41 protein-coding genes are annotated in these 57,671 nt (G+C 38.4%); 35 read left to right on the forward strand and 6 right to left on the reverse strand.

Annotated elements, in window-relative coordinates:
• A partial coding sequence (locus AW17_RS24830) for a DUF4159 domain-containing protein (RefSeq protein ID WP_036669087.1) occupies positions 1-302 on the forward strand: 302 nt, incomplete at its 5' end.
• A gap of 250 nt (positions 303-552) precedes the next feature.
• Here the strand turns inward: AW17_RS24830 and AW17_RS04970 are convergent.
• On the reverse strand, positions 553-1,020 hold the full coding sequence (locus AW17_RS04970) for an Lrp/AsnC family transcriptional regulator (RefSeq protein WP_029275018.1): 468 nt from the start codon (positions 1,018-1,020) through the stop codon (positions 553-555).
• Positions 1,021-1,344: 324 nt separating this feature from the next.
• Here AW17_RS04970 and serC point away from each other — a divergent pair, with 324 nt between their 5' ends.
• The 4 genes from serC (at position 1,345) to AW17_RS04985 (ending at position 4,714) form a co-directional block, all read left to right on the forward strand.
• The gene (serC, locus tag AW17_RS04975; protein ID WP_029275019.1) at positions 1,345-2,442 is read left to right on the forward strand and encodes a 3-phosphoserine/phosphohydroxythreonine transaminase; all 1,098 of its coding nucleotides are present in this window, start codon (positions 1,345-1,347) and stop codon (positions 2,440-2,442) included.
• 11 nt (positions 2,443-2,453) lie between these two features.
• A complete protein-coding gene (locus AW17_RS04980) occupies positions 2,454-3,569 on the forward strand; it encodes a DUF1015 family protein (RefSeq protein WP_029275020.1) in 1,116 nt (371 codons plus the stop codon).
• A gap of 25 nt (positions 3,570-3,594) precedes the next feature.
• A complete protein-coding gene (locus AW17_RS24070) occupies positions 3,595-3,741 on the forward strand; it encodes a hypothetical protein (RefSeq protein ID WP_157280212.1) in 147 nt (48 codons plus the stop codon).
• Positions 3,742-3,922: 181 nt separating this feature from the next.
• Positions 3,923-4,714, forward strand: coding sequence for a lacto-N-biose phosphorylase central domain-containing protein (locus AW17_RS04985; RefSeq protein WP_029275021.1), 792 nt, complete (start codon positions 3,923-3,925; stop codon positions 4,712-4,714).
• Between the two features lie 5 nt (positions 4,715-4,719).
• Here AW17_RS04985 and AW17_RS04990 read toward each other — a convergent pair whose 3' ends face one another.
• Positions 4,720-5,289, reverse strand: coding sequence for a DUF1543 domain-containing protein (locus AW17_RS04990; RefSeq protein WP_029275022.1), 570 nt, complete (start codon positions 5,287-5,289; stop codon positions 4,720-4,722).
• Between the two features lie 414 nt (positions 5,290-5,703).
• Here AW17_RS04990 and AW17_RS04995 point away from each other — a divergent pair, with 414 nt between their 5' ends.
• The 17 genes from AW17_RS04995 (at position 5,704) to AW17_RS05075 (ending at position 34,484) form a co-directional block, all read left to right on the forward strand.
• Positions 5,704-7,422, forward strand: coding sequence for an FAD/NAD(P)-binding protein (locus AW17_RS04995; protein ID WP_029275023.1), 1,719 nt, complete (start codon positions 5,704-5,706; stop codon positions 7,420-7,422).
• Positions 7,423-8,380: 958 nt separating this feature from the next.
• Entirely contained in the window at positions 8,381-11,374 is a 2,994-nt protein-coding gene (locus tag AW17_RS05000) for a SusC/RagA family TonB-linked outer membrane protein (protein ID WP_051691641.1), read from the forward strand.
• Positions 11,375-11,392: 18 nt separating this feature from the next.
• Positions 11,393-12,991, forward strand: a complete 1,599-nt coding sequence (locus tag AW17_RS05005; protein WP_029275025.1) for a RagB/SusD family nutrient uptake outer membrane protein — start codon at positions 11,393-11,395, stop codon at positions 12,989-12,991.
• Between the two features lie 15 nt (positions 12,992-13,006).
• Complete coding sequence (locus AW17_RS05010) at positions 13,007-13,681, forward strand: hypothetical protein (protein ID WP_029275026.1); 675 nt, start codon at positions 13,007-13,009, stop codon at positions 13,679-13,681.
• Between the two features lie 4 nt (positions 13,682-13,685).
• Positions 13,686-14,732: a DUF5007 domain-containing protein gene (locus tag AW17_RS05015; RefSeq protein ID WP_029275027.1), complete on the forward strand. Its 1,047-nt coding sequence runs from the start codon at positions 13,686-13,688 to the stop codon at positions 14,730-14,732.
• Between the two features lie 35 nt (positions 14,733-14,767).
• On the forward strand, positions 14,768-17,926 hold the full coding sequence (locus AW17_RS05020; protein WP_029275028.1) for a SusC/RagA family TonB-linked outer membrane protein: 3,159 nt from the start codon (positions 14,768-14,770) through the stop codon (positions 17,924-17,926).
• Between the two features lie 16 nt (positions 17,927-17,942).
• Positions 17,943-19,484 carry a RagB/SusD family nutrient uptake outer membrane protein gene (locus AW17_RS05025; RefSeq protein WP_029275029.1) on the forward strand — a complete coding sequence of 514 codons (1,542 nt, stop codon included), beginning with the start codon at positions 17,943-17,945 and terminating at the stop codon, positions 19,482-19,484.
• Positions 19,475-20,239 (forward strand): fasciclin domain-containing protein, encoded by a 765-nt coding sequence (locus AW17_RS05030; RefSeq protein ID WP_157280213.1) that lies wholly within the window; start codon positions 19,475-19,477, stop codon positions 20,237-20,239. Before AW17_RS05025 ends, AW17_RS05030 begins: the two co-directional genes overlap by 10 nt.
• A gap of 30 nt (positions 20,240-20,269) precedes the next feature.
• Positions 20,270-21,943: a DUF5008 domain-containing protein gene (locus AW17_RS05035; protein WP_029275031.1), complete on the forward strand. Its 1,674-nt coding sequence runs from the start codon at positions 20,270-20,272 to the stop codon at positions 21,941-21,943.
• A 19-nt stretch (positions 21,944-21,962) separates the two neighbouring features.
• On the forward strand, positions 21,963-23,687 hold the full coding sequence (locus AW17_RS05040; protein ID WP_029275032.1) for a LamG-like jellyroll fold domain-containing protein: 1,725 nt from the start codon (positions 21,963-21,965) through the stop codon (positions 23,685-23,687).
• A 17-nt stretch (positions 23,688-23,704) separates the two neighbouring features.
• Entirely contained in the window at positions 23,705-25,654 is a 1,950-nt protein-coding gene (locus tag AW17_RS05045) for a M60 family metallopeptidase (protein WP_051691645.1), read from the forward strand.
• A 17-nt stretch (positions 25,655-25,671) separates the two neighbouring features.
• Entirely contained in the window at positions 25,672-27,336 is a 1,665-nt protein-coding gene (locus AW17_RS05050; protein ID WP_029275034.1) for an alkaline phosphatase family protein, read from the forward strand.
• Positions 27,337-27,551: 215 nt separating this feature from the next.
• Complete coding sequence (lacZ, locus tag AW17_RS05055) at positions 27,552-30,716, forward strand: beta-galactosidase, LacZ type (protein WP_029275035.1); 3,165 nt, start codon at positions 27,552-27,554, stop codon at positions 30,714-30,716.
• Positions 30,717-30,879: 163 nt separating this feature from the next.
• On the forward strand, positions 30,880-32,082 hold the full coding sequence (locus AW17_RS05060; RefSeq protein WP_029275036.1) for a glycoside hydrolase family 27 protein: 1,203 nt from the start codon (positions 30,880-30,882) through the stop codon (positions 32,080-32,082).
• Between the two features lie 29 nt (positions 32,083-32,111).
• Positions 32,112-33,620 carry a M60 family metallopeptidase gene (locus AW17_RS05065; RefSeq protein WP_029275037.1) on the forward strand — a complete coding sequence of 503 codons (1,509 nt, stop codon included), beginning with the start codon at positions 32,112-32,114 and terminating at the stop codon, positions 33,618-33,620.
• A gap of 37 nt (positions 33,621-33,657) precedes the next feature.
• Positions 33,658-33,975: a hypothetical protein gene (locus tag AW17_RS05070; protein WP_029275038.1), complete on the forward strand. Its 318-nt coding sequence runs from the start codon at positions 33,658-33,660 to the stop codon at positions 33,973-33,975.
• A gap of 116 nt (positions 33,976-34,091) precedes the next feature.
• Positions 34,092-34,484, forward strand: a complete 393-nt coding sequence (locus tag AW17_RS05075; RefSeq protein WP_051691646.1) for a hypothetical protein — start codon at positions 34,092-34,094, stop codon at positions 34,482-34,484.
• Between the two features lie 179 nt (positions 34,485-34,663).
• On the opposite strand, the gene AW17_RS05080 is transcribed toward AW17_RS05075, so the two are convergent.
• Positions 34,664-35,290, reverse strand: a complete 627-nt coding sequence (locus AW17_RS05080; protein ID WP_029275040.1) for a M23 family metallopeptidase — start codon at positions 35,288-35,290, stop codon at positions 34,664-34,666.
• A gap of 446 nt (positions 35,291-35,736) precedes the next feature.
• Complete coding sequence (locus AW17_RS05085) at positions 35,737-36,957, reverse strand: metallophosphoesterase (protein WP_029275041.1); 1,221 nt, start codon at positions 36,955-36,957, stop codon at positions 35,737-35,739.
• A gap of 269 nt (positions 36,958-37,226) precedes the next feature.
• Between AW17_RS05085 and AW17_RS05090 the strand changes: the two genes are divergently transcribed.
• Positions 37,227-37,673: an RrF2 family transcriptional regulator gene (locus tag AW17_RS05090; protein WP_029275042.1), complete on the forward strand. Its 447-nt coding sequence runs from the start codon at positions 37,227-37,229 to the stop codon at positions 37,671-37,673.
• A 1,105-nt stretch (positions 37,674-38,778) separates the two neighbouring features.
• On the opposite strand, the gene AW17_RS05095 is transcribed toward AW17_RS05090, so the two are convergent.
• On the reverse strand, positions 38,779-39,015 hold the full coding sequence (locus AW17_RS05095; RefSeq protein WP_029275043.1) for a hypothetical protein: 237 nt from the start codon (positions 39,013-39,015) through the stop codon (positions 38,779-38,781).
• A gap of 276 nt (positions 39,016-39,291) precedes the next feature.
• On the opposite strand from AW17_RS05095, the gene AW17_RS05100 reads away from it, so the two are divergent.
• From AW17_RS05100 to AW17_RS05160, 12 genes are all read left to right on the forward strand, one after another.
• Complete coding sequence (locus AW17_RS05100; protein WP_029275044.1) at positions 39,292-41,382, forward strand: HEPN domain-containing protein; 2,091 nt, start codon at positions 39,292-39,294, stop codon at positions 41,380-41,382.
• Between the two features lie 104 nt (positions 41,383-41,486).
• Complete coding sequence (cobA, locus tag AW17_RS05105; RefSeq protein ID WP_029275045.1) at positions 41,487-42,257, forward strand: uroporphyrinogen-III C-methyltransferase; 771 nt, start codon at positions 41,487-41,489, stop codon at positions 42,255-42,257.
• Positions 42,241-43,752, forward strand: a complete 1,512-nt coding sequence (locus tag AW17_RS05110; RefSeq protein WP_029275046.1) for a TSUP family transporter — start codon at positions 42,241-42,243, stop codon at positions 43,750-43,752. The genes cobA (AW17_RS05105) and AW17_RS05110 overlap by 17 nt, the downstream gene beginning before the upstream one ends.
• 2 nt (positions 43,753-43,754) lie before the next feature.
• Positions 43,755-44,453 carry a phosphoadenylyl-sulfate reductase gene (locus AW17_RS05115; protein ID WP_029275047.1) on the forward strand — a complete coding sequence of 233 codons (699 nt, stop codon included), beginning with the start codon at positions 43,755-43,757 and terminating at the stop codon, positions 44,451-44,453.
• 183 nt (positions 44,454-44,636) lie between these two features.
• Positions 44,637-45,542 (forward strand): sulfate adenylyltransferase subunit CysD, encoded by a 906-nt coding sequence (gene cysD, locus AW17_RS05120; protein ID WP_029275048.1) that lies wholly within the window; start codon positions 44,637-44,639, stop codon positions 45,540-45,542.
• Positions 45,543-45,639: 97 nt separating this feature from the next.
• Complete coding sequence (locus AW17_RS05125) at positions 45,640-46,890, forward strand: sulfate adenylyltransferase subunit 1 (protein WP_029275049.1); 1,251 nt, start codon at positions 45,640-45,642, stop codon at positions 46,888-46,890.
• 406 nt (positions 46,891-47,296) lie between these two features.
• On the forward strand, positions 47,297-47,542 hold the full coding sequence (locus AW17_RS05130) for a bestrophin family protein (protein WP_029275050.1): 246 nt from the start codon (positions 47,297-47,299) through the stop codon (positions 47,540-47,542).
• 75 nt (positions 47,543-47,617) lie between these two features.
• Positions 47,618-48,088 (forward strand): hypothetical protein, encoded by a 471-nt coding sequence (locus tag AW17_RS05135; protein WP_029275051.1) that lies wholly within the window; start codon positions 47,618-47,620, stop codon positions 48,086-48,088.
• Positions 48,089-48,496: 408 nt separating this feature from the next.
• Entirely contained in the window at positions 48,497-49,291 is a 795-nt protein-coding gene (gene cobA, locus AW17_RS05140) for a uroporphyrinogen-III C-methyltransferase (protein WP_029275052.1), read from the forward strand.
• Between the two features lie 627 nt (positions 49,292-49,918).
• Positions 49,919-51,331, forward strand: a complete 1,413-nt coding sequence (locus AW17_RS05150; protein WP_029275054.1) for a glycogen synthase — start codon at positions 49,919-49,921, stop codon at positions 51,329-51,331.
• Between the two features lie 8 nt (positions 51,332-51,339).
• On the forward strand, positions 51,340-52,608 hold the full coding sequence (locus AW17_RS05155; RefSeq protein ID WP_029275055.1) for a glucose-1-phosphate adenylyltransferase: 1,269 nt from the start codon (positions 51,340-51,342) through the stop codon (positions 52,606-52,608).
• A 535-nt stretch (positions 52,609-53,143) separates the two neighbouring features.
• Complete coding sequence (locus AW17_RS05160; protein ID WP_029275056.1) at positions 53,144-54,928, forward strand: glycoside hydrolase family 15 protein; 1,785 nt, start codon at positions 53,144-53,146, stop codon at positions 54,926-54,928.
• Between the two features lie 505 nt (positions 54,929-55,433).
• Here AW17_RS05160 and AW17_RS05165 read toward each other — a convergent pair.
• The gene (locus AW17_RS05165) at positions 55,434-57,623 is read right to left on the reverse strand and encodes a bifunctional alpha,alpha-trehalose-phosphate synthase (UDP-forming)/trehalose-phosphatase (protein ID WP_029275057.1); all 2,190 of its coding nucleotides are present in this window, start codon (positions 57,621-57,623) and stop codon (positions 55,434-55,436) included.
• Positions 57,624-57,671: the final 48 nt, after the last annotated feature.

Consider the following 57,671-nt stretch of genomic DNA (forward strand, 5'->3'; position numbering starts at 1 on the left):
AGCAAATAATTATCGAACTCAGGTTATTTAATTGCAGAACCATTGGCTTTGCTTGCTGCAATTTTGCTAAGTGCCAGGGTATCCATTTTGTCGAGATCATTAAAGCCTTGCTCAACATAGCCCGATCCTGTTCCCTGCTTGTTTCTAACAGTTATCGAAAAAGAAGGATAGGAGTGCTTTATAGCAATAAAGATTATGGTTGCGAGTGGGATTACGATTTCAGGAACAAACGTTTTCTAGCCGAAGACAATACCAAATTCGGAGTAAATATTATCCTTTACGCCATGGGGATCAACAGTTAACAGTTGACAATTTTCAATTGGCTATTTTTCGTGCTGTCAGATGTTACCATCTGACAGGTTTAATTAATGAATGATCTAAACCTGAAAGGTGGCAGACAGGAGCATCTGCCTTCACGCCTACATAAGGTGATATTTTTCTCTCGTGTTGTCAGATGTTACCATCTGACAGATTTAGAAAATTCATTGATTAAGTTTTAATCGCAGCAGATGGTAACATCTGCCGCCACACTTAAATTGCTGATTAACCAGTCTACAACGCATAAGCCGTTTCGGCTTTCGATTGATTCAATACCAAAAAGCTCTGAATATTTCCAACATAAGCCAGTGCACCTATATTATCTCTCAGGAAATTGTTATAAGAAACCATATCCGGCATGGCCACTTTAAGCATAAAATCAAAATGTCCTGTCAGATGGTAACATTCCATCACTTCTGGGTATTTTTCCATTTCGGTCTTAAATGCCCTTACAATATCTTCTGAATGTGTGGTAAGCTGAATGTGCGGAAAGGCTATAAAATGCGACCTCAGTTTATCGATGTCTACAATAGCAACTGTTGATTTGATGTAGCCATTTGACCGCAGTTTTTTAATGCGGTCTACAATGTGGGTCATGCTTTTTCTAAGCTTTCCCGAAACTTCTTTATAGGTTAATAATCCATCACGTTGTAAAAGATTTAGGATTTCGATATCAGTCTGATCAACTTTTTGAGGTTGCATGTAAATACTTAGTGTATAATTGTTTCTTTTTTGTTCGCTTTTGTGCAGCCTAAAAATAGTTAAAATCAGGTATATTTAGGTTAATTTATTCTCGTTATTTAAAAACATACTTAGTGTATATATTACAATAATAGTAAAAATTATGGTGTGCAAATAAAAATTATATTCTGTCAGCTTATTTTTCTGATATGCCAAACCAAACTTTTAGGATGTTTAGGGTTTGATAAAAAATAATTTTTACCAAAAAAATAAGTTGTTGCGGTATAATTTGCTTAACTACTGATCTTTACGTTGTAATTAATTTAACCGAATATTATTTTTCTCATGCATAAAAAACACAATTTCGGTGCCGGCCCATGCATATTGCCGTCATCTGTAATGGAGCAAGCTGCTCAGGCCGTAATCAATTGGGCAGGGATGGGTTTATCTATTTTAGAAGTTTCTCATCGATCACCAGAATTTGAAGATGTGGTACTTAAAATCCAGCTTTTGGTGCGCGAGTTATTGTCTGTTCCCGATCACTATTCGGTACTTTTTTTACAGGGTGGGGCCAGTACACAATTTGCTATGGTTCCGATGAATTTTTTGAGTGAAGGAAAAAAAGCTGCTTATCTTGATACTGGGTATTTTGCACAAAAAGCCATTAAAGAGGCCAAATTGTTTGGCGAAGTAGAGATCGTGGCTTCTTCGAAAGATAAAGATTATGCTTATATCCCGGTTGAGTTTAATAACGATAAGCAAGCTGCATACCTGCATTGTACTTCAAATAATACGATTGAGGGGACAGAAATATTTGATTTCCCTACTGCCGGTGCGCCTTTGATATGCGATATGTCATCAGATATTTTTTCCAGAAAAATTAACATCACCGATTTTGATCTTATTTATGCAGGAGCGCAAAAGAATATGGGGCCAGCTGGGATGACCTTGGTCATTGCTAAAAATGAATTCCTTAATCAGGCAAAAAAAGAAATCCCATCAATGTTTGATTATCGGGTATTCCGCGATAATATGAGCATGTACAATACACCACCGGTTTTTTCTATTTATGTGGCCATGCTTAATTTATTGTGGCTGAAAGACCAGGGTGGTGTAAGTGGGATAGAGCAAAGAAATATAGAAAAGGCAAAATTATTATATGCCGAAATAGACCGCAATCCACTTTTTAACGGTACGGCCAATGTTGAGCATCGTTCTCGAATGAATGTTACTTTCTTGGCCATAAATAAAGAGGTAGAAAGCGAGTTTTTAAAGTTTACTGCAGATCAGGGAATTGTAGGTATAAAAGGCTATAGAACAGTTGGTGGATTTAGGGCTTCACTTTACAATGCGCTTCCATTATCGAGCGTTGAAGTATTGGTAAATGCAATGGCCAGTTTTGAAAAAATATACAGTGATAAAACCGTTCTTGAACTCGAATAATCCGTTAAACGATGATAAAAATCTCTCCATTAAAGGCATTACAGCCGGGTAAAGACATGTTTGATCTGATGATTTCTGATCAGGTAAACGGTAAGGTGCATAAAAATGAGCAGCTGTCGTTTGAAGACCTGCTTAATCTATTCGGATGTCCTTTGGATGATCGGCCTGCTATTTATGTTTACGAGTTCCGTAGCGAATTTGGTGTAATGAGGGGAATTTGGGCAGCTACCGATCTCTCTCAAACACCAGTAAATGCAATAAAAAGACACGAAGAAACGGTATCGTCGAAAGTAGAATCACTTAAAATAGATCGAACAAATAAAGCAACGCAAAAATCGCCGATCTTATTGGTCCATAAAAAAGATAAAACTTTAGATGCGCTTATTGATTTTGTGGTGCGTACGCGTGAACCTTTAGCAAGCGAATGGTCGCAGATGGGACATTTTCTTTATCAGGTTTTGGAAGAAGATGTTATTGAAAAATTTGTAGAAGCGTTTATGAAACTTCATGCGGTTTACCTTGCCGATGGTCATCATCGTTTGGAAGTAGCCTGTTCGTTGCAGAAAAACACAGTTCAGCAGATCAGTTCGCTATTTGTTTCTGCCGATGTAATTTCGATAGGTGCCTTTCACAGAATGGTTTCGGGTGTAGATATTTCTTATTCGCTGCTGATGGAAAAACTGAAAGCGTATTATTATATCTCCAAAATTTCCAATAACAAAGCTTATAAACCTGATCAGAAGAATAGGTTAGGCCTTTGTTTTAAAGGCGAATGGTACCAATTGGATTTAAATAAAGCTTCTATTGCATTGTCAGAAGTGCCAGATACGGTGATTTTACAAGATAAAATCCTGTCGGCCGTGCTGGGTATCAATAAACCAAAGGAAGACGAAAGACTAGTCTGCTTTCCGGATTGCAAATGGTCTCAATTTCTTGAAGCGCTGAATCACGATGCGTCAATTGGTTTTTCTCTTTTTCCGATGACAGCGGATGCATTTATTACCACTGCAGAAAAGGGTGAGTTTTTGCCGCCCAAATCTACCTGGATAGCACCTAAGATCCCTCAGGGATTTATGGCGAGTAGCCCGGTGGCCATAACGGCGAAGGGAGAACAGGTAATAAATTAATAGTTAAACCTATAAAACAAACGATATGTTCGATCTCGATGTAGAAGGTATAGCGCAGATAGGCGCTACCTTTCTGATAATTGCTTTCTTTTTAGTGGCTTTGTACAAAAAGCGCCTTAAAGTAAACAAGAAAAAGAATGATGGAGAGCAAGATTACCTGCATTGGCTCTAAACCTGTTATATTGATTTTAAGGGCGGCACGGTATTTTTTTTGTTGTAGTAAATCAATTTAGCTTTACGTTGAGTAAGTTTTGTAGTTAATTATGCCTATAACGTTGATTATAGCAATTTCATTATAGTTAAATTTTATACTTTTGGGTTATTGATATTCACAATTTAACCCGATATATTTTATGAAAATACTTTTTAGAGTTTGCACACTTTCTATTTTAATCTGCTCATCTGTTCTGGCGAGTGCACAAACCGTTACTTTAGATTATTTTTTTAATCGCGAAACCCGAAAAAATAAAGCGGGGGAGGTAGAGCGCTTTCATTATTTATGGGGCAAAAGCGATTATGGGAATTTCTTTATTTTAGGAAAGATCTTTAAGAAACAAGGCTTTAAGTTAGATTCTTTAGAAACGGCTCCTACTGCAGCCAAGTTAAAAGGAACTGATGTATATCTAATTGTAGATCCTGATCGACCAAAAGAAAATCCAAAACCTAATTATATCGAGGCTAAAGACATTGCCGAAATTTCGGCATGGGTAAAGCAAGGAGGCGTATTGGTGATGTTTGCGAATGATAGTGCAAACGTAGAGTTGCCACACTTTAATAAACTTGCCCATGTATTTGGTATGCACTTTAGCAATGAGATGCAAAACCATGTTATTGATGATAAACATTTTGAAGATGGTGCCATTTCAACCAAAAACAATCCAGTATTTAAAACGGCGCAGAAAATATTTATGAAAGATATTTGCTCCATTGAAACCAAGAATGGTGCAAAATCGGTTTTGAAAAATGCGGCTAATGCAACGGTTATTGCTTCGGCTAAATATGGTAAAGGAACAGTAATTGCCATTGCCGATCCATGGTTATATGACGAATATGTTAACGGACGTTTACCAAAAGAAATGGGTTTCGAAAATGATAAAGCGGCTGCTGATGTAGTGGCATGGTTAAAAAAACTGTCGAAAAAATAACTCAATTAAAGTTTATCTAGTTTAAAATAACCCAAATGAATTTCATCTTCAGGTAAATCGCCTGAAGATGTTTTTATTTCGATATGGTATTTTTTTTTTGATTCTTCGCTTAAAATATCTTCAATTTTATAAATATCATCTACATCAATGCCATACTTTTTATCGATGTGGGCATTGGCGCCTTTTATCGAATTGGTTTTAAAGAATACCGTTTTCTTCGCCTCCTGTATAGCCTTGGCCCTTTCATCATGAACAGATAAAACAATATAATGTTGTTCGTATAGTTGGTTCGATTGGTAGCCACCAAGGTTAATGAAAAATAGTTTATTAGCAGAAAGGGTAGTATGGTTCTCTCTTAATTTGATGTTGATTTCATAATTATCGACCTTATTCACTTCCCTCCAGCCATCTATATGTACACTGGTTCCAGCTTCGGGCCAAAAAGCTTTAATTTCGGGAACAAGTGCTTTAAGCGAATGGGCAATGCCGAAGAAATAATCGTGCTGTTCTACATTTCTTTTCGGTGCTTTCGATCCCAATAAAATCATGTATAGTTTAGGTTGCTGTTCGTCCATATTTAATTGCTTGCCTTTTCTTTTAACAGCATTAATCAGAATTGGTTTGTGATTTTACATCTTCTTTTAACCACAGAGAACATAAAGAGGAAGGGCAGGGAACACGATGCTAGATGCCGAAGTTCTTTCTGCTGTCATTCTGAACGCAGTGAAGAATCTTTAATTTATAGATATATGTGTTATAGAGACCGCATTAAGATTGCTTCATCCAATGAAAAATTGGCTTCGCAAGGACGATTCCTCATCGCTTATATTGATTCTTATACGATAAATTAACCCTCGGGAAGACAACTAGGACAATTATTCCGTGTTTCTGTGGTAAAAAGGCAAAACAATTTCGCTTTTTTAAGATTATATCACCTACAGGTTATCACCTGCTATTTTCGCCACCTAAATAAAACGCGTCAAGAATAAATGAATACAGCTACTGCAAACAAAAGAATTGCCATTATAGGTGGAGGACCCAGTGGTCTGTTCATGTACAAAAGATTAATTGAGTCTAAAGCCACCAGCTTCGAAATAGAGATCTTCGAGCGCAAAGACTATTTAGGGGCGGGTATGCCTTATAGTGCCGAAGGGGCTAATGTAGAACACATTACTAATGTATCCGATAATGAAATTCCGATCATTTTTAATTCTATAGAAGATTGGGTTAAAATAGCACCTAAAGCGGTTTTAAAAAAGTTTAACATCAGCGAAGAGAAATTTAACGAGTACAAGGTATTGCCCAGGCTATTTTTTGGTGAATACTTATCTGCTCAGTTTAATCTCCTGAAAAAAGTTGCAGCTAAAAAAGGAATCAAAACCAATGCCCACTTAAATTGCATTGTAGAAGATATTATTGATGTTCCTGGTGACAATGCAGTGGCCGTATGTGTTCAAAATCATGATAAACTTTATTTCGATCAGGTTATTATCTGTACCGGGCACAATTGGCCAAAAAAATATGAGGGCAGGATTCCCAATTATTTCGATTCTCCATACCCACCTAAAAAAATAGCGTTAAAACTTAACCACGCTGTAGGCATTATGGGTTCATCATTAACGGCGATTGATGCCTTAAGAACGCTGGCACGGCAAAATGGAAAGTTTACAGACAATGAAGATGGAACCTATGCCTATCATTTAGAAAGCGAGGGTTTTAAAATTGTAATGCATTCGCGCAGTGGTTTATTACCTGCTATTCGCTTTCATTTGGAAGATTCGCATTTAGGAAAGGAAGAAACGCTCAGCAAAGCCGAAATCCAGGCGAGTATAACTAAAAACGGAGGATTTTTACCCTTGGATTTTGTATTTGAAAAGAATTTCAAGGAAATGTTTATTGAAAAAGATCCTGTTTTTTATGAGCAGATTAAAGAAATGAACCTCGAGGAGTTTGTGGAGGCCATGATGGCATTTAGAGAAAAAATAGAACCCTTCGATCTTTTTAAGAAAGAATACGAAGAGGCAGAAAAATCTATAGAAAAGCGGAAATCTATTTATTGGAAAGAAGCTTTAGCCGTTTTAAGCTTTGCGATGAATTATCCTGCCAAATACCTTTCCGCTGAAGATATGGAGCGACTCCAAAAGGTATTGATGCCCTTAATTTCTATTGTAATTGCATTTGTACCTCAAAGCTCGTGCAGAGAATTATTAGCACTTCATGATGCTGGTGTGTTAAGCATTGTTGCCGTTGGAGATCATGCTGAAGTAGAACCGTTAAAAACGGGCGGGGCCGATTATCATTATAAGCTGGACGATAAGAAAGTTACCGTTCACTTCGATACCTTTATCGATTGTGTTGGTCAGCCGCATCTTTCTTTCGATGATTTTCCATTTAAAAGCTTAATCAAGAATGGAACAGTTAGTCCGGCCATGTTGCAGTTCCAGTCTGCTAAGATCGGAAAAGCAGAAATGAAGCATAATGATTTAGTGATAAAGAAAGGTAATACTTACTTTTTAACTGTGCCTGGCATTACCATCAACGATCATTTTCAGGTGGTTAATGAAGCGGGGCAGGCGAATGAAAGAATCTATATTATGGCCGTTCCGTACATTGGTGGTTATAACCCCGATTATTCCGGAATCGATTTCTGTGAAGCCGCATCGGAGGCGGTATTGAAGCGTGTTTTAGTAGAGAATAAGTTTGCTTAATAAAATTTTCTGCATAGTTTCATGTATTCCTGATCACAGGAACGCTGTACTAAAATAAGTCTCATTTATGAAGTCAGTTTGTACTGTTTCTACAAAAAATACAGTTAGTAAAACGGTTTATGATTTACTGTTTTAAAAATAGTAAACAACAGTTTTTTGAAAAATAATTTATTAGGTTGATGTTTGATTTCTTTCGTAATTCAGAACAGAAATTACTTAAAAATAATATGCTTGATTTAATTGTTTTTAAAGAAAAAAAATTGCCTAACGTAGTGTTGCGGCTTGTTTTGTGAGAAAAAACAAACGTTTGCGCTCATTTTAACTGGTGTCTTTTTTCTAATACAATTTTAGCGATATTGGAGAATTTTGAATACTTGTACTTTAATCAAAATGTGGTTGGTATAAGTTAATTTTTGAACAGCATGTAAATGTTGTTTTTTGGTTTTGCTGGTAAGTTTATTATCGGGAAGAATATTTTCTAGTGTAAGGGTAGAAATCTACTTCTTAGTAGCTTGTGCTTAAGCAATTAATAAACATATAGTTTTATTTTACTCCTTTTTTTAAGCAAACGTTTGCGTTAAGAAAAAATAAAAAACAACTTTCTTAATATATACCTTGCATTAACAAATCATAACTAGCCGATATTTTATTTTACTATTACGAGCAAAAAAGAATCTTGTCAACTAGTAAGAAAACAAAGAATAAATAAAATAACCAAATAACCTCTAACCAAGGTATATAACAAACAAGCAAACAAAAACTAATTATTCTTATGCAAGTTAGGTTGCATTAAGAATTAATATTAATCAATCTTAAACCATATCCCATGATCAAAAATTTTACTTTTTGTCTTCAGGCATTACTTTGCCCAAAATTTCAAATCGAGATAATTTCTTAACTGTATTTTACCAATCGAGTTTCTTCTTTAAACACTTAAACTTTTAATTAAACTAATAAAATGGTTAAAATTTATACAAGCGTTTGTATTGCCTTGTTTTTATCTGTTTTTGGATCGCAATCTTTATATGCCCACGGGGCATACCTTAAAATGGCTAACGGCAGTTATTTTGTTTTTCAACAAGATACGACTAAAGCTAAAAAAGATTCGTCCGCCTATTCCATTAAAACCGATACAATTGGTCAAATGATTAGAGCAATGCAGAAATTTACAACGGTACGCGATACGATTAACATCCGTTCCTCAACACCTGTTCCTAATTTGTCATTACAGCAAATTGTTAAAGGTAATTTGGCTGGCGTTTATGTACAGGAGCCAAATGGCGAACCTGGTACTGAGCAAAGCATTATTATACAAGGAGCTTCCGGGCAATTGTTTACAAAAAAAGATATTTATGCACTCCAGCCGGCAGTTTATTTAAATGGCGTGCCATTGGTAGCTGATAACCCTTTTGCTTTTGATGTGCAAAAGTACGATTACAATAGGATTGGCCCTGCAACCAATTTGTTATCGCAGATAGATATCAATAATATACAGTCTATCACAGTAATTAAAGATCCTTTCGAATTGGCCAAACTTGGTCCAAATGCTGCGAATGGTGCCATATATATTACCACCAAAAATGCTAAGGCCGGACTTAGGGATATTAGTTTAAATACTTATTTTGGTTATGTAACTGCTCCACAGGTAAATACTGTTAATGGTGTTTACGAAAACAATTTTAGAAACCAGTTTTATCAAAAATATAATCCAGCTGGCAATCCTGCTTCTTATTTAAGGGATTCTACCAATGTGGCTTATTTTGGCCCTTCAAACTGGACTGATTTATATTACCAGAATACACCAACATTTTCTGCTGATTTAGGCATTACCGGAGGTACAGAAAGAGCAAATTTTAGGTTCTTTGGCTCTGGAACAAGAAATGCAGGAAATGCAGATGATACGGATATTAACCGTTACAATCTGTTCTTCGGAATAAATATGGCTCCTTTTAAATGGCTTACCGTATCAAGCACCGTTAACACCGCTCGTTTAGATCGGACAAGAAACAAAAGTTTGCGCGATCGTTTTGCCGAAACACGTTATATACCCGATTTAAGTAGTCCGCTTTCTCCAAATGCTGATTCTTACGCAACATATTTAACTCAAAACGATAGAAATGTAGATAACAACCGTTCTACAGTATTAAATGGAAGTTTAACCTTAAGTGCCAAAGTTAACAAACTGGTTATATCAACCAGTGGCCTATTTAATTACAATGAAGGAATCAGGGATTATTTTATTCCTTCGACTTTATTGGCAGGTATAAGTTATATCTCTAATTATTTTGGATATAGTCAAAGGGTTTCTATCAACAATAACATTAGCTATAAATATGATATTAATAAAGATCATGTGATTGATTTTGAACTTGGCCAAAGTTTACAAGGCGACACCTACAAATATAACTATGCAAGAGCTTACAATGGCCCTAACGATTATGTAAAGCTATCTTTTGTAGATGGAAACCCAACCAAAAATGGGACTGATAACCCAGATTACTTAAACGTATTGGCTAAAAACGCTTTTTATGTATTCAGGTATATCGATAAAGAGCGTAATAATTTAATGTCGGTTTACGGTTCTGCTAAATATGCTTATAAAAACTTGTTTACGCTAAACGCGCTGATAAGAAGAGATGGGGCGTCAAATGGTCAACCAGATAGCCGTTGGGTAACTACACCGGCATTTAGTACCAACTGGAATTTAAAAGAACAGTTTTTAAAAGGTAATAAAGCTATCGATGCACTACATTTAAGTGCTGCCTGGGGTAGGACTTTGAGGATTTTTCAGGATGACCGTTTTGCTGCAGGACCTCAGTACCGTTCAGAAAACGGATGGGAAGAAGAGCCAACAATACCAGGATATGGTGGCCTGTTGGGCATTAACCGTCCATATAACAGTGGTTTTATTGGTTACAACATTAGTTTGCCATTTGCGGATAGAACTAGCGTAACTTTAGATGCTTCGTTTTTGAACAGCCGCATCAATACCGCATTAACCGTATACAACCGCGAGGATAAGAATAACGTAATCGGTTTACCAGTAGCCGTTGAAACAGGTTATAATACCCAATATAAATCGGGCATGAACATTAACAACAAAGGTATTGAGCTTTTGGTTAATGGATCTGTTTTACAAAAAAAGAACGGTTTCAATTGGAATACAGGTTTAAACCTGAGTTATAATAAAAATAAATTATCGGCTTTGCCAGAAGGTTTAACAGAATTAATTTATCAGAACGACAATAAACTAGAGGTAGGTAAATCGGTTGGCAGTTATTGGTTATATACCAATCAAGGTATTTATAATAGCGATGCAGAAGTGCCTGCAGGCAGAACCTTTAATGGTATTCCTTTAAAAGCTGGCGACCCAAAATGGGTTGATTATAACAACGATAATAGAATAGACAGTAAAGACAAAATATTAACCGGCGATAGATTACCAAAATTTATTGGTGGCTGGAACAATACTTTAGCTTATAAAAACTTCGATCTAAACTTCAATTTTATTTTCGCTGCCGGGCAAAAAGCAATTAATCAATACGAGGCAACCCGTTATGGTTTTGTAAACCGCGAAGCAGGAAATGACATTAACTCGGTTAAAGAAGTATCTTCTTGGCAATCTATTGATAGCGAGAAAAATTATCCAATATACAATCCATGGAGCTCGGTAGACGCTTACCGTACCGACCAAGACTTGTTTTTAGAGAATGCATCTTATGTTAAATTAAGATCGATAACGCTGGGTTACGATTTTAGTAAAGCAGGCTTCTTTAAAAAAGCTGGCGGAAAATTTAGAAGAGCTTATTTATATGCTACCGCCTTAAACGTGTTTACATTAACAGATTTTTCGGGGGCTGACCCAGAACTGATCAATTACAACGGAATTTACGACGGCGCAAACATCACTATTCCACGAACATTTGTTTTTGGCTTCAAACTGGATTTATAAAATATTACCATTATTGATATGAATTATTCTAATTATAAAATTAGTATCTACAGGACGGTTACCCTTGCTTTAATACTAAGCTTGGTTGGTATCGGCAATTTCTCCTGTAAGAAAATTGATGATGTAAAATCAACAAGATTAGCTACTGAAGAAACCAACTGGAAAACACTTGAGGATGCAAGAGCAAACTTACTTTCAGTTTACGGTCTGATGCGTTCGGCTACTGTTTCTGACAATACACATTGGTTAATGGGCGATTTAAGACAAGGTGATTTCACCATTACCAACAGGGCCGATTTAAAGTCTATCGTGAGCGGACAACTAAATGCACAATACCCTGTAATTAACCGTATTACTAATTGGCGCAGGTTTTATGCTGTAATTAATGCAGCAAGTTTATTTATCGAACGCTCTAAACAGATAGTACCTTTAGATACGCGTTATACCTCAATAAACAATAATGTAGACGTAGCGCAGGCCAGGATACTAAGGGCATTTGCCTATTTTTATATGGTGAGGATTTGGGGCGATGTGCCCTTGTTAACTTCATCACACGATGGCGATTTTATTAAGCTGCCAAGAACAGGTAAAGATAAGGTTTTACAGTTTGCTACTGCCGAGTTATTGGCTGCGGCTCAAGTGGTGCCTTTTAAATATGGAGGTGATGATCCAATCCTTCCGGGTCTTTATTATGGTGTGGGCTGGGCAACCTGGAATGGAAACATTTTTACCAGATTATCGGCATATATTATTCTTGCACACATTGCTGCCTGGCAGGGAAATTATCTGGATGCAGCAGCTTATTCGAAGTTTGTATTAGATAATTATACCAGATCTAACGGAAGTGGTTCAAACGGAATTGTTTATTTAGAAATGGATGCCCTAACCGAAAACCTGAATTATTACAGTCCATTTGGCTTTAAGCGCGCAACTGTACTGGTAGGTTTTCCGTTCGAGGCGGGTAGCGGATTATCAACGGCCAATGGCCATATCGAGCAATTAACGCTAGCCTCGCCGTTTATTCCTAAAGCACAACCAGAAATGTTCGTTACAAAAGACAGCATTCTTAAAATATTTACCGATCCAAGGGATTTAAGATTCAGTATTAACCCTGCTACTGGTTTATATCGTACGAATTACTTTTACAATTTCACTTCTGAGCAACCTATTTTTAACAAGATCAAAGTTATTTACCCTTCCCAAACCTCTGGTGATTTAACCTTATTTAGTTCGACCATGTTATTTAGCCGTATAGAGGAAATTACCCTCCTTAGGGCCGAAGCCTGTGCGGTACTTGGGCAGCGCAGTGAGGCCATTTCAGCCTTAAATAAAGCTGCAAATTTAAGGGGGCCGATTATCTATGATCCGGCTTCGGGCAAGGATTTAATTGATGCCATTTTTGAGGAACGGAGAAGAGAATTGATGGGAGAGGGTTGGAGATGGTATGATATTGTACGTTATAACAGGATTAAAAATTCAACCGGAACTTTCATTAAGAAAAATGGCACGCCGCTCACATTCAGGCAGTTCGAGAATGGTGGTGGTATTTACTGGCCAGTATCGCAAGATGTAATCAATGCCAATCCAACGGTTACCCAAAATCCATACTGGCAATAATCAATTAAGAAGATCATGAAAAAGAAATTATATAAACATAGCTTGTTATTACTAATGGGGGTAATGGGTATTTATTTAAGTGCCTGCAAAAAAAACGATTCTCCTTATTACGATTATACCAATACGGTACAGACTTATAAAGGAACGGCGATGGATTATTTGAAATCGAAACCCAATACTTTTGATTCGCTTTTATTGGTACTGGATCGTTTTCCTGCCTTGAAAGATTCATTAACCAATCAAAAGGTAACCTTGTTTGCGCCGGTAAACGAAAATTTTGCAGCATCGGTTAAGTATTTAAACCAGATTAGAAAAGCGGGCGGAAGAACACCTATTTATTTAAAAACTGCAGATCCGGTAGAGCTGGAGTTTATGCTCTCAAAGTATATTGTGAGGGGCAACTTAAGTACCTCTGTCTATGCCAGTACTGTTGATGGCATTTCGGTAACTGCGATAGATTCTAGCTATCCTATGCACGTTAAAGCGATAAAAGCAGATGCATCAGGTTTTGTTGGTGGGGGAGCCACAACACTCGAATACAGCGATATGTTCGGCTCAACTATTCGGCTTAACTGGGTAACTACCACCACCAATGCGGTTAATATTAAAACCAATAATGCTACCATTAACATCTTAACCCCACTGCACAGTTTTGGATTTGATGAATTTACGTACAGATTAGATCAATAGCCTTATGAAGATAAAAACAAATAAATACTTGCTTAGCACACTTGTAATGCTATCGGGAATGATGCTCATGTTAGTATCGTGTAAGAAAAATTTACCTGATAATAGATTGTCTATCGCAAACGATAGTCAGTATACACAGTTTTTTTATCAACCCATTTTGGGTAGAAATACCTTGTTTACCAACAATTTTACCTATGGTAACTCAAGCAGACCATTAGATTTTAAAATTGTAAACATGCGGACCTTTGGTGGTGATCCTGCACCCGAACTAACCAAGCTGTTCCCTGTAAAGGTATGGAAAACCGCTTATGATGGTACAGAGAAATCGCTTGCAGAAATTGAAGCGAAACGCGTAATCGAAAACCACCCGTTATTTGAAGTACGTCCACATTCTGGCGAGTTTTTGATGTGGGCAGAGGCCAACTCTAATATGATTAAAGCACAGCCAGATTCTGGTTATGTTTTCAATGTAGAAATGTCTAATACCGGAGGTAGAAAATATTTTCAGAATTTCCGTCTTAGCCCATTGCGCGAACGCCCTTATGAGCCATCGCCACTCGATCCGGTAACAGGACAGGGAACATCCACCTCTGTGAGCCCATCAGGATTGTTTATTTCAGGTGTTAAAACCAATCAATTTTTATCATCAGGGGATGTGCGTGTAGTATTTAATAAACTGCCAAAAGGCTTGCCGGGGTATTCCGGTCATAGCATCAGTTTTAAGTTTGTAGATACTTTGGCTCAGGTTATCGATCCAAATAAGTTTGCACTAACCGATTGGGGCAACCTGGTACATGGGTTTAATATGGTAAAAGATGCCACCAAAGTGAAATTTGATGTGGCTTATCCTATTCCATTAACTGCATACCCTACAAAATACACTACAACAGATGGCGGTGCGGCTAGGGTAGTGTTTAGGTTTGATAGACAGGCATTTGGTGCTGTTTTACTCCACTGCTATCTGGCGTTAAATTTCAAAATTTATGAAGAGGGTGATTGGGAAATCATCTTTCAGTTTAAGAATGACAAACCAAAATTTGATAACGACTGATGAAACTAACTAAATCAAAACAAAATATATTTCCAATGAAGTATTTTTACAGTATAGTAATTTTATTGATTTTTGGTTTGCACAATCTTGCCCTTGCACAGCAGCAAATTGCGGTTACAGGTACGGTTTATGATGGCGAATCGAAAAAGAAAGAAACCATGCCTGGCGTAAGTATTCTAAGCAGTGGCAAGGTTTTAGGCCAAACTGATGGAGACGGACGTTTTAGGGTAACTGTTGCATCAAATGCAGAAATTACCTTTAAATATTTAAGTTACATCACACAAACCATAAAGGTAAATAATAGAACCACCATTAATATTACCTTACAGGGCGATAATGCTACCCTTGACGAAGTAAAGATTACTGCTGGGTACCAAACTAAAACCAGAACCTTATCTACAGGTTCTACGGTGAGTATTTCGGGTAAGGATATTCAGGGTCAGCCTGCAAGTGATGTAATGTCGCTATTACAGGGTAAAGTAGCTGGTCTTAATATACAGAACAATACAGGAGCACCGGGTTTCAGGGGCTCTATTACCTTACGTGGTATTTCGAATATTAACGTGTCGGGTTCAGGAAGTTCTAGTTTCTTAACGCCAACTTCACCTTTGTTTGTAATTGATGGGGTACCTGTTGATGACAATACCAATTATTCGTATGGTTTCCAACAAGCTGGTCCAGGTGTATCGCCAATTTCACAAATTCCACCGGAAGATATAGAAGACATTACTACTTTAAAAGATGCTGCTGCTACTGCATTGTACGGATCGAGAGGAGCTTATGGTGTAATTTTGGTTACTACTAAACGCGGTAGTTCTAAAGTGCCTGTAGTACGTTATAACGGCGCTTCATTTTTCTCGTTGGTGCCACAGTTACGTACGGTAATAGGTGGTAGAGGTGAACGCGAACTGCGTATTCTGCAGATTTTGCAGAACGATAGTACTTATAACCATGCGGTTGATATGATCAACTCTTCGCCACTTTTAGCTGATAGTTTGAATGCTTATTATAATAATTCAACCGATTGGCAATCCTATTTTTATAGAAATACATTTAACCAAAGTCATAATGTGAGTATTTCGGGTGGAGATGTAGCTTTTAACTATAAAGTAGGTTTGGGGGCTTATGATGAAACTGGGATACAGCAAAATACTGGTTACTCTAGGTATAACCTCAATATGAACATGCAGTACAATCCAACGCCTAAATTTAAATTGGTTGGCCAGTTGCAGAATTCCATTCAAAAACAACAGACTGGAAGTGGCAATGGACTGTTAAATAGTGGTCTTGCTGCAACAGGTTCTGCCTCTACTTTACTACCCTCGCCATCATTGTATTCGGCGCAAAGTGGTTTATTGGCACAGCTAGGGACTGATAACGATAATAAATCATTACAGACCTTCGCCACTATTAATGCAGAATATGAGGTTTTTAGGAATTTTAGGATTGCTACCTTTTTAAACTATACCAATGGTTCTAATACCAAGGATAATTTTTCGCCTGCTGCATTAAACGGGAATCAATCGCAATATTATACTTATAACGACCGTGCTACTAAACTATACAACCGTAACCAGTTTTCATACGTATATGGCATAAAGGATGCTGCCGGAGAAGATTCGCACACGTTCAATTTATTTGCTTTTACAGAGATCAACTCAAGCTTTTTTAAAGCTGACGCGATTTTGAATGAAAGGGGAGTGAACGATCAGTTAAGGGGACCGCTAACCAATATGTCCAATTACGTAACCTCGTTGGGCGGAACTATAGATTATACGGACAATAGAAGTGTAGCCTTCGCTGGTGCATTTTCTTATAACTACCGTCAAAAATATGTGTTAGACCTTAATTACCGTTTAGATGCTAACTCTGCAAATGGCGAAAACGCCCGTTACATTGGCAACCCATCCATAGCTTTAAAATGGAACTTTAACAAAGAAAAGTTTATGGATAATATTAAATGGGTTGATTATGCAGATATCCGTTTAAGTTATGGTTCTAACATACAGCCGGTTGGAGGTGTTTTTGATGCGTATGGTAAATATTTTGGTGGACCTCGTTATAATAATGCGAGTTCGGTTATATTGGATTTGGGAAGACTTCCAAATTTGGATTTGCAGCCTACCAGAGCAACCACTTATAATGCTGGTGTTGATTTTGCCTTGTTCCAAAACCGTTTCACAATCAATTTTGATACCTATTATAAACAAAATGATAATATTTTCAGATACAAGAATATTTCAAGCACCAATTCATTTGGAAGTATTGCCTCTAATGAGATCAGTAACGTAAACTATGGGTGGGAATTTCAGACAACCGCTCGTCCATTAAGCCCAAATAGCCCCTTTAAATGGACAATATCTGCGAATTTTGCAATTAACAGGGAAATATTGGCACAATTGCCTGATGGCTTAAGAGATTTGATATATTATGATGCAGCTTTAGGGCAAGATACTTATTACCGTTTAGGTACCAACTCGCTATCTAATTATCTATTCAATACAAAAGGTGTTTATTCTACCAGTGGTCAGGTTCCTGTTGATCCAAATACGGGTTTACCTTATCGCGTAGGAGGTACTGGCCGCCTAAATTATTTCAAGGCGGGCGATCCTATTTTTACCGACCTGGATGGAAATTATGTGCTTGATGGTAATGATAGGGTGATTGCAGGTAACTCGCAGCCTCAGGTAACCGGAGGTATAACATCTTACCTACAATGGAAAAACTGGAGTTTAGAGGTAAATACTTCATTTACTTTGATCCGTGATATTCTTAATAACCCATTAGCTAACCAACTACGTAACTATTATCTGCCATATGCTTCAGGTAGTTTAGTGCCGCTAGATCAGCTTAATTATTGGCGCTCAGCTGGTGATGTGGCTACCTATGGTAATCCTTTAGACTTTTTGCGTTCAAAAATTATCGATCCATTTAGACTTAACCAAACCGCATTTCAGGAAGATGGTTCTTACTTTAAATTAAATTCAGTTAAAGTGTATTACATCTTTAATAAAAACTTTACAAGCAAGTTCGGAATGAACAGGGTAAGTATAAACGCTACTGCGGCTAACCTTGGTTTTATAACGCGCTATTCTGGGCCAAACCCTGAAAATGTAACCAGTTTAGGTAGAGATGATTCGGGAGGTTATCCTTCTCCAAGACAGTTTACACTAGGTTTAAACATTGAGTTTTAAGACAAAATCAGACAAGATGAAAAATACAAAATATATAATCCTGTTTGCTGCACTGGTTTTTACTACCGTTGGCTGCAAAAAGTTCCTTAACGTTACTCCGATTGAAGCCCAATCTGGTAACAATTTTTGGAAATCACGTGAAGATGTAGAAGGATTTACAAACGGCATTTATGCACGTTTAAAATCAAAGGTAGCAGGTACGCCACAGTTTTTTAATGGCGATGACCGGGCATTTTTCCCAGCATTAGAAATAAGGGGTAATAATGTGCAGGTAAATAGTTTGGGCGATGACGGTTCCAATAACTTTACTGCCCTTATTGGTAACAATATGAAATTTATTCTTAACACTACCGGAAGGTACAACGGCATGATGAAAAAGATTATGAGTTGGAAAGAGTGGTATGACATTATAGCGGCAGCAAACATACTTTACTTCGAAGTTGATAGAGTACCTTCGGCCAGCTTGCCTGATGTGGATAAAAAACGATATAAAGCTGAAGCTGTGTTCTTGCGTAACTTAAGTTATATGTTTATCTGCAAGTTATTTGGCGATGCAGTTTATTACACTGAAGCTTACCATAGCAGCGCATTACCTAGGATATCGCAGGTAACGGTAATGAATAACTGTATTGCGGATATGACAGCAGCAAAAAATGATCTTCCAATCATCTATAACGATGCTTCATCTAACGGTTTCAGGCCAACAAGAGCATCGGCGGTTGCATTGTTAATGCATTTGAATATGTGGGCAGCAGCTTGGGACGCTACAGGTAAAACAAAGTATTATGAAGGGGTAAAAACATTGGCAGCTGAATTGGATACCTACACCAGTTACAAGATTTTGCCTATTACGCCTGAAAATACATTAAAAATTTTTAAGGGAAGAAGCACAGAAAATCTATTCGGCATTTTACAGGATTTTAACTATGGCGAAGGCTTTTCTTTACCAGCGGGTTTTTCTTATTATTTTGCTCGTTATCCTTACCAGGGCACTGTGACCAAAACATCAAGTTCCATGGCTTACATTAAAAGTTATATCACCAAGCTTTATCCAGCGGGAACTACAGATGCCAGGCTGTCTAGTTGGTTCGAAAATTACGATTCAGGATCTGGTAACTTCCAATTTAAAAAATTCGCAAATGTTTATTCAACGGGCTCTGGTTCTGCGATAACCGTAACAAGCGATGATAGTGCAATTATCTTCAGATTGCCTGATTGTTATCTGTTAACCGCAGAAGCACTTGCAGAACTTGGCGATGAAGGAGGAGCAAGGGATTTTGCCAATAGGGTAACCATAGCAGCCAATGCACCATTGATTATCAAATCAGGTGATGAACTTAAAGACGAAATTTATAAAGAAAGATGCAGGGAGCTTATGGGCGAAGGACAGTTCTTTTTTGATCTGGTAAGGACAAAAAGAGTAGTGAATTCTGATTTTACACCATCACCAATGTCAGTAGGTAACCTAAACGCTGGTGCCTGGACGTGGCCACTTAGCATTAGCGCTGCCGAGCGTAGCGCAAACCCAAATTTAATCGGTAATAATTTTTGGAATTAATAGATATGATGATGAACAACAAACATAAAACACTGCTATTCTCACTAATCTGTGTCTTATCAGTATTAGCTGGCTGTAAAAAGTACTATATGGAAACGGGGATTAGTGATGCAAAATACAACGGCAATATTATGCAGTATATGGAGGCGAAGAAACCGTTTTTTGATTCGACTTTAACTGTGATTAAACTGGCTGGTTTAGCCGATGTAATCAGCAACGAAAACATTACATTTTTTGCGCCGCCAAGCGGGTCTATTTTTAAATCTATTAAACGGTTAAATGTAGAATTGCGCGTAACCGGTAAGGATACTGTTTCTCAATTATCACAGATAAAGCCAGAAGTATGGAAGAACATACTTTCTCAATATATTTTTAAAGGTGCAAACCGCCTTAAGGATTATCCACAACGCGATACTTTATCTTATTTGGCTTATCCTGGCCAAGGCTACACCTCTTATGGTGGAAGGATTATGAATGTTGGTGTAATTTTTAATGATGCGGTGGTTTACAACGATAACGGAGCCGAAATTTCGAGAGTATCGTATGCAGGCTACCGTCAATTGTATCTGGCCTATATTCCCGATCTGTCCAATCCGCAGGTATCACTGGTGAATATTCCTATTGCTACTTCAGATATACAGCCCACTAATGGTGTTTTACACGTATTAAATAAGTTCAAACATAATTTTGGCTTTAATACGAATGTTTTTATCGAGCAGGCAATATCAGCAGGTATTAGTCCAAAAACACCATAGGTTTATTGTTTTACCCATAAGTTGAATAAAATGTTAAATAACATAAAATATAAATTTAAGCTGTTTTTGTTCGGAGCGATAGGCTTAACAGCAGTATTGGTTTCCTGCCAAAAGGAAAAAGGACTTACCGAAGATCCTTATGCTGGTGGTAAAAAACCTTTAGATCTAACCTTCGTTTCTAAAACGATCGATCCAGATGTGGTGAATGCTGGTGATGTTTTAAGTGTAAAGGTGAAAGGCCTTAATAAATACATCAACGATTTTAAGGTGTATGTAAATGAAATTGAGGCCGAAGTGGTTACTGCTTCTACAAATGATAGTACCTTAACTTTTAAAGTTCCGTTAACTGCCAGTACCGGCAGTATGTGGATTACCTCACAAGGGCAGAGTTTTTTTGGCCCTATAGTTAAAGTAGGCGGTAAAGTGAGTGTTGATGCTGGCTTCAAAGTAATTAATGGGGCAACCAATACCACTGGCCTTAGTACCATTTACGATATTGAAGCTTTACCTAGTGGAAACCTTTTTGTTGCCGGCGCATTTAACGATTTTGAATTAAAAGGAACCGAAAAACTACCAATTGGTGGCATAGCACAGATTTTAGCCGATGGTAGCTACTCTACAAGTGGTATTGCTTTTGGTAAGGGGGCCGGAGGGGGCGCAAAAATGATCACTTCAATTACCCGAATCCCGGCAGGAAACCAGGCTGGCAAATTTATAATTGGTGGAAGTTTTACGAGTTATAACTCTACACGTACCAACCGCCAAACACTAAGCAATATTGCCAGGTTAAACGCAACCGGATCCTTAGATACTACGATTCTTAGGGATGTGATTAACCCAAAACCACAAGAAACCTATAAAAACGGAGATACCGTAAGTACTTTTAATGCAGGTGTTGATGGAAGCGTTAGAAAGACTTTTGTTTTTGGAGAACAGGTTTACATTGTGGGTAATTTTAATTACTACAGGCGCATGTATTTACCTAATTCCAGTTATGACGAAAAAGTTTATGATTATACAAGGATGCGCCAGGTGGTAAGGGTAAATATGGATGGCGCCATGGATTCGACTTTTCATTACAACAAGTCTACCCGTCAAAGCGCAGCAGGGGCAAGCGGTGTAATTTTAGACGCCATGATGCAAAGCGATGGAAAATTAATCCTGGTGGGTACATTTAACACATTTAACGGTGTACAGGCCAATAGAATTGTAAGATTAAATTTAGATGGCAGCGTAGATAATAGTTTTAGTGTAGGTTCAGGTGCAAATGGAGATATTATTTCAATCAGATACAATGCTACTACTGACAAAATTGTAGTTGGCGGTTCATTTACAACCTTTAACGGTAAGAATGCTTCTGGGGTTAATTTATTAAATGCTGATGGCACCAATGTATCTACTTTTAACGGACAGGCCATTACCGGGGGGATAACCTCTTTTGTTGGGCAGCTTAATAACGGAAAAATAATTGTAAGTGGCTCTTTCAATAAATATGGCGATTATTTGCGTCAGGGTTTTATGGTGTTAGAACCCAATGGACAATTGGCAGTTGGCTATAATAATACAGGTGGTTTTCAGGGTTCTATTTTGGATATGATAGAAACCAAAACTGCTACAGGCTCACAGGTGATTTTAGTAGGCGATATTCTACGTTTCAACGGTGTTTTGCCGCACAATCTGTTGCGCCTAAATTTTATTAACTAATTGGTTAAATCAATAAGATATGAATAAATTATTTACCCCAGCAAGTACTTTTAAACGCTTAGGATGGTTTTCTGTACTACTATTGATCCTAAGTGGATCTGGCTGTAACAAGGATTTTAGTAATACATTACCCACAACATATAAAAACGATACTTTAGGCAGGGGCGCTGGTAAGAAAGTTTTGTATATTGTTTTAGATGGCGTAACTGGAACAGCTTTAAAAACATTGGCTCCTACAACCATTATGCAAATAAATACCAGAGCTACCTATAGCTTTGATGGGCTGGCAGATGACAACCTGAATACAATGACCAATGCTCAGGCTTGGACTACCATGTTTACAGGAGTAGAATATACCAAGCATAATGTAACCAGCGAGGATTTTACAGGCTTAAACGTAGAAGCCACACCAACAATATTTACCAGAATAAAAAGCAATGTAAATGGGGCTAGAACAGTTTCTATCGCATCGACAAGCTTGTTTAATGATAAATTAGCAGGTGATGCTACTGAAAAAATAAACGCGGCCAATGATGAAGCAGTTAAAACCGCTGTTGTAAATGACCTTAAAACTAAGAACTCGAACTTAATTGTAGCTCAATTTCATAGTGCAGAAACGGCAGGTGCTGCCAACGGTTATACCGCAAGTACACCTAGCTATGCAAGTGCAATTTTGGCCATTGATGGATACATCAACGAAATTTTGACCGCTATGAGAACCAGAGAAGGTTTTTCTGGCGAAAACTGGCTTGTAGTAATCGCCTCAAACAAAGGTGGTGGTGTTTCGGGCGGCCTCCCTGGGTCAAATATCTATGGAGATATCTCCAGAAATACCTATGTAGCCTTTTATAACCCAAAATTCTCTCCATTGAGAATCAATAAACCAGACGACAATAGTTATCCGTTTGTAGGTACTGCACCACGTTTTCTAATGACTGGTACTACAGAGGTGTTTGCAAAGCTGTCTAACACCTCTGTTGGAAACTTCGGTGGAACCGGAAATTATACCCTAATGTTTAAGATTAGGAACGATGCGGCTACAGATACATCCTGGCCACCATTTATGGGTAAAAAATCTGATTTTACAGCAGTAGCTTCAGGCGGATATCTTTTTAGTTTTGCCGGCACCTCATTTCAATTCGATTTTGGCAACTCAAGCCGCCCAAATGTATCTGTTATACGTGATGCAAAATGGCATACGCTCGCAATTACGATAACCACGGTAAGCGGTGTGCGTACCTTAAATGTTTTTTCAGATGGAATTAAAAGGTATGGATTAACTGTAACTAATCAGACTGTTGATAATACGGTTGGCTTTAGAATTGGCACAGCAATCGCAGCTGGAAAGGTAACTGACTTCCTTTTAAGAGATTTAGCAATCTATAACATCGCACTAACAGATGATGAGGTTATTGCCAATATGAAGAAGGAAAATTCAACCAGCATTATCTATCCTGCAAACTTAGTAGGCTGGTGGCCTTGTAACGATGGTAGTGGTTTTGTTTTAAAAGATAAATCGGGTAAAAACAACGATTTCACACTATCAAGCAATGGTACCTGGACTACATTTAATGAATTATCTCCAAATGTAGGAGGTAATATTACACAAGAAGCTTATAGTGCAGTACCTAATGGCGTAGATATACCTGTACTTATTTACAACTGGCTAAATATTGCTGTACCAAGTAACTGGGGCTTAACAGGTAAATTGTATACCCCTACCGTAACATTACCAACTAATTAACTTTAAATATTTATAAAATGAAATTTAATCAGTTAACAAAAATATTTGCCTTAGCGTTATTGGTAACCGTTACGGCATGTAAAAAATATGGGTACGAGATACCAGATGGCTATCCTGACAATTCGCAGAATGTGGCTGAGGGAACTATCGATACCAATATGAAGATGATCGATAAATCTATGTACAGTAAGGCAAGAGTTTTTCCAGGCTTGGTAGATCAATCAGAGCCAAGGGTAAAAGATGTTCAGTTTACGTTGGACTTAAACTTTACCGATCAAACTGCACAAAATTTAAGAATCTCTGTTGCGCCTTCACCGCAGTATAGCACGGGCTTTTATGCAGCTCCCGGAGAGTTGATTAAAATTGTAGTGCCGGCAGGGGTAGATGGATTGACCGTACAAATCGGTGCACATACCGATAACCTTTCAGGTAAATTCCCTTTACTACGTGATCCTATAATTTATAACAGAAAACAATTGGTTTCTGGTGTTAACTATATCCGGAACCTATATGGTGGACATATTTATATCCTGGCAACTTTTGCCTATGCTAATCCGGTTACCTTCACCATAACAGGTGCTGTGGTATCACCAGATTTTATTTTGGGTCAAACTACCGATGCCGATTGGGTAGCTAAAGTAAAAGCTTCGCAGGTACCTTGGTTAGAGCTCAGGGCAAAACGGGTTATTTTTACTATTCCAAGAGATAAAGTAATTGCTTCCTTTAATTCTAACGAGCCATTTACCAATCCTACTGCTGTATTTACCAAGTGGAACGATGTATTTGACTTGGATTATAATGCGTGGATGGGGTTATCAGATAATGCAGCCGATATTAGAGACCGTAGCCCTCAAAGTCAATGGCGTGGGATATTGGATATTCAGCTTTCATTGGGGTCTGGCCACAGCGGATTTCCTTTTGTTGGTACAAACGATGCCTATTGGTTTGCCAGTTTTACCAGTTTAAATTCACTTAACACAAGCGCTGGTCAGTGGGGTACTTATCACGAGTTCGGCCACAATTGCCAACAGGGAAGCATTTGGAGCTGGAGCACGCTGGGCGAAACCACCAATAACCTGTTCAGTTTTAAAGTAGCCAACAGGATCGGTGCAAACTATAACATTTTACACCCAGCTGTTTCAAGTGGTTTCCCTGAATCAATAGCTTATGCAAGTGGTACAGGGGTAAAAAACTTTGATACTGATGCTTTTATGACTGATCCTGATAGAGGTCCTTTTAAACGAATGACACCATTTGTACAGATTTTTGAGAAATTTGGATACGGCGCAATGACATATTTGTACAGCCAGGCCCGTCATGCAGAAAGATTAAACTCAAATGATATAACCAAGCATAACTTTGTTTACGAAAAGCTTTCTGATTATACTAAAATTGATTTGGCACCATTTTTTGATGCATGGGGTATTTCAATCAGTGATGCTGTTGCAATGAAAGTAGCATCAAAATATCCAATTTTGACTGCTCAGACCTGGACATATAACCCACTTAATAAAACAGGTGGAACAGCTGCAATTTCATTTGCGCCTGGCGTAACGGTAAGTTCTAATCAATCAAACGAGGGTAGTCCAGCTGCCATGCTTGATAATAATACGGCAACATATTGGCACTCGCAGTACAACCCGGCACCAACTGCAGCGCAAAGTTATCCATATACAATTGTTTACAGCGAGAACAAAAGAATGTCTGTTAAAGGAATGTACTTCTTTCCCAGAAACACTACAGCTCAACGTGTAAAAAATATAGAAATATTGGTGAGCAGTGATAATGTTAATTTTACCAGTGTTGGTACCACACAGATACCGAATGCATTTTCGCGTTACGAATTTACATTCCCTAATGGCCCTGCAATTGGTAAATTTTTCAAGGTTTTACTAAAAGATGGTTGGAATACACCGGTTGCATCATTCCCGAACGCAGCTATGGCCGAATTGGGTGTAATTAAATAAACGCTAATTTAAAGAAGATGAAAATTTCAAATAAATTTAAATATTATAGTGCTTTGGCATTGTTTATTCCGCTTTGTTTCACCGCGTGCAAAAAATATGCTAATCCACCAGCTGTATACGAAGAATTAAAAAACTTAAATGCTGCCCAACGCAAGGTTTTAGTAATCAGTATCGATGGTTTAACTGGAACGGAACTACAAGCTGTGGCACCAACCAATATAACTGCCTTGCAAAAGAATTCGAAGTATTCTTACAACACTTTAAAAACAGCTTCTGATGCAGCTGGATGGGTATCGATGCTAACAGGTACAGGATTTTCCAAACATCAGATTAGCAACAATAATTTTGACCGCGTGCAAGCGGCTGATGAACATGCTCCTATTGTATCTTATCGTAACGTATTCGACTATGTTACCCAATATAAAACCGTGAAAACAGCTTTGGTTACCCCATGGGTTAATTTGCGCGGTTATATGCGTAATGCCGATTTTTCGCCTGTAGTAACCACCGATTTAGCGGTTAAAGACAGTACAGTTAGTATTTTAAATAGCCAAACGGGCTTAGGTACTATATTTGTTAACTTTAGAGAAGTAGAAGCAGCAGGAGATAACGGTGGATATCTGGCCAGCAATGTGAATTACAAAAATGCAATAATAAAAGCTGATGAATACGTTGGTAATATTTTAACGGCTTTAAAAGCGAGAAAAAATTATGCAAACGAAGATTGGCTGGTGATTATAACCAGTAACCATGGTGGCAGTAGCGCCAATCCAACTAACGGTTTTACCTTGGTTTATAATCCTGTTTTTAAGCCTTTTGAACTAAAGAAAACAGGGTTCAATACAATATTATTTAAGGGCAAGAACATTTTGGCCTACGTACCGAATGATAATGGCTTGTACGATCCTGGAACAGACAAGAGTTTCACAGTTCAGATGCAGATCAAGGTACTTACCCCTTCGCCAGCTTATGTTGGATTTTTATCAAAGGGCACAGGATACGGAGTGGGTACAAGTAGCGTTGATGGTTGGACCATGGGCACATGGGCTAAACTTTGGAAACCCTATTATAACGGGGGATTTACTGCTGATCAAGCTACACTTGCTGATGCAACTTGGCACACTTTAACAATAACTTTAAATACAACAAATGCAACCACACGAACATTAACTACCTATACTGATGGTGTTTCGAGTACAGGGACAGTGAATTTGGGTACTAAACCATTAACTAGTGCTCAACCATTGCAGATTGGTTGGCGAAATGTAGATAATAATGCACCGATAGATTTTTATGCGGCAAATTTAACTTATTTTAATACCGCCTTAGATGCTACAACTATTAAAAATAACATAGCATTAAAAGATATAACTAAGCATCCGAATTATGCAAATTTAATAGGATTTTGGCCTCTGGATGAGGGTTCGGAAGGTACAATATTCAATAAGGCGCTAACAGGGTATAATATGCAGTTAGCGGGACAATATGTATGGACCTCTTTAGCTAGTGACTACCCTCCAGGTACAACATCGGAACCTATAACCTCATCTTTATCCATTCCGTCAACAGTGAGCGATGTTTCTGCACTTACCTTGTATTGGATGAAAATAAATATTCTTTCTGATTTCGGTTTTGACGGTAAACCATACCTTAAAAACTTTGAAATAGAATTTTTAAAATAGTAGTTAGTTTAGTTAGTGAGACCCTTGCCGCCTTGTGGTGGTAAGGGTTTTTTCTTTTAAGGCAATCTGCAAAACGACATACCTATGCATTTCAACCGAAAAAAACCTCTCTTTAGTAACATATTTAAAACTCAAACGTTTGCGCTAAAACATTTTCATCATTATCAGTTAATCATCAGTAATTTGGAGCAGCAAACCAAAATCATACACACAGAATGAAGCGAAAATTAACCATTTTATTTACATCACTATTTATTACCGGGCAAATCAGCGCACAAGATCTGCCCGCCGAACTGCAAACCCCCGAAGTGGTTTCGGTAAACCGTTTGCCTATGCGGGCATCGGCTTTTGCTTTCGAAAATCAAGATTTAGCGACTAAAAGAGCTAAAGAAAAATCAGCATATTTTTTATCATTAAATGGTACCTGGAAGTTTAACTGGGTAAAAGATCCACGTAAACGGCCTACCGATTTTTATAAAGTAGATTTTGATGATAAAGGCTGGGATAATTTTAAAGTACCTGCCAACTGGGAAGTGAACGGTTATGGTACCCCAATTTATGTAAACCAACCATATGAGTTTGCGGGCAGACAGCTAACAGGCGCAAAAATGAACCCGCCATTCGATATTCCTGCTGATAATAATCCGGTAGGTTCGTACCGGAAGAAAATCAATATACCAGCTAACTGGAGCGGTAGACAAGTGTTTATCAGCCTTGGAGCTGTTAAATCTGCTTTTTATATCTGGGTAAATGGTAAAAAAGCAGGATATAGCGAAGATAGTAAACTGGCTGCAGAGTTCGATATTACCAAATATGTTAAACCTGGAGAAAATACCATTGCATTACAAGTTTACAGATGGAGTGATGGTACCTATTTAGAATGCCAGGATATGTGGCGCATTTCGGGAATAGAGCGCGAAGTTTATTTATATTCTACGCCAAAATTAGATATCCGCGATTTTAAAGTTGTGGGTAATTTAGATGCCACTTATACGAACGGATTGCTAAATGTAGACTTAGCGGTAGAAAATTATAAAATAGATCAGCGCACCAACCATAGCCGCCCAGATAGTTTTTACTTGGCGCTTGATTTAGTTGATGCTAAAGGAAATAACGTTTGGAAAGATGCCACCACAATCCAAAAAGTATTGGGCAATTATAAAACCGATCTTTCTTTTAAAACACAGATCAGTAATGTGAAAAACTGGTCGGCAGAAATTCCTTATTTATATACGCTTTACATCACTTTAAAAGATAAAAACAATAAAATAATCGAGGTAATTCCACAACGCGTGGGTTTCCGTTCGGTAGAAATTAAAGGAAGCGATTTATTGGTTAATGGTAAACGTGTATTTTTAAAAGGTGTAAACAGGCACGAGCACAATGCCACTCAAGGCCATACTTTAACCCATGCCGATATGGAAAAAGATATGGAAATGATGAAAAAACTGAATGTAAATGCAGTTCGTCATTCTCATTATCCACCAGATCCATATTGGATGGAGCTTTGCGATGAATACGGTTTGTATGTAATCGACGAAGCCAATATCGAATCGCATGGCCGTTACTACAGTTTGGAAACTACTTTTGCCAACGATAAACAATGGCGTATCCCTCATCTTGAGCGTATTACCAGAATGTACGAGCGTGATAAAAACCATGCATCGGTCATTACCTGGTCCTTAGGTAACGAAGCGGGTAACGGGGTTAACTTTTACGAGGCTTACCAATGGCTTAAAGGAAAAGATTTCCGCCCGGTACAGTACGAAAGGGCGGAGAGCGACTTCAATACTGATATGATTGTTCCGCAATATCCTTCTCCAAATTATTTGCCACGTTATTCGAAACAGGATAAAGAAACCCGTCCGTTTATTATGAGCGAGTATGCGCACATTATGGGTAACAGTTTGGGTAATTTTAAAGAATATTGGGATGCCATAGAGAACAACCCTAAACTACAGGGTGGATTTGTTTGGGAGTGGATAGATCAGGCAATCGACACGGTTAAAAACGGCAAACGCATTATGGCTTATGGAGGCGATTTTCCGCTAAGTGGCCCGGTTGACGAAAACTTTAGCGATAACGATTTTTGCGTAAAAGGTGTAGTTACCGCATATCGCGGCATGACGCCAATGGCTGTAGAATTGAAAAAAGTACATCAATATATCAAAACTACTTTTAATGGTACCAACCAGATCAATGTAAACAACAGCTATTTCTTTAAAGATATCAGTAATGTGCAGTTAAACTGGGAATTGGTAGAAGATGGACAAGTGATTCAAACTGGTGTGGTAAGTAACCTGAATGTTGGTCCGCGCCAAACACAACTATTAAGCTTACCATTTAAAACGAATTATGCAGCGGGTAAAGAATATTTCTTAAACGTCCGCTATCGCTTAAAAATAGCTGAACCATTTTTAGAAAAAGGTTATGAAATTGCTTACGAGCAGATTGCATTGGCCGGAGCGCCTAAAGCCAATGTTTATACCAGCAACAAGAAATCTTTGAAGGTTGAACAGACAGCAGAAAAAGCTGTGGTTAAAGGAAACGATTTTACGATCACTTTCGATTTAATCAAAGGAATATTAAGTAGTTATATTTCAAAAGGACAAGAATTATTGGCCTCGGGGCCACAACCTGGATTTTACCGTGCACCAACCGACAACGATATCGGTGCAGGCTTAAATACGAAATTACGTATGTGGCGTAATGTGTATCAGGATAACAGTGCAGGCAATATTAAATCAACTGTAAATTCAACTGCTGATGGCTTTACCCTAACCATTAAATCGTCGCTACTTAAAGGTGATGCAGAAACAACGCAAGAATTTAATGTATCTGCTGATGGTACTGTAAAAGTAAATAATCAATTTAAAGCCGTAACAGGCAACTACAAAAGTTTAATGCGTATCGGTAACGATCTGCAGTTGAAAAATGATTACAGCAATATTCAATGGTATGGTCGCGGTCCGGGTGAAAATTATGTAGACAGAAAAACGGCATCATTAATTGGTACTTATAAATCAACGGTTGCAGATCAGTATTTCCCTTATGCACGTCCACAGGAAAGTGGTAATAAAACCGATGTACGTTGGGTAGCTTTTACCAATAAAGCAGGTAAAGGCTTACGTTTCGAATTTGCCGATCAGTTATTGAGTTTTAATGCATTGCCATATTCGGTAGAAGATTTAGATCCGGAGGCCGAGAAAAAACAATATCACTCTGGCGAACTGGTAAAACGCAACCAGATTTACGTGCACATGGATATGCAGCAATTGGGTGTTCAGGGGATTGATAGCTGGGGCTCTATGCCATTAATTCAATACCAGATCCCGTTTAAAGATTACCAGTACAGCTATTATATCAAACCGATTAAATAATATAGGTGGTTCGTCATTCCCAACCCGATAGCTATCGGGTTGATTGGGAACCACGCAGTGCTCATCGAAGATAATCTTAAAACAGGAGCATTAAGATTCTCGCCTGCGCGGGAATGACGACCATTTCCTAAAGAATTGAAGAACTCTCTAATCAAAAAATAATATGAAATTTATCAAAATCTGTTTAACCCTATTGTTATTTGCTCAAATCAGCTTTGCACAGGAATCAAAACTAGCTGCTACACCACCAATGGGATGGATGAGCTGGAACATCATGTCCGAAAACCCGAACGAAAAAGATATTAAAGAAATGGCCGATGCAATGGTTGCCAGTGGGATGGTGAAAGCAGGCTATCGGTATATTTTTTTAGATGATTGTTGGCAAGGTGGCCGCGATAATAAAAACAAGATTATTGCCGATCCAAAGAAATTTCCTTCAGGCATTAAAGCCCTGGCCGATTACCTGCACACCAAAGGGATGAAATTGGGTATCTATTCTGATGCTGCTCCTTTAACCTGTGGTGGTTATACCGCAAGTTTAAATTTCGAAGATCAGGACGCTAAAACTTTTGCTTCATGGGGGATAGATTATTTAAAATACGACTATTGCAATGCCCCAGAGGATGTTGAAACGGCTAAAGCCCGTTATGGTAAAATAGCCCAGGCGCTACGCAAATCGGGTAGGGAAATTGTATTGGGAATCTGCGAATGGGGTCCACGCGAACCTTGGAACTGGGGTGCACAGGTTGGCGGACAAAGCTGGCGTACTACTTACGATATCAGAGACAAATGGAATGATGTAGAGGGTAAGGGAGGAGTAGGTATTTATAACGTTGTTGATAAAACAGCCGGATTGGCAAGCTTTTCAGGCCCGGGCAGATGGAACGATGGAGATATGCTGGTAGCCGGTTTACATGGAACAAAAGGCCCTTCGTCGGCTTTTAATAGCAAAGGCTGTACCCAAGCTGAATATCAAAGCCAAATGAGTTTGTACAGTATGCTTAATTCTCCACTATATGCGAGTTGCGATATCCGTAAGATGGATAATGAAGCAAAAACCATTTTTACTAATGAAGAAGTAATTGCATTAAATCAGGATGCTTTGGGTAAACAAGCTGAAAGAAAAATTAAAACGGATGTATGGGATGTTTTTATTCGCCCTTTAGCCAACGGAGATTTTGCCATCGCGATTTTAAATAAATCGACAGCTGCCCAAAATGCAAAAATAAACTTTGCCGAATTAGGCCTGACTGGTAAATATGAGATCAAAGATTTATGGCAACATAAAGTAATTGGCAAAAATAACAAGTGGAATGGTGAAGTAACTGCTCACGAAACCAAGGTTTTCCGCTTAAAAAAAGTATAACACCTCAATAACAACAAACCAAACACAAAATGAAATCACTATTATCCCTCGCATTAGTAGCAACTGGCTTAACTACCTTTGCTCAAGATGCAGCTAAAGATCCGACAACAATTGTCATTACACCACAACACACCCTCTCTAAAAGCGACACGGCATTTAGAAAAGCCATTGCCAAATGGAGCGATGAAACTTTAAAAAGCACCGATTATAAGAATATCAAAGCACAACCATCAGCTGAGGTTTTTCCAGGTACAGTAAAGACTGGTTTTCAGTTTATAAATAAAACGGTAAGCATCGAACATAAAAAAATGGCTGATAGTTTAGTGTCTATCGTGTCAACCCTGGGCTACTCTGGTTATGATAACGCTACCATGTACAGTACAGGTTTGTATGCGAAAGCTGGTGAGTACATTGAGATCGATGTGCCCAAAAACACCAATGTAAACGAGCTTGAAGTTCAGATTGGTGCGCATAGCGATCGCTTGAACTATTGGGTTGCGGGCAAGGAAGATTGGCGCAGAATGCCAATTATAACCAAGAAACAACAATTGGTAATTGGTAAAAACAGATTAGCGTCGCCTTTCGGCGGATTGATCTACATTGATATTAAACCTAAGGCCGAAAGTAGAAAAATTGATTTCAAAATTAGCCATGCTGTTGCAGCTCCACTTTTTGTGTTGGGCAAAAGCACGCAAAGTGATTGGGAGGGCCAATTGAAAAATAATAAAGCTCCCTGGGGCGAAATGGCCACTGAAAATGTGATTTTAACTTTGCCTGATAGTGTATTGCAAACCATCAAAAACCCTGAAGAAGTATTAAAACTATGGGATTTAGTTGTACTTGGAGAATTGGATCTGGCCAATATGCCAGCGCCGTTTTACAGGGCTCAACGGATGGTACCCGATGAACATATTGGTGGGGGATACATGCATAGCGGTTATCCGATTATGATCCACCATTCGCCATCCAGAAAGATGCTCTCGAACGAAATTATGGCCAACCCTGAGTTATTGATGAAACCAAGTAAGGGGGGCGCAAATTGGGGCTTTTTCCACGAAATTGGTCACAACATGCAAAATCTGAACTGGGTTTTTGGTGGCACTACCGAAGTGAGCAATAACTTCTTTTCAATCTATATGTTCGATAGGTTAATGGGCGGACGGGACGATTCACATACTGGTGTATCAAGTGCAAATACGCAAAAGATGATGAAAAAATATTTTGCCGAAGGTACGAGTTATGAAAAATGGAAAGGCGATGCCTTTTTAGGCCTGATCATGTTCCGCCAGATGCAGGAAGGTTTTGGATGGGAAAGTTTTAAGGCCTTTTTTAAAGAATACCAAAAAATCGGACCAAGCATAGGCAGCTTAAACGATCAGCAAAAACGCGATTTATGGGTGAAAACGTATTCTAATGTTGTAAAAAGAAATTTAGCTCCATTTTTTAATACCTGGGGCGTAGGCATAAGCGAAGAAACGCAGAAAGAGCTGAGCGGGCTTCGTGCCTGGAAACCTTATAATTTTCCTCCTGTAAACTAATTGTAAGCCATTTTTAATTAAATCTAACCAAATTGTAATGGCAGTAAGTAGAAAAATTGCTTTAAATACGAGCGAACAAAGCGGCAATCAACTTCATATTTATGAGGTTAATCCGATTATTTTTTATTCTGGCGAAGCAGACGAACTCAATATTGAGCTTTTAGAATTTAATCATGGAGAACTGATCATTAAATCGCTGTCAACCGCCATTTTAAAAGTAAAAGAGTTGGTTATGGAAGATGAAGCGTTTACCATTAAATGGAAACAGAACACTAAAGGTTTAAGAATTACCCTCCCTGATGGGCTGATTAATGATGGGACTAGGGAAAAGTGTACATTAAAAATTAAGTTTTAAATTTTCCAGACTTCCGAAGTTTAGCTGGTCAGGTGTGTGGGCTGAGAAACTTCGGAAGTCTTAAGAGGTGTAGCGTTTTTATTTAAATTCCCGTTTTAGGTAAAAAGTAACAAACGATGAAACGGACGCTATTTATTTTAACTTCAATTGTACTGATTATAAGTTTGATGTGGGCGTGTAAAGACCGAGAAGATCCTATGCAAAATGTTGATTCGTCGGAGTTGGATAGACTTTATAAAGACATTGAAAAATCAGCTCAGCAATTTACCTGTGAAAATGCCGGCGAATGGAAATTCACCGCCATCGGATCTAAAGCCTGCGGAGGCGCATCAGGTTATATTGCTTATTCTGTAAAAATAGATGAAAGCACTTTTCTGAAAAAGGTTGAACAATTTACCAAACTACAGGCCGATTACAATCAAAAATGGGGCGTATATTCAGATTGTGCGTTAATAATACAGCCAAAAGGGGTAACCTGCGACAATGGGAAACCTAAATTTACGTATTAATTTTATCTAAATAATTTACTCCGTCACCCTGAACCGAGCCTTAGCGAGCTCACCGAAGGTAATTTAATTCAGGGTCTTTCTAAACAGATTCTGAAACAAGTTCAGAATGACGATCTTGTTTTTAATAAAATTTAAACAGCTCCTCAGTGTATTCGGAAATACCTTTTTTAACTTTACAGTTATTTGATGTGTTCTTTTATAAATACCTGAGGATTATAAAACCGTTCGTTCAGTTGTTTATTATTAAAAGTTAGCCAGCTTGCACAGCCATAATCATCAAATTTTTTTCTGATCTCTAAATGAAGGTGATGGTAATCGCCCCCATACTTTTTACTTTCCTGAGGCGTAAATAATCTGGCCAGTTTGGTATTTTGATCAACATTTTCGCCGTTCCTTACATAAACTTCTTTCAGGTGTTTGTAAGTGGTAAACATGGTTAATCCACTCAGTAGTTTATGTTTTACCACAACTGTGCGTTGGTTTTCGCCCAAATGCACAGAGCAGACTATTCCATTGGCCATGGTGTAAACATTAACCAGTTTCGCTTTAGGTTGTGCAGGATTAATATCAATAGCCGTGTGGATATGACCTTTAACATAACTATCTCTATGATCGCCAAAAATGCTGATGATTTTAATATTGTTTATTTTCTTACGGTTAGCTAAATCAAAAGGAAGAAACCAGTTATCGGCTGTTTTTGCTGGAGCAGTATCCGTATAATAAGGTTTCCATCGATCACGATCTTTTTCAATCGTAGGGGTTTCGAATAAAAGTGTCGATAACAAGATCAATACTAATGTTTTCATGCAAAAGATTTATAAAGCAAGATAATGATTTTATCGATATAAACTATTTTTATAGTTAACAGATAGGTCGTCATTGCGGGGAGGAACGACTGAGATCTGATCTCATGGAACTATCGTCACCTCGACTGAAGCATAGCGAAATGGAGAGATCTATCTTTAGATTTAGCTTTGCTGAGCACTTCGTGGTTCTCGACTGCGTTGCACTCTGCTCGGAAATGATGATCCTTATCCTTAATGATGTTATCTTTTAGTGGTGTCGGATGTTACCATCTGACACTAAGACGATTTTATTTTTGATAAACATTTTGATTTGTCGAAAGTCAGATGGTAACATCTGACTGCACGTCAATTACAGCATTACGTCTTCTTTCAAAGCCTCTGCTGCTGGATTAACCAAGGTACCAATCTGGAGCGCAGTCCCGAACTTTCGGGAGAGAGATCTATTTTTATTTTCGCTTCAATTCTATTACCGTAATTTCTGGCCAAATACCAATCCTTCCCGAAAAACCCAGAAAGCCAAAGCCTCTGTTTACATTAAGGTATCTTCCATTTTCGGTTTTAATACCCGCCCAATGTTTATAACGATATTTTACCGGACTCCATTTAATGCCAAAAGCTTCGACACCAAACTGCATACCGTGTGTATGTCCAGCCAACGAAAGTTGGATTTTTGAAGGATAATTTTTTACCTGCGCATCCCAATGCGAAGGATCGTGCGATAACAGGATTTTAAAATCGTCTACATTAGTGTTTTGCAAGGCTTTGTTTAAGTCTCCACGTTCTCCAAAACCAATTCCCCAGTTTTCTATTCCGGCCAGTATAATTTTCTCGCCGTTTTTATGCAATTCTACAGGTTCATCCAATAAAAGCTTAAAACCAAGTTCTTGATGATAAGCTTTTAACTGATTCAGGTTCTGTATTTTATCTGCTTCAGTAGGCCATTTAATATAATCGCCATAATCATGATTGCCCAGAACAGAATATTGTCCGAAAGGGGCTTTAATCTGAGAGAAATGGCCGATATAGGGCACAATCTCCGAAGAAGCATTGTTCACTAAGTCTCCGGTAAAAACAAATAAATCACTCTTTTGGGCATTAATCATATCGATACCTTTTTGCACGGCTTTAGGGTTGGTAAAGCTACCCGCGTGTACATCCGAGATCTGTGTTAAAGTAAAACCATCAAAACTGGCAGGCAGATCATCAAAATACAAAGTGTGTTTAATTACGCGGTAAGCATATTTTCCTTGGGTAATGCCATAAGCAAATAAGGCAATGGTTAAACAGAACATTACAAAGGCAAAATCGATCCAGTAATTACTACGGCCTAAAATGTGAAAACCTTCGGGCTGAAAATTAGTCGACAAACCTAATAGCAAACGGTAAACATCACCGAGCAGGAGGAAAAAAGCGAACACGAGTTCTGCGACGAAGATGATTAAAAAAGCATGACTGATGATCTGAAAAAACCGGTTCATGCCTTGAATTCGCATTTGCTGAATCGCATATAACAGCGCAAATGTCAAACCTACAATAACGACCCAGAAAATAGGACCGAGCCAGGTAGATTGATTAATGGTACCCAGGCCAGATAAAACATAAGCGTTAAGGGCAAAAAATATGATTGCAACTATGATGAGCGGCAATAGATTGAGTTTTCTTTTCATTATTGAAATCTGTAATTCATAATGTGGGTAAAAATAGATTTTAAACGCCGATAAATGTTGTTCTGTTTTGTGTCGTGGTTATTTTTACGCTACTTTGATTAAAGGCGACAATTCATCGCTACGTCCTGCTGAACTTGTTTCAGCATCTTTTATAGTAGGAAAGATCCTGAAATAAATTCAGGATGACGACCGTTTATACAATTTATTGTGCAATCAACTTCCTGTTGCGTATTTTATAATTTACTTTCTTTTATTAGCTTTGTGCGAATATGCTGTCCAAAAAAACAAAGTATGCCATAAAAGCGCTTGTTGCGCTTGGTAAAAATTTAGATAAACCACCAATGCAGATTTCGAAAATTGCAGAGGAGGAGCATATCCCGAAAAAATTCCTGGAGCAGATTCTGCTCGATCTGCGTAACGCTGGCTTTTTATACAGTAAAAAAGGGGCAGGCGGTGGTTACAGCCTCAACAAAAAACCTGAAGAGATTTTATTGGTACACGTAATGCGTGTAACGGATGGGCCTATTGCCATGGTTCCCTGTGCAAGTTTAAATTTTTATCACAAATGTGATGAATGTGTAGACGAAAAAACATGCGGAATCAGAAGCGCCTTTATCGATGTTAGAGATGCTACCCTTAAGGTTTTAACCGAAACCAGCATTGCTGACGTAATCGGTAGAGAGGACAATCTGAAAATCGGTATCGTTAATTTATAATATTTATTTTCACGTGGCCCAATCCGTCATGCTGAACTTGTTTCAGCATCTATTACGATATGTCTTACACGTGGCAGATTTTAAAATATTAATCCCAAAATTCATTTTATTGAGTTTGGGATTTTTTTTGGGGGGAAATGAAAGTTCAGTTTTTCATAGTGGTTTTCAGTCCCGCTTTCCGTTTTATTCCGATAAAGGATCGGAATGTTCACTTCAATCGGGTTTATCTAACAGAGAGAGTAGCACAATCGGGGGGCAGACCTCGCAGGTTTTCGAAACCTGCGAGGTCTTGCTTGTGCGCTGGGCATGGCAATCAGCTATAGGGTGCAAGTCCCGAACACACTTTGCAGTAGGAAGTGTTAGCCAATAGCAAGGGTGTCGTGGGCGACTGCGAATCCGAAGGAAGCTGGCGGCAAATATGGGGGCCTACGAACAGGAACTGTATATAAGGCGAGGTGATATGGGTGATGTTGCATGACAAACAAAAGCCCTATACTGCACAGAATATCACTACGTAGATACAGGGGCCACATCCATAGAAAGCGGATTGCCTTACCCCAGGAGATCTGAATGAGCTCTGTCAAGTGTAAGCGCGATTACAGGAGAGGAAACATTTAGCGGGGACGTTCAATGGCTCATTTAGAAGTCAGCAGCGGTCGTAGTACTGTATCACAGATGAAAAAAAAGAGGAGCTGAGCCGAGCCGTGCAACCAGTGGGCACAATGCCTGACAACAGGAGAATACTACCGGTTGTTAAGAGATACTATTTCAACAAACCGCCGTATGCCGAACGGCACGTACGGTGGTGTGAGAGGACAGATAGGGAAATAATCCCTATCTTCCTACTCGATCCGCGTTAGGGAATGTAAGGGTTTAGTACCGATCCTTTATCGGTACCGGAGCACAGCGCAGCCCTGCAAAGCCCGACCTTTGCGCAGCTTAGGTAACGCCCAAATCAGTTAGCAGTTGGCAATTTTCAGTTGCCAGTTATCAATTGGCGGTTTTTAGTCCCGTTGGATTAAGTGATTTAACATTGTAGATTTCTCGACTGCGTTACACTCCGCTACCATTGACGTTATTTTGTAAGCTACTATTAATCAGCATTTTAACCGATTTTGTGTTTCCGCCCAGCTAGGCCGCACCACCGTATCCCCGTTCTACTTAAATCCGGCCTAACAAATTTTTCGGGCTGCACTGTTCTGGCCGCACAACTGCCTTCAAAAGAAAAATTTTCAGCCGGCATTTTTTGTTTCTTTTTGATGCCAAAAAGAAAGAGCCCTTCGGCGGCGGCGAGCCGAGGCAAGAATGAGCCTATGGGCGAAAAAAGATATGCGTCATTCATATTGATTTTTATACAATAAATTATCCCTCGAAATGACGACTTTAGGTGGTTTTAACAGGATATCGTAAATTTTTTCATAATAAATTACGACTATTCCTATATACTTTATATATTTGGCGTATGAATTTCAATTTTATACCTAACAAGTTAATTACTATGCAAATGATGTGCTGTTGTAAAACGCAATAATAGGAGCCTACAGATAATTTTAAGTATAAAATATGGAATGCTTCTCGGTAACAGGGAAGCATTTTTAGAATAAAGCTAACAACACATATGCAAAGTTTCAGAACAGAACTCGAAAATCCGATTGTCGAGCAGGACATTATCGATTTAGAGAATAAGATTAAAGCTTTTAGAGATGGAACCATCCACGACGAAAAGTTTAGAAGCCTCCGTTTAGCACGCGGTGTTTACGGTCAAAGACAACCTGGCGTACAAATGGTGCGCATTAAATTGCCTTTTGGTAAGGTAACTTTTAAGCAGTTGTTACGTATTGCAGATATTGCTGATGAGTATGGAAGTGGAAATTTACACTTAACCACCCGTCAGGATATTCAGATTCACTATGTGAGTTTAGACCGTACTCCAGAGCTTTGGGCTAAATTAGAGCAGGATGATATTACGCTTCGCGAGGCTTGTGGAAATACGGTACGTAACGTAACGGCATCTCCAAATTCTGGAATCGATGCTGAAGAACTTTTTGATGTTTCGCCTTATGCCCAAGCGGTATTTGCGTACTTTTTGCGTAACCCGATCTGTCAGGAAATGGGTAGAAAGATTAAAATTTCATTTTCTTCGAGCGATAGAGATACTGCCTTTAGCTACATTCACGATTTAGGTTTTATTCCTAAAATTAACGAAAAGGGCGAGCGCGGATTTAAAGTTTTGTTTGCCGGTGGTTTAGGTGCACAGCCATTTTTGGCCAATGCGGTACACGAATTTTTGCCTGAAGATCAATTGATTCCGTTTACAGAATCTGTTCTTCGTGTGTTCGACCGTTATGGCGAACGTACCAACCGTAACAAAGCACGTTTAAAATACCTGGTTCAAAAATTAGGTTTAGAAGAAGTTTTACGTTTGGTTGCCGAAGAGCGTATTGCCAATAAAGTAAAAACCTTTAAAATAGATATTAATACTGTACCTCAGCCAACTTTACCTTTAGCGCAAGAATATCCTGCGGTAGAAATATTAAACGAAGCCCATTACAAACATTGGTTAGCCACTAACGTAATTGAACAGAAACAAGCTGGGTTTTATGGCGTTTATGTAAAAGTTCAGGTGGGCGATATCAAAACAGATAAAGCAAGGGCTTTTGTTGATGCCATCAGATTATATGTGGCTGATGAAATCAGGATTACCCAAAACCAGGGCTTGCTGCTAAAGTTTGTTCGTAAAGAGGCATTACCTTCATTATATGCCGCTTTAAATAAAATTGGTTTTACTACGGCAGGTTTTGATAGTTTAGCTGATATTACCACTTGCCCTGGTACCGATACCTGTAATTTGGGTATTTCGAACTCAATGACTCTGGCCGAAGTGTTGGAAGAGGTAATTTATACTGATTTCCCTGAGTTTATCTACGAGAAAAACATCAAGATCAAAATCAGTGGATGTATGAACTCTTGCGGTCAACATGGCTTAGCTGAGATTGGTTTCCACGGAAGTTCGGTAAAGGCTGAAGGAAAAGTTGTTCCGGCAGTTCAAGTGATGTTAGGTGGTGGAACTGTAGGTAATGGCGTGGGTAGAGTAGCAGAACGTGTAATTAAAGTGCCTTCTAAAAGGGCTACAAGTGTTTTACACTTCATTTTAAATGATTTTAAAGCCAATAACCTGGAGGATGAGAACTTTCACCAATATTATGATAGAAAAGGTAAAGACCATTTTTATCAGTTGCTAAAACCGCTGGCCGATTTAACTAACCTTAAAACAGAAGAATTTGTAGATTGGGGACATGTAGAAGAATTTGTAACTGCAATTGGTGTAGGAGAGTGTGCTGGTGTTGTAATTGATTTGGTAGCTACCTTGTTGTTGGAGGCCGATGAAAAATTTGATTGGGCGAAACAAAACCTGGAGAAAGCTGCTTATGCCGATGCCATTTATCATACTTATAGCACTTTTGTAAGCGCTGCAAAATCTTTACTGTTAGATAAAGGTGTAAACAGCAGCACACAGGTAGGTGTGATCCGCGAATTTGATAACCATTACGTAGAAACTGGAGAATTTAATTTATCGACCAATTTCTCTGACCTGGTGTTACAGATTAACAAAAACGAACCAACAGCTGAGTTTGCACAGAAATATTTTGAAGAAGCAAAACAATTTTTAAATCAGATTAAGGAAAAAAGGGCCGTATTAGCGAAATGAGATTTGAGACAATAGATATGAGATTTGAGCACGGCAGACGCTAAACGCCATGCGCCAAACAACTCTTCATCCAGTCGTTCAAAATTCAATAATTAAAAAGAAACATGGTTAATCAAAATAAAGAATCAAAAATAACCCTTTTAGGTGCAGGTCCTGGAGATCCTGATTTATTGACATTGAAAGGGGTTAAAGCGTTGCAAACTGCTGATGTGGTTTTGTACGATGCCTTAACCAATGAAGCTTTATTGGAGCATGCTCCGGCAGAAGCCATTAAGGTTTATGTAGGAAAACGTTCAGGTGAGCATTCTTATCCTCAGGATACCATTAATAAATTAATGATTGATTATGCCTTAAACTACGGCCACGTAGTGCGTTTAAAAGGTGGCGATCCTTTTGTTTTTGGCAGGGGATACGAAGAGTTGGATTATGCTGCGTCTTATAGCATTCCGGTAAGCGTAATCCCGGGTATTTCGAGTTCTATCGGTGTACCAGGCTTGCAGCAGATTCCGGTTACACACCGCGGCATGAGCGAAAGCTTTTGGGTAATTACCGGAACAACCACTTCTGGAGAAGTTTCAGCAGATATTTACCAGGCTGCACAATCTAATGCGACTGTAGTGGTACTTATGGGACTTAAAAAATTACCTAAAATTGTAGAGATTTTTAAAGCTGCAGGTAAACACCATTTACCAACCGCTGTGGTTCAGAACGGATCGGCAGAAGATGAAAGATTGGTTGTTGGCGTGGTTGAAACCATAGAAGGTTTAGTGCAACAAGAAAATATTAAAGCACCTGCTTTATTAATTTTTGGAGAAGTTGTATCATTACATCCATCATTTAAGAAATTAATTAAACAATATGCAAGTATTGCCTAACCAACCTGATAATGCAGCATCTTTTTCTGAAGAAGAAAAAGGTAACCAGCTCTTTCCAGTTTTTGTAAAGCTGAACAAGCTGCGTACATTATTAATTGGTGCAGGAAATATTGGGCTCGAGAAATTAACTGCGATCGTAAATAATAGCCATAGTGCTACCATTACGATTGTTGCAGAGCTAGTATCACCAGAAGTTTATGCGCTTATCGCAAATTATCCGCTGATAAAAGTTAAACAGAAAAGTTTCGATGTAGATGATCTGAATGACATTGACATCGTTTTCGCGGCAACCAATAACAATATTTTAAATGAAGAGATTAGAAAGGTGACGCATGAGCGTGGCCTGTTGATCAACGTGGCTGATAAGCCAGAACTTTGCGATTTCTATCTGGGGTCAATTGTTCAAAAAGGCGATTTAAAGATTGCCATTTCTACAAACGGCAAATCGCCAACGATAGCCAAACGTTTAAAACAGATTTTAAATGAAGGTTTGCCTGCGGAGCTTGATGAAACGCTACAGAATATGAGTGCTTTACGTCAAACTTTAAATGGCGATTTTTCGGCAAAGGTTAAAAAACTAAATAAGGTTACCCAAAGTTTAATTAACCCTAAAAAAAGTTTTGCCGAACAAAATATTAAGTGGTTAATCTGGGCGGCCTCAGTTTTACTAATTGGTGCTATCGGGTTTTCTTTGTGGAATACCGAGCCAGAATTTCAGCGTTTCCTGATCAATATTGATCCTTTATTCTATTGGTTTTTAGGTGCTGGGTTTTTATTCGCATTAATTGATGGTGCAATTGGCATGTCGTATGGTGTTACTACTGCATCGTTCTCATTAGCAATGGGTTTACCTCCTGCATCGGCAAGTATGGCCATCCACATTTCTGAGGTAATGAGCAATGGAATTGCAGGTTGGATGCATTACCGTATGGGTAACGTAAACTGGAAATTATTCAAAATTTTAATCATTCCTGCTATAATCGGTGCAGTTTTAGGTGCCTATATTCTTTCTTCATTAGAACATTATAGTGCTTATGTTAAGCCTATCGTGGCGGTTTATACCTTGTTTTTAGGCGGAGTCATTTTAATGAAAGCTTTCAATGTGAAGAGAAAAAAAGCCGATCAAAAAATTAAAAAAATTGGTTTATTGGGCTTTGTTGGTGGTTTTATCGATGCTGCCTTTGGCGGTGGCTGGGGTTCAATCGTATTATCAAGCTTAATTGCAGGTGGCAGGCATCCATTGTTTTCTTTAGGTACCGTAAAAATCAGCCGCTTTTTTATTGCCACCTTAAGTTCGCTTACATTTTTCACCATGTTAGGTGGCAAACACTGGGAAGCTGTTGTGGGCTTGATTATCGGTAGTGCAATCGCATCACCAATAGCCGCAAAAGTATCGAACAAAATTTCTGCAAAAACCATTATGGTTGCCGTAGGGATTATTGTGATGATTGTGAGTTTGCGCAGTATAATTATGTTTATTTTAAAATTAATATAGTGATGGAGAACCTAGAGGAGATAAAAGCAGCACTGGCAGGTTTAAATACAATTGATAAACTGAAATTTTTAGCAGATAAATATGCCGGTCGTATTATATTTTCGACCAGTTTTGGTTGGGAAGACCAAGCGATTACGCATTTAATTTTTTCAAATAATATTCCAATTAAGGTTTTTACTTTAGAAACCGGACGTTTGTTCCCAGAAACTTATTACGTTTGGAACCGAACCCTGGAAATTTATAACAAACCCATTCATGCCTATTATCCACAAAATGAGCTGTTACAGGATATGGTAAATACAAAAGGCCCGAGCAGCTTCTACGAGTCGGTAGAGAATAGGAAAGAGTGCTGTTACATCCGTAAAATCGAACCTTTAAAAAGAGCATTAAAAGGTAATGAGATATGGGTAACAGGAATCAGGGCCGATCAAAGTGCCAACCGTGAAGATATGCACGATTTAGAATGGGACGAAGGTAACCAATTGGTTAAATTCCACCCTATTTTCGATTGGACTTTAGATGATGTGAAAGCATACATTAAAGAAAACAACATTGTTTACAATACCCTGCACAATAAAGGTTTCCCGAGTATAGGTTGCGCCCCATGTACAAGAGCAGTACAGCCAGGCGAAGATTTTAGGGCCGGAAGATGGTGGTGGGAAGACCAAAGTAAAAAAGAATGCGGTTTACATGCTACTTAAGGTATAAGGCTGAAGGCTAAAAGATAGAAGGTTTATATCCTTATTCAATGAAACGTTGGAATATCCCAACATTCAAACCTTCCAAACATTTTTAACAACAATAACAACAACAAATATAACAAGTTGAATAATTGAACGATTTAACATTCCATCATTCAACATTTAAACATTCCAACAATTCAAATGAGTACATATAATTTTGATTATTTAGATGAACTAGAGGCCGAGGCCATTCACATTTTACGTGAAGTAGCAGGTCAGTTTGAAAAACCAGCCTTATTATTTTCGGGTGGAAAAGATTCAATTACTTTAGTTCGTTTGGCAGAAAAAGCTTTCCGTCCGGGGAAATTTCCTTTTCCATTAGTACATATTGATACAGGCCATAATTTTGAAGAAACCATCACTTACCGCGATCAGATGGTAGAGCGGATTGGCGAAAAATTAATCATCGGTTCTGTGCAAGAATCAATAGATCAAGGTAAAGTTGTAGAGCAAACCGGTAAAAATGCCAGTAGAAATGCTTTGCAGACCGTAACCTTGCTTGATACCATTGCAAAATACCAGTTTGATGCTTGCATCGGTGGTGCGCGTAGAGATGAAGAAAAAGCAAGGGCTAAAGAACGTATTTTCTCTGTTCGTGATGAATTTGGCCAATGGGACCCAAAACGCCAACGTCCTGAACTTTGGAATATTTACAACGGTAAAATCCACAAAGGAGAAAATATCCGTGTGTTCCCGATCAGTAACTGGACGGAGCTTGATGTTTGGAATTATATCCGCAGAGAGAAAATAGATCTTCCAAGTATTTATTTCTCGCACGAACGCGATTGTATTACCAGAAATGGACAGCTGATGGCTGCTTCGCCATTTTTAAATATGGATGGTGAAGATGTGGTGGAACGCAAACAAGTTCGTTTCCGTACGGTGGGCGATATGTCTTGTACTGCTGCGGTAGAATCGGATGCCACTTTGATTGATGATATTATTGCTGAAATCAGCGCTTCTAAAATTTCAGAGCGTGGTGCCCGTATGGATGATAAAGTTTCTGAAGCCGCAATGGAAGACAGAAAAAAGGGGGGATATTTTTAAAGGAGTATCAAGATTAAAGTATCGAGTAGCAAGATTAATAACCGTCTTGATACTTGATACTAATTACTTAATACTTATGTCTTAATACTACAATAAAATGAACATATTAAAATTTTTCACAGCAGGCAGTGTAGATGATGGTAAAAGTACCTTAATCGGCCGTTTGTTATACGATACAGATTCTATTTTGGCCGATCAATTAGAAGCTTTACAGAGCTCTAACCGTAAAAATGATGACGGAACAATAGATTTAGCCATTTTAACCGATGGTTTAAGAGCAGAGCGCGAGCAAGGTATTACCATTGACGTAGCTTATAAATACTTTCAGACCGAAAAACGCAAATTTATTATTGCCGACACGCCTGGTCACATTCAATATACAAGAAATATGGTTACAGGTGCTTCTACAGCCAACCTGGCCATTATCTTAATCGATGCCCGTAACGGCGTGGTAGAACAGACCATCCGCCACTCGTATATTGTTTCGTTATTGGGTATCAAACATGTAGTGGTTTGTATCAACAAAATGGATATGGTTGACTATAGCGAAACCGTTTATAGTGCAATTATAGAAAAATACAAGGTTTTGGCGCAGCAATTAAAGCTTGCTGATGTAACCTATATTCCGGTTAGTGCCTTAAAAGGCGATAATATTGTGCAAAATTCAGGTAACATGGATTGGTACGAAGGCGAGAGTTTGTTACATTTCTTAGAAAAGGTAGATACCGATAATTTAGATAAATCGCAATTAGCCCGTATGCCGGTGCAGTGGGTAATACGTCCACAAACAGAAGAATTACACGATTACCGTGGTTATGCAGGTAGGGTATTAAGTGGCACCTTTAACTTAAATGATAAAGTTACCGTATTGCCTAGTGGTGCGAGTTCTACCGTCGAAAAAATTGAATTTTTTGATCAGACACCAGATGCAGCTCACGCTGGCCAGTCGGTAATTATTCACTTGAAAGATGATGTAGACATTAGCCGTGGCGATACCATTGTAAATGCTTCGGCATTGCCACAGGAATCGAAACTGATTGAAGCAGACCTTTGCTGGATGGATGGCCGTGCGTTAGATACTTCTATCATGTATAATATTCAGCACAATAGTAAAATTACGCGTTGTAAAATCAGCGAGATTCTGCACAAAGTTGACATCAATACACTTGAAAAACATGCTGCTGACGAATTTAAATTGAATGATATCGGTCGGGTGATTATTAAAACCGCTGATGCTTTAGCATTCGATTTATACGATGATAACCGGGCAAACGGTTCAGCTATTTTGGTCGATACGCGTACAAATTTAACCGTTGGCGCTTTAATGTTCAGGGCAGCAGTAGAATAAAATGTAAAATGGATAATGTAAATTGATCAATGACCAATAGCGAAAGCTTCAAGGAATATAGATAAAATCTTAATCTTCTTAATTCCTTAATGGTGGAAAAATGGATGATAAAAATTGTGAAACGATGAGATCTTTATTTCAGCTTATTGATCCTGAAATCATACAATCCTGAAAATCTTACAGTAGAGAACCACAACCAAATATAATAATGAAGACTTTAGGTTTTTAATCTAAAGTGAAAGCAATTTCAGCGGGGCGCCAGATAGGTAGCCCCGTTTTTCGTTTGACGATTTTTTTAAACATTTTAATATAGGCGCTTTAAATTTTTATATCTTAGTTTAAATCCCTCAGATAATATTCCGAATAAACCAAAAACTATGCACGCCTTTTAAACGAATTTAACAAATTGGGTAATGGTACTTTGATTGAGGGGTATTCCATTTGGTTAAACGTTCCATTTGCGATTTTACTCACCTGGGTTTTTAACTCTTTGGATATTGTTGGCGAAAGTTCTACAAATCCTTTTGAAGGAAGTGCCAATGATGTGCCCATTACCAATATCTCGCGGACGATAGAAATTGATATGAGGGATATGCTGGATGAAACTGATCTGCCTCCTGTACTAACACCCGAAAATAGTATATTGATGTAAATTTTCATTATGGAAATGATGGAAAATCATCATCGTATTTGTATATTGAGTAGAAAACAATAAATCACAATTACCATGAAAAGAAATATCCTTTACCTCGTTTTGGCTGCAATCCCTTTTGCCTATGCCTGTACCCAAAATAATAAAACAGCTACTGGCACTAAAACTAAAACCGATTCTTTGGTCAGTGAGAACTGTTATGCAGCAGGTTTTGAAAAAGACAGTGCAGCTATGAATGTGAAAATACTGGCCTCAGGTAAAGTTACGGGTTCATTATTGGTTAATTATGCCGAGAAACCGCATAATAATGGTACCATAGACGGAAAATTTAATGGCGATACCTTATTTGTAGATTACCGCTTTAAAACTGGCGAAGATACCTTAAAAGTTTACACCAATCCATTGGCCTTTTTAAAGAAAGATGGAAAACTAATTATGGGGGTGGGGCAAATAGAAACCACACTTGGCAGATCTTATTTTGTTAAAGGTAAACCCATTAATTTCGAGGCTGGGAAGTTTATTTTTCAAGGGGTGGATTGTAAGTAAAACTTGATTTACCTACTGGTCTTAGCGTCTCGCTAAGACTCTTGGTTAGTTTTTGTAATGGAGATACATGAAATTATTCGTTCAATTTGTCATCCTGTTCAAAGGACTCCTGTGGGGAGCGGAGTCGAAGGATCTTTTAATATAGATCCTGTGTTTCACTATAAAGATTCTTCTCCGAAGGAGTTCCTTTGGAACACTGCGTTCAGAATGACAACCAATTCCATGTTGGTGATTCAAAAACGCGTACATTCCCTATAGAATAAATCTTTCATTAACACCCAAAAATTCCCTAAATCAACACCCGCTAAAAAGCTAAATAAAATTATTTTAAAATAAATTACTACAATTCCCATAGACTTTATATATTTGTATCATTAACAAACGTATAACGAGCTTAAATTATCTGTTATGATTTTGAATAAAGTAGAAAAAGCGAACATTGAACCAAGAATTACTTTAATAGGTGCAGGTCCTGGCGACCCGGATTTATTTAGTTTAAAAGGTGTTAAAGCATTAAAAACAGCTGATGTTGTTTTATATGATGCAAATGTGAACGAGGCTTTATTGTGTCATGCGCCAGATGGTATACCGAAAGTTTATGTGGGCAAACGTTCAGATGATGAATCGTTTTCTCAGGATGCGGTTAACAAATTGATTGTTGATTACGCTTTAAACTACGGTCACGTGGTACGTTTAAAAAGTGGCGATCCGTTTTTCTTCGCAAAAGGATACGAAGAAATAGATGCTGCAGAGTCGTACAGCATCCCCACCGAAATTATTCCAGGTATTTCGAGTGCAACCGGTGCGCCAAGTTTGCAAAAGATCCCGATGATCTATAAAGATTTGAGTGAAAGTTTTTGGGCAGTAACAGGAACAAACTCAAAGGGCGAAATCTCTGAAGATTTATATATCGCAGCAAAAACGAAAGCAACTATTGTTGTTTTAAACGGAATTGAAAAAGTAAAAGAAATTGCAGCCATATTTCAGGCAGAAAATAAAAACCTTTTGCCAGTAGCCGTAATCCAAAATGGCTCTACACCAGAAGAAAAAATTGCAGTGGGTATTGTTGATACGATTGCTGAAATTGTTGAAGATAAAAGAATAACTGCCCCGGCTTTATTGGTTTTTGGAGATGTGGTTTCATTACACCCACAGTTTCAGCCAATCCGCGATTTTTACGAAATTATCGCCGAAGAGTACTAAGATATTTTTAAACCAAAAATATATTTGTTTTGTTGTTAAAAACCGCTTAAGGATTTAAGCGGTTTTTTTATTTTAAAAAAAAACGCTGCGCATATCTGCGAAATCAGCGGGAAGCGATTTAGTGTATTCTCCCGCAGATTTAAGATGATTACCACAGATAGAATTTGAGCTTTGGTTGGAGCCAACTTTGTTTTTAAGCCTGATTGCAGCGGTAAGCCCGGAGCGCAGTGAGGACTTATAACGGAAAGCAGGACTGTAGCCCGCCACAAAGAACTGAACCATTCACTTTCAAAAACCTCTGCGTATATCTGGGAAATCAGCGGGAAACTATAGGCAGTATCCTCCCGCAGATTTAAGATGACTATCGCTGAAATGAGGACTTATAACGGAAAGAAGGACTGTAGCCCGCCACTAGGTGCCAAACCATTCACTTTCTAATAAAAAAGCTTAAGTAAATTTATATGAATTAGATCTCTCCTCCGAAGGAGTTCCTTTGGAACATTCCGCTTTGCTCCAGTCGAGATGACGATTTTTCCTTTAAAACAATTAACTAAAAATATAATTTTCATTATTTGCAAAACTCAAAACAATTAGTAACTTACTTGGGTTATCTACACCAAATATTTGATGGAAATTATACATATAAGCGCCGAGTGTTACCCAGTTGCAAAGGTTGGTGGTTTAGCCGATGTAGTAGGGGCCCTACCAAAATATCAAAATAAATTAGGCCACATTGCCAAGGTGGTTGTTCCTGCATACGATACTAAATTTATTCGCGAAAGCGAATTTGAAGTAACTTACGATGCATGGGCAAACTACGGTAATCACCACTTTCAGTACCGCATTTTAAAAGAAAAAACCAATAAATTAGGCTTTGATTTATACGTGATCCATATTCAGGGCTTAACCGACCGCCCAAATGTATATGGTTATAGCGACGATACAGAAAGATTTGTGGCTTTCCAGATTGCTACACTTGATTGGATTGTACAATGGGAGCATCGTCCGGATGTGCTTCATTGCCACGATCACCATACGGGTTTAATTCCGTTTATGGTTTCAAATTGCGTAAAATATAAAGCAATTAGCGGTGTCCCGACGGTTTTAACCATTCACAATGCGCAATACCAAGGTCAGTTTGGCTGGGAAAAATTATATTATATACCAGCATTCGATTTGTGGAAAGGTGGTTTACTGGGTTGGGAAGATGCCATTAACCCTTTAGCATCGGCCATTAAATGTGCCTGGAAAGTAACTACGGTTTCGCCAAGTTACCTGGACGAGATGATGAACAATGCCCGTGGATTAGAAAGTTTGTTAAGACAAGAGCGTTGGAAATCGGTAGGGATACTAAACGGAATAGATAGTGAGGTTTGGAATCCTGAAACGGACCCGATGCTGAGCAAAGGTTACAATTTAAAAACAGTTGAAACTGGTAAACTGGCAAACAAAACAGCCCTCTGTGATGTTTTTCAATTAGATCCGTCTAAACCACTATTTACTTTTATCGGTAGATTGGTTGATGAAAAAGGTGCCGATTTATTGCCCGATATTTTTTACACAGCTTTACAACAGCATGGCGACAACATCAATATCCTGGTTTTAGGATCAGGCGATAATTGGGTGGAAGGCCGGTTAAATCAACTGAAAGACATTTTTATTGGTAAATACAATGCTTACATTGGTTATAATGAGCAGGTTTCGCACGAAATGTATGCTGGTGCAGATTTCCTGATCATGCCATCGAGAGTGGAACCTTGTGGTTTAAATCAGCTTTATGCGTTAAGGTATGGAACTGTTCCTATTGTGCGCCGGATTGGTGGATTGAAGGATACCGTAATAGATATAGGCGACGGAGGTTTTGGGATTTGCCACGATCAAACGAGTATTTGGGATGTTACTCATGCCATTAACCGTGCTGTTGAGTTATATAACGATAAAAAGGCTTTTAAAGCAGTGAGAAAAACAATGATGAAGATAGACCATTCGTGGGATAACGCAGCATTAAATTATATAGAATTATACCAAATATTAAAATAAGCTTAAACATGACTGACAAAGTTTTAGGCGTTATCCTTGGCGGTGGCCAGGGCTCTAGATTATCGCCACTAACACAAACACGTTCTAAACCGGCAGTTCCAATTGCTGGTAAATACCGATTGGTAGATATTCCGATTTCGAATTGCTTAAATTCTGGAATTCATCGAATGTTTGTGTTAACCCAGTTTAATTCAGCATCGCTAAACAAACACATTAAAAACACGTATCACTTTAGCCATTTTAGTACAGCCTTTGTTGATATTTTGGCTGCTGAACAAACTGTACAAAACTCAGGTTGGTTCCAGGGGACTGCAGATGCTGTTCGTCAGTGTATGCACCACATTGTTTCGCACGAATTTGATTACATTTTGATTTTATCCGGCGATCAATTGTACCAGATGGACTTTAAGGATATGATCGAAAAACATATCGAAGCCAATGCCGAAATTACCATTGCCACTATTCCGGTAACGGCAAAAGATGCAACCGATTTTGGTATTTTAAAGGCCGATGATGAAAACATGATCACCTCTTTTATCGAAAAGCCTAAAAGCGGTTTAGAAGACTGGGTTTCGGATACTGGTGCAGAAATGCAGGACGAAGGACGTAATTTCTTGGCTTCGATGGGTATCTACGTTTTCAACCGCGAGTACCTGATCAATATCTTAAATGAGAACGAAGAAGAAAAGGATTTTGGCAAAGAGATTCTGCCCAGAGCAATTTCTCAGAGTAGGGTTTTAAGCTTTCAGTATGAAGGCTATTGGACTGATATTGGAAATATTTCATCTTTCTTTGAAGCCAATTTAGGCCTAACGGATGAAATTCCTAAATTTAATATGTTCGATAGCAACCATGCTATTTTTACCAGGGCGCGGATGCTGCCTCCTTCAAAAATTTCGGGTACCACTTTGGATAAAACGATTATTGCCGAAGGCTGTATTATTCAGGCGAGCAAAGTAGAACATGCTGTTTTGGGGATCAGATCAAGGATTGGAAAGGATACGGTTATTACCAATGCTTACATTATGGGCAGCGATAGGTACCAAACCTTAGAAGAGATACAGGATGAAACGAGCAAGGGAAATTCGTTAATAGGGATTGGCGACCGTTGTTTTATTAATAATGCCATCATCGATAAAAACTGCCGCATTGGCAATGATGTAAAAATTAATGGCGGCGATCATTTGGAAGATGGAGACTTTGAACTTTATGCCGTTAAAGATGGTATCGTGGTAATTAAAAAAGGTGCTGTTGTACCTAGTGGAACAGTAATTTAAGATAATCATTATTCATTAACTAGGCCAGTCGCGATTTTTCGGGGCTGGTTTTTTTATTGCCTGATTGTCATTCTAAGCATAGTGAAGAACCTTTTATCAAACCGCTCAGGTTTTAAAAAATAAACCGTTTTAAAAACTACTAACTGAAAACTGCAAACTGATTTGGGCGTTACCCAAGCTGCGCAAGGGGCGGGCTTTTCAGGGCTGCGCTTTGCTCCGGTACCGATGAAGGATCGGTACTAAACCCTTACAATCCCTAACGCGGATTTATGGCGTATCATCAGACTTCCGATTTAGCCTGCATTATGGCCCTTTGAAACTTCGGAAGTCTTTGCTAAATAAACCTGATAAAGCAGAAAGCCCGGAGCGAAGAATGAGCGAGGACTTGCAGCGATAGCAGGACTTCAGTAAGCGATCGAAACAGGACCTTACATTTCCAAAAAAACTAAGCTCTTAACCGTTCTAACGGCTTTTTGACATTTCTCCCTAACATTTTTCCGATCGGCTTGTTAGTAAATAAACAAAATTATAGTCTATGGCCGAACAGCATCTTTATCAAACAGGAATTATAGGAAATTGCGCTTTCATTGCACACGTAAATAAAAACACTGATATATCCTGGCTTTGCTGGCCCCGTTTCGATAGTCCTTTTGTATTTGGCAGTTTGTTGGATGAGAAAAAAGGAGGTGAATTTTCAATCCTGCCACAGGGCGAGTTCACTTCTACTCAATATTACATCGAAAATACCAATGTTTTAAGAACAGAGATTACTGCCGAAGATGGAAAATACCGGATTACAGATTTCGCACCACGTTTCCATTTATACGATCGCTATTTTAAACCGTTAATGCTCATCAGAAAGATCGAACCTTTGGCAGGGAACCCGCGCATCACCATCAAATGCGAGCCGGTGTGCGATTATGGGAAAGGTAAAATGAAGTCGAGTAGGGGCAGTAATCATATTGATTATTTGGGTTGTGATGAAAATATCCGCTTAAGTACCAATGTATCGCTTACTTATATTTTTGACGAAAAGGCATTTGTACTGAATGAAGCTAAATACCTTATTATGACTTATGGCCAAAATTTAGAGGCCCCGGTAGTAAGTACAGCTGAAAATTTTTTGCGGGAAACCGTTGCTTACTGGCGATTATGGATTAAACATTCTTCAATAGCAGGTTTTTACCAACCTTTTGTAATCCGATCGGCCTTGGTGCTCAAAATTCATCAATACGAAGATACAGGTGCAATTATAGCAGCCAGTACCACTAGTTTACCAGAATCGCCGGGCAGTACCCGAAACTGGGATTATAGATACTGCTGGTTAAGAGATTCGCATTATGTGTTAACTTCACTTAACCATATCGGTCACTTTGAAGAAATGGAGAAGTATTTTAATTACCTCTCTGATATTTCGCATGCTGAAGATACACGCTATCAACCCTTGTATGGTATTGCAGGAGAAAGGGAAATTACCGAGCATACATTAAATCATCTGGAAGGTTACAAAGGAGAGCAACCCATTAGAATAGGAAACCAGGCCTATGAACACATTCAGAATGATATTTACGGTCAGGTATTGATTTCGATGTTACCACTTTATACCGATCACCGGTTTGTTTTTTCCGAACGTAGCGATTCGGTAAAGTGGATTGAAAGTGTGCTTTCTAAAATTGAACGGACAATTGATGAAAAGGATGCCGGAATTTGGGAATTCAGGAATATCGCCAATGTACATTGTTATAGTAATCTATTTCAATGGGCAGGAGCACAGGCTGCTTTAAAAATGGCTAAAACTATTGGTAACGAGGATTTCGAAAAACGTGCGGAGATTTTAATCGATAAGGCTGCAGCATATATAGAAGCCTGCTACGATCCGGAAAGAAAAGTGTATACCAATGCAGTAGGAAGCCCGCATTTAGATGCCAGTACTTTACAGTTGATTATGATGAATTATTTGGATCCGGCTTCAGATCGGGCGAAAGATCATTTAATCGCTTTAGAAAAGGAGTTGAAAACGGAAGATGGACTATTTTACCGTTACTTACATGCTGACGATTTCGGTAAGCCAAAAACAACATTTTTAATCTGTGCTTTTTGGTATGTGGAGGCTTTGGCCTGTGTTGGCCGTACGGATGAAGCGATTAAAGAATTCGAAAATATTATTAAATATTGTAATCACCTTCTTTTGTTCAGTGAGGATGTTGATGCTAAAACAGGTAGTCAATGGGGTAATTTCCCCCAGGCGTATAGTCATGTAGGTTTAATGAATGCAGCTTATCGCATTGCAATTAAACTGGATAGGCCGATATTTTTGTAAGGGAGCAAGTTGATTGCAGATATATATTTCGAGGAGGTTGTATCATAAATTGTGATTCCATATAGGTTTGCCACGTTGTCCAAAGGACTCCTACGGAGAGCTTGTCGAAACGCTTTAACAGTCACTTAAGCAGGCCCTTCGACAGGCTCAGGACGACAATCTATTTTATGGTACAACTCTATCTTAATTTAAAAAGGTCTGTGGGGACACAGACCTTGGCACCAAGAGGGGTTATGTCATAAATTGTGATTCCATGTGGATTTGTCATGTTGTCCAAAGGACTCCTACGGAGAGCTTGTCGAAACACTTTGAGAAGCACTTAAGCAGATCCTTCGACAGGCTCAGGATGACATCTATATTAGGGTATAGCCGCTAACTTAATTTAAAAAGGTCTGTGGGGACACAGACCTTGGCATTAAATTTATAATAGAAAGCCGTCATTGCTTCGTCGGCTGAAAAAGCCTTCTCGCAATGACGATTCATTTAGTGAAAATGTTGATTGGTATTAACCCCGCGTCACAAACGCCTCTTTTACTAAGCTCCAAAGTAGTTTTCGCACTTCATTAAAATCATTTAGGTAATATTTTGCTTCCGAAATGTTGTTGCCAACTTTAATGGTAAAAGCATCATCTGGTAATGCCTTGAAAATATCTTCATCGGTATGGTCATCGCCAAGGGCCAAAATAAAATCAGGTTTTTTATCGTACAACCAGTTTAGGGCAGCCTTGCCTTTGTTAACCTCCATATTTTTAAACTCAATTACCTTATTGCCTGGCATAAGTTGCAGGCCTTTATCTGCAGCTAAAATTTTCATATGGCTGATAATTTCATTGGCCCTTAAATCGCCAAGTCCTTCTTCTGCTTTCCGATAATGCCAAACCAGTGAGTAACTTTTTTCTTCAATAAACGATCCTGGGGTACGGTCTGTATAAGTTTCCAATAGCGTTTTTATTTCTTGTTTCCACTGGTCGGTTAAAAGTGGCAGGCTGTTCCATTTATCTTCGAACGATTTTTGCCAGGCACCATGTTCTGCAATCAGATCTACCTTTAGGTGTCCAAACCACTTTTCGAGGGTTTCATTTCGTCTGCCACTAATAATTACAACTTTATTTGCCTTATCAAGTGTTAGGTTCTCAATCAAATCGTACAATTCGGCATCTGGCGAAGCATCGTCAATATTTCCGGTAAAATCTACAAGGGTACCATCATAATCTAAAAATAGCACACGATCTTGTGTTTGCGCATATTTAGTTACGATCACTTCATTAATAGCATTTACTGCATGTTTTGTTAATAACGATTTTTGAGAATCTTTCACTTCGTTTAATCTTAAAATAAAATTGTTAACCCAATGTTTAACATTGAATTTTTGTACAATTGCACGCATGGCTTTCATACGCATTTGTTGTTCTGATGGCGACATTTTAAGCGCTGCTACAATAGCCTCCATAATATCACCAATGTTATTAGGATTTACGATTATGGCATCGGTTAATTCTTTGGAAGCTCCCGCCATTTCACTTAAAATCAATACACCATCATTATTGTTCCTGCTGGCCACATATTCTTTACTTACCAAATTCATTCCATCGCGCATAGGCGTAACCAAACAGATATCTGCTGTGGAGTAAAGGGCCGATAGCACTTCAATAGGGAAGGAGCGGTAAAAATAATTTACCGGAATCCAGTTCATTGAACGGTACCTTGCATTTAAATTTCCAACAAACTGATCAATCTGATCTCTGAGTTCGCTATATCTTGGTACCATATCCCTGGAAGGCACAACAATCATAAAAAGCTCAATTTTGCCGATGTATTCAGGATGGTGCTGGAGCAATAATTCTAAAGCCTTTAATCTTTCCAATATGCCTTTGCTGTAATCGAGCCGATCGATGGACAAGATTACTTTCATATCTTCTTTTCCTGTTCTAAAATAGTCGATCTGTTGTTGCACTTGCTCAGTTGCCGTTAAACCTGAAAATTTATCGAAATCAATCCCCATTGGAAAAGCTTCCACAACAATTTGCCTTTCGTTGCTGCTGAGTATGTTTGATGATGAGTTTACAGGGAGCAAACGTGTTGCCGTACTAATAAAATGGCGAACATCATCAAAAGTATGGAAACCGATTAAATCGGCACCAATTAAGCCGTTCAATAGTTCTTCGCGCCAAGGGATTAAACGGAATATTTCGTATGATGGAAAAGGAATATGCTGGAAAAAACCAATCGTAGCATTTGGGAGTTTTTCCCTTAAAATGCCTGGAAGAAGGAGTAACTGGTAGTCTTGAATCCAGATTTTATCTCTTCTGTTAAGTACCTGCATGGCACTTTTTGCAAATTTCTCATTAACGGATTGATAGCAATCCCAATAATTTTGTTCGTAATGGGCGTAGGTAACAAGGTAATGAAATACCGGCCATAATACTTCGTTCGAGAAGCCTTCGTAATATAAATTGATTTCGCTTTGCGTAAGGTAAACCGGGTAAAGGTTTAATGCTGCAAGTTTTTGAGTAACTTCTTCCTGACGTTCTTCTGGCACTTCTATGCCGGGCCAGCCGATCCAAATGGAATTGCCTGATTTATAAACGTCTCCTAATCCGGTGGCAAGGCCGCCCTCACTTGGAATAAGGGTGTATTCGTTGTTTTCTTCGATGATTTTAACGGGTAGTCTGTTCGATATTATAACTGTCTTCATGCTTGTATTTGATGTATCCACATCATTAAAAGCATATCAAACTGGTTT

Origin of the sequence: Pedobacter borealis DSM 19626, from assembly GCF_000708285.2 — a bacterium.
GTDB lineage: Bacteria > Bacteroidota > Bacteroidia > Sphingobacteriales > Sphingobacteriaceae > Pedobacter > Pedobacter borealis.

What these genes read in the sequence shown, in the direction of transcription:
- AW17_RS04970 (WP_029275018.1), bottom strand. Translation starts at nt 1,020, where the DNA reads ATGCAACCTCAAAAAGTTGATCAGACTGATATCGAAATCCTAAATCTT.
- serC (WP_029275019.1), top strand. Translation starts at nt 1,345, where the DNA reads ATGCATAAAAAACACAATTTCGGTGCCGGCCCATGCATATTGCCGTCA.
- AW17_RS04980 (WP_029275020.1), top strand. Translation starts at nt 2,454, where the DNA reads ATGATAAAAATCTCTCCATTAAAGGCATTACAGCCGGGTAAAGACATG.
- AW17_RS24070 (WP_157280212.1), top strand. Translation starts at nt 3,595, where the DNA reads ATGTTCGATCTCGATGTAGAAGGTATAGCGCAGATAGGCGCTACCTTT.
- AW17_RS04985 (WP_029275021.1), top strand. Translation starts at nt 3,923, where the DNA reads ATGAAAATACTTTTTAGAGTTTGCACACTTTCTATTTTAATCTGCTCA.
- AW17_RS04990 (WP_029275022.1), bottom strand. Translation starts at nt 5,289, where the DNA reads ATGGACGAACAGCAACCTAAACTATACATGATTTTATTGGGATCGAAA.
- AW17_RS04995 (WP_029275023.1), top strand. Translation starts at nt 5,704, where the DNA reads ATGAATACAGCTACTGCAAACAAAAGAATTGCCATTATAGGTGGAGGA.
- AW17_RS05000 (WP_051691641.1), top strand. Translation starts at nt 8,381, where the DNA reads ATGGTTAAAATTTATACAAGCGTTTGTATTGCCTTGTTTTTATCTGTT.
- AW17_RS05005 (WP_029275025.1), top strand. Translation starts at nt 11,393, where the DNA reads ATGAATTATTCTAATTATAAAATTAGTATCTACAGGACGGTTACCCTT.
- AW17_RS05010 (WP_029275026.1), top strand. Translation starts at nt 13,007, where the DNA reads ATGAAAAAGAAATTATATAAACATAGCTTGTTATTACTAATGGGGGTA.
- AW17_RS05015 (WP_029275027.1), top strand. Translation starts at nt 13,686, where the DNA reads ATGAAGATAAAAACAAATAAATACTTGCTTAGCACACTTGTAATGCTA.
- AW17_RS05020 (WP_029275028.1), top strand. Translation starts at nt 14,768, where the DNA reads ATGAAGTATTTTTACAGTATAGTAATTTTATTGATTTTTGGTTTGCAC.
- AW17_RS05025 (WP_029275029.1), top strand. Translation starts at nt 17,943, where the DNA reads ATGAAAAATACAAAATATATAATCCTGTTTGCTGCACTGGTTTTTACT.
- AW17_RS05035 (WP_029275031.1), top strand. Translation starts at nt 20,270, where the DNA reads ATGTTAAATAACATAAAATATAAATTTAAGCTGTTTTTGTTCGGAGCG.
- AW17_RS05040 (WP_029275032.1), top strand. Translation starts at nt 21,963, where the DNA reads ATGAATAAATTATTTACCCCAGCAAGTACTTTTAAACGCTTAGGATGG.
- AW17_RS05045 (WP_051691645.1), top strand. Translation starts at nt 23,705, where the DNA reads ATGAAATTTAATCAGTTAACAAAAATATTTGCCTTAGCGTTATTGGTA.
- AW17_RS05050 (WP_029275034.1), top strand. Translation starts at nt 25,672, where the DNA reads ATGAAAATTTCAAATAAATTTAAATATTATAGTGCTTTGGCATTGTTT.
- lacZ (WP_029275035.1), top strand. Translation starts at nt 27,552, where the DNA reads ATGAAGCGAAAATTAACCATTTTATTTACATCACTATTTATTACCGGG.
- AW17_RS05060 (WP_029275036.1), top strand. Translation starts at nt 30,880, where the DNA reads ATGAAATTTATCAAAATCTGTTTAACCCTATTGTTATTTGCTCAAATC.
- AW17_RS05065 (WP_029275037.1), top strand. Translation starts at nt 32,112, where the DNA reads ATGAAATCACTATTATCCCTCGCATTAGTAGCAACTGGCTTAACTACC.
- AW17_RS05070 (WP_029275038.1), top strand. Translation starts at nt 33,658, where the DNA reads ATGGCAGTAAGTAGAAAAATTGCTTTAAATACGAGCGAACAAAGCGGC.
- AW17_RS05075 (WP_051691646.1), top strand. Translation starts at nt 34,092, where the DNA reads ATGAAACGGACGCTATTTATTTTAACTTCAATTGTACTGATTATAAGT.
- AW17_RS05080 (WP_029275040.1), bottom strand. Translation starts at nt 35,290, where the DNA reads ATGAAAACATTAGTATTGATCTTGTTATCGACACTTTTATTCGAAACC.
- AW17_RS05085 (WP_029275041.1), bottom strand. Translation starts at nt 36,957, where the DNA reads ATGAAAAGAAAACTCAATCTATTGCCGCTCATCATAGTTGCAATCATA.
- AW17_RS05090 (WP_029275042.1), top strand. Translation starts at nt 37,227, where the DNA reads ATGCTGTCCAAAAAAACAAAGTATGCCATAAAAGCGCTTGTTGCGCTT.
- AW17_RS05095 (WP_029275043.1), bottom strand. Translation starts at nt 39,015, where the DNA reads ATGAATGACGCATATCTTTTTTCGCCCATAGGCTCATTCTTGCCTCGG.
- AW17_RS05100 (WP_029275044.1), top strand. Translation starts at nt 39,292, where the DNA reads ATGCAAAGTTTCAGAACAGAACTCGAAAATCCGATTGTCGAGCAGGAC.
- cobA (WP_029275045.1), top strand. Translation starts at nt 41,487, where the DNA reads ATGGTTAATCAAAATAAAGAATCAAAAATAACCCTTTTAGGTGCAGGT.
- AW17_RS05110 (WP_029275046.1), top strand. Translation starts at nt 42,241, where the DNA reads ATGCAAGTATTGCCTAACCAACCTGATAATGCAGCATCTTTTTCTGAA.
- AW17_RS05115 (WP_029275047.1), top strand. Translation starts at nt 43,755, where the DNA reads ATGGAGAACCTAGAGGAGATAAAAGCAGCACTGGCAGGTTTAAATACA.
- cysD (WP_029275048.1), top strand. Translation starts at nt 44,637, where the DNA reads ATGAGTACATATAATTTTGATTATTTAGATGAACTAGAGGCCGAGGCC.
- AW17_RS05125 (WP_029275049.1), top strand. Translation starts at nt 45,640, where the DNA reads ATGAACATATTAAAATTTTTCACAGCAGGCAGTGTAGATGATGGTAAA.
- AW17_RS05135 (WP_029275051.1), top strand. Translation starts at nt 47,618, where the DNA reads ATGAAAAGAAATATCCTTTACCTCGTTTTGGCTGCAATCCCTTTTGCC.
- cobA (WP_029275052.1), top strand. Translation starts at nt 48,497, where the DNA reads ATGATTTTGAATAAAGTAGAAAAAGCGAACATTGAACCAAGAATTACT.
- AW17_RS05150 (WP_029275054.1), top strand. Translation starts at nt 49,919, where the DNA reads ATGGAAATTATACATATAAGCGCCGAGTGTTACCCAGTTGCAAAGGTT.
- AW17_RS05155 (WP_029275055.1), top strand. Translation starts at nt 51,340, where the DNA reads ATGACTGACAAAGTTTTAGGCGTTATCCTTGGCGGTGGCCAGGGCTCT.
- AW17_RS05160 (WP_029275056.1), top strand. Translation starts at nt 53,144, where the DNA reads ATGGCCGAACAGCATCTTTATCAAACAGGAATTATAGGAAATTGCGCT.
- AW17_RS05165 (WP_029275057.1), bottom strand. Translation starts at nt 57,623, where the DNA reads ATGAAGACAGTTATAATATCGAACAGACTACCCGTTAAAATCATCGAA.